This window comes from Curtobacterium pusillum (assembly GCF_007680845.1).
GTDB lineage: Bacteria > Actinomycetota > Actinomycetes > Actinomycetales > Microbacteriaceae > Curtobacterium > Curtobacterium pusillum_B.
Genome location: NZ_VEIY01000002.1, coordinates 1 through 56,604, shown reverse-complemented (window position 1 = coordinate 56,604; position 56,604 = coordinate 1). Strand labels below are relative to the sequence as shown.

Sequence of the window (56,604 nt, the reverse complement as noted above, 5' to 3'; positions counted from 1 at the left end):
CCTCGGTCAGGGTCGTCCGGCGGAGGAGTTCGGACCGCCACTGACGGGCCGACACGGTGTTCGTCACGAGGATGAGCGTGGTCGCCTTGACGGTCGCCATCGCTCCGGCGCCGACGAGGGTCTTGCCGGCACCACAGGGCAGCACGACGACGCCGGAGCCCTGCGCGAAGAAGGTGTCGACCGCCTGTTCCTGGTACGGACGCAGGTTCCAGTCGGCCGTCTCGAGGTCGATCGGGTGGGGCTGCCCTGGTGTGTACCCGGCGAGGTCTTCGGCGGGCCAGCCGAGCTTGACGAGTTCCTGCTTGATCTGCCCGCGCGCCCACGGCAGCAGCTCGACCTCTTCCGAGGAGCGCATGTCGCCGAGCAGTGGCTTGATCCGCTTCGACCGGATGACCTCGGCCAGGACCGACGCCTCGGACGCGGTGAGGAGCAGGACGGGCTGGCGCTCGAGTTCCTCGGTCGGGGAGTTCGCGATCACGGGGGCGTCCGGGCGCTCTTCGCGCCGGATCACGAGCCGTCCGTACCGCGCCACCGTGTCGCGGATGTCCACCGTCACGCTCTGCGGCACGGGGAACTTCGCGAAGTGCTCCAGCGTGTGGATCATGCTCTCGGCGTCGTGCCCGGCCGCGCGCGCGTTCCACAGCCCCAGCCGGGTGATGCGGTACGTGTGCACGTGTTCGGGCGCGCGTTCGAGCTCCGCGAACACCGCGAGGTCGTGCCGCGCGTCCTCGGCATCAGGGTGTGCCACCTCGAGCAGCACGGTGCGGTCGCTCTGCACGATCAGCGGTCCGTTCATGACGGATCAGCCTAGGCGTCCCAGCTGCACGGCGGCGCGGATCGGACGCCCTGTGGATCAGGCGTCGCTCTCCACAGCCACGACCAGGGAGAGCGGCAACGTCCGTTCGACGTCCGCCGCGGTGTCCCGACCACGGACGCGCCCGGCCGCGACGGACGTCGGCACGATCGAGAACGGTCGCTCGGAGCCGTCCGGCATCCGGACCGTGATCCGGATCGGGGTGCGCCCGCGGACGGCGAGGTCGATCTGTCGCCCGAGCCACTCCTGCTCCGGCTCGGCGTCGCCGCGCTCCGTCGTGACGCGGAGCCGCTCCACGAGGGCGTGCGCTGCCTGTTCCGGCGTGCGTCCGCCACCGCGTCGTCGGACTGGAGGCGCGGATCCCGTCGACGGGCGGGCTGCGGTGGTCAGGACGGCCGGGTAGCGCTGGTCCTCCAGCGCCGTGTGCACGACGTGCGGTGGGTAGCGGGTCAGCAGGGTCGTCAGGTCGCTGCGCTCCCAGGCGAGCTGTCGGAGTTCCGCGTCGACGCCGATGAGGTCGAGCTGGTCCGGGGTCCCGTGCACCCGGGAGCCGACGCCCCCGCCGCCGAGGTCCACCACGATGCTGCCGTCGCGCGACGACACCTGGTCGACCAGGTAGGCGAGCGGCTGCGGGACGCCCGTCGCGGACAGCCGTTCGAGCAGCGCGAGCACCTGCTCCCGTGTCTGCCCGGCGCGGAACGCCCGGCGGAGGGAGTCCTCGGAGATGCGGTAGCGCGCGGCGAGCCCCGGGGCCTCGAGCACGGCGACCCCGCGGAGCGCGGCGTCGTCGGTCGGGGCCAGCGGACCGGGCGCGATCACCGTGAGGTCGTGCTGCAGGTAGACGCCGTCGACGGTAGCCGGCAGGTCGTCCGCTGCGCGCGACCGGTCGCCGTCGAGCAGCGCTCTGCCGGTGCTCGTGACCACGCCGTCGACCGTCACCCCGAGGGCGGTGGCGGTGCCGGCGACGTCGAGCAGGACGGCGTCGAGCCACCGGGCGCCGGCCGGGTACGCCCACCGCCCGGCGGCGACGAGGTCGCGGAAGTCGTCCCCGACGGCGTCGAGGACGTCCCGCACGGCGTCGTCGAGGGAGTCCCGCCACGCCGACACCAGCGTCGACCAGCGGTCCGGCCAGCTCGCGACGAGCCAGGCGTCGCCCGCGGGCGTCGTCGTCCAGGTGCCGGCGTCGGGATCCGCGAAGCCGATCCGTTCGAGGAGCGCCAGGCGGCCCGGCACGACCTCGGCGTCGGCGCCGGCGCGCTCGCCGAGGGTCTTCGCGAGCGGGGCGCCGATCCCGCCCTTGACGAGTTCGCGCACCGCGCCGCCGTCGACCGCACGGAGCAGCTCGGCGAGCACCGTCATCGTCGCGAACGCGTGCTCGGAGCCCACCGTCCGGGCGGCCGCGTCGTCCCCCGACGACGGGGCCGGCCCTGCGGGGCGGGGCTGCGCCGCGCCTCCCGACAGTCCCGCGATGTCCGGGTGGGCGGCCAGACGGGCCGCGACCGCGTCGTCCACGCCGCCGTCGGCGTCGGCCAGGCCGAGCGCGACCGCCGGTGCGAGCGCCTGGCCGTCGCCGGTGCCGTCCCGCAACGCGAGGAGCGTCCGTCGGGGCAGGTGCTCGACGGCGGCGTCCACGGCGTCGTCCGTGCGCAGCGCTTCCGCCAGGTCGAAGAAGTCGGAGACCCGCTGCGGACCGGCCTCGGCCAGGACCGCGGCCGGGAGTCGGCGCGCCACGACGAGCCGTTCGAGGGCGTCGTCGGGCATGGCCCGGAGCCGGGCGGCCAGGTCTGCGGTGGTCGTCATCGTCCGCCGCTCGTCGTCGGGCCCGGTCCTCAGCGCGCCGTCCGGTTGGCTCTGGCCCTGCGGGTCCAGGTGATGCCGAGCAGGGTGAAGACGAGGACCATGCCGATCGGGAAGCCGATGAGCGGGATCGCCATGATGACGGGCCACGGCATCGAACCCTGGGCGCTCGGGACGGTCAGCCACATGACGATCATCGCGGCCATGCAGAGGAACGCGGCGATGAAGATCCCGCCGACCATGAACGCGAGTGCGCGTTCGGTACGATTGAACGTCACCGGGGGTTCCGCGGAGTCCTGCGGGTTCCCGGTCGATCGGGTCGGCTTGGCCATCGACCCAGGATATCCGACGCACCACGGCCGATCCACGACCACGAGGAGACCGACGAATGCCCACCGGCAAGGTCAAGTTCTACGACGACCAGAAGGGGTTCGGGTTCATCACCGGCGACGACGGCGAACCCGTCTTCCTGCACGCGTCCTCGCTGCCCGACGGCGTCACGTCGGTCAAGGCCGGTTCCCGGCTCGAGTACGGCGTCGTGCAGGGCAAGAAGGGCTCGCAGGCGCTGTCCGTGAAGCTCCTCGACCCGCAGCCGTCCCTCGCCAAGATGTCGCGGCGATCGGCGGACGACATGGCGGTGATCGTCGAGGACCTCGTGAAGGAGCTCGACCGGATCAGCGGGGACTTCCGGCACGGCCGGTACCCGAAGAACGGCACCCGTATCGCCGCGATCCTGCGGCACGTCGCTGACCAGTTGGACGCGTGATGACCGACACTTCCCCCACTCCCTCCGGCGACCTCACCGCCCTCGCACGAGAGGCGCTGCTCGAGGTGACGCCGGAGTCGACCGTCGGGGCCGCAGCCGGCACCGTCGACGAGGGCGACGGTGTCGTCTCCGTGCTCTTCGCCAACCGGATGCCCGGCTACCCCGGCTGGCGCTGGACGGTCTCGATCGCCCAGGTCGCCGGCGACGAGCCGACCGTGCTCGAGGTCGAGCTGATGCCCGGTGACGGGTCCTTGGTCGCGCCGGAGTGGGTGCCGTGGTCGGAGCGACTGGCGGAGTACCGGGCCGGGCAGGACGCCGAGGGCGAGGGCGAGGGCGAGGGCGAGGGCGACGGGGACTCCGACGAGTCCGACGACGAGTTCGACGGGGACGAGGACGAGGACGAGTCCGACGACGACTCCGACGAGGACGACCCGGACGAGGACGCCGACTACGACGACGCGGACGACGACGAGTCCGACGACGAAGACGACGAGGACGACTTCGACACCGACGAGGACGACCTCGACGAGACGGACGACGACATCGACGGCGTGGACGTCGACGCGCTCGACGAAGCCGCAGCCTCGGCCGAGGACCAAACCGACGACGACGACGAGGACGAGGACGAGGACGAGACTCCGGCCCCGTCCCGCGGTGCCCGCCGCCGCTCGCGCCGGGTCCGCCCGGTCGACCCCGACGACGACCTCGACACCGACCGGCTCGACCCGGGCGAGCTCGACCCGGAGCACCACCGGGCCTGACGCTCGGCACCACGAAACGGACACAGCACCACGGGATCCCGCGGTGCTGTGTCCGTTTCGTGGTTCGTCCGGGTGGCGCCGGGGCTAGCGCAGCGCGTTCACCGTGAAGTCGATGGCCTGCACGAGCTTCGCGACGTCGTCCGGGTCGATCGCCGTGAAGGTGGCGATGCGCAGCTGGTTGCGGCCGAGCTTCCGGTACGGCTCCGTGTCGACGATGCCGTTCTGGCGCAGGGCCGCGGCGACGGCCTTCGCGTCGATCGAGTCGTCGAGGTCGATCGTGGCGACGACCTGCGAGCGCGCGGCGGGGTCCGTCACGAACGGCGTCGCGTAGTCGACCGAACCCGCCCAGTCGTAGAGCGTCGACGACGAGGTCTTCGTCCGGGTGTCGGCCCAGGCGAGGCCGCCGGACTGGTTGATCCACTGCACTTGGTCGTCCAGCAGGATGAGGGTGGCGAGCGCCGGCGTGTTCAGGGTCTGGTTCAGGCGGGAGTTGTCGACGGCGTTCTTGAGCGACAGGAACTCCGGGATGTACCGACCCGACGCGGCGATCCGCTCCACGCGCTCGATCGCGGCGGGGGAGAACAGTGCGAGCCAGAGGCCGCCGTCCGACGCGAAGTTCTTCTGCGGCGCGAAGTAGTAGACGTCGGTGGCGCTGACGTCGAACGCGGCACCGCCGGCCGCGCTCGTCGCGTCGACCACCGTGAGGGCGCCGGGGTCTCCGGCCGCGCGGACGACCGGCGCCATGACGCCCGTCGAGGTCTCGTTGTGCGGGAAGGCGTAGACGTCCACGCCCGCCACGGGCTCCAGCGCGGCGAGGGAGCCGCCCGGCGCCTCGATCACGTGCGGCGCCTCGAGCCAGGGGGCGGCGACGGCCTTCGCGAACTTCGACCCGAACTCGCCGAAGGACAGGTTCTCCGCACGATGCTCGACGAGGCCGAACGCGGCGGCGTCCCAGAACGCGGTCGAGCCGCCGTTGCCGAGGACGACCTCGTAGCCGTCGGGGAGGTCGAACAGGTCGGCGAGGCCCTGTCGGACGCTGCCGACGAGGTCCTTCACGGGCTTCTGCCGGTGGGACGTGCCGAGGATCGTCGCTCCGCGCGTCACGAGGGACTCGAGCTGCGCTCCGCGGATCTTGGACGGTCCGCAGCCGAAACGGCCGTCGGTGGGGAGGAGCTCTGCCGGGATGACGATGTCTGCCATGCACCGATCCTAACGAGCGGTATCCCAACGCTCGTGACCGTGCACCGGCCGGACGGGGCGGACGTGCACCGCGCCTCCAGACCGTGTGTGCCACGGACTTTCTTGCACCCCGCAAGTGTTGGTCATTCCATGTCGCCTCGAACAAGTAGGGTGGGGCGCGCTTGGCCAAGACATGAGAGGCGGACCGTGACCGATCTCGTCGACACCACGGAGATGTACCTTCGCACGATCCTCGACCTCGAGGAAGAAGCGATCGTGCCGCTGCGCGCCCGCATCTCGGAGCGCCTCGGCCACTCGGGTCCCACGGTCTCGCAGACCATCGCCCGCATGGAGCGCGACGGCCTCGTCGTCGTCTCGGGCGACCGTCACCTCGAGCTCACCGGGGAAGGACGGTCCCGCGCCACCCATGTGATGCGCAAGCACCGCCTCGCCGAGCGGCTGCTCTCCGACGTCATCGGTCTCGACTGGGCGTTCGTGCACGACGAAGCCTGCCGCTGGGAGCACGTGATGAGCGAGCAGGTCGAGGTCCGCCTGCTCGAGATGCTCGGCAACCCGACCGAGTCGCCGTACGGCAACCCGATCCCCGGCCTCGCCGAGATCGGCGGACCGGCGGCGCCGGGGTTCCTCGACGGCGTGCAGAACATCGTGGCGGCGACCGAGGGCACCGACGCCGTCGCCACGGGTGTCATCCGTCGCCTGGGCGAGCCCGTGCAGTTCGAGCCGGAGCTCCTCCACCAGCTGCGGTCGGCCGGCGTCATGCCCGGCCGGGTCGCGAGCGTCCAGCGCGCCGGGGCGTACGTCGCCGTCCGCGTCGAGGGCGAAGATGCGGGGATCGAGCTGCCGACGGAGGTCGCGCAGCACGTCTACATCGAGCGCTCCTGACCCTCTGATCAGGGCTTCTTTACCGTTCTGTTACCAACGGGCGTTTTCATCTCGACAAGGTAACGGTCGCCACGTACACTCGACGAGTCCGCAGGCCACCCACGAGGCCCAGGACCCGTGACAGGACGTCTCGAACCCGTCTCCTGTCTCGATCGGAAACGATGACGAACGGATGGGGTTCCACGGCTCGCGCTCACCCGGCGGGCGGTGGTGACGAGACGCCGGAGACACCACCCTTGACGCAGACCGGTTCCGCCGCGGACGACCAGACGACCGCGAACCCGACGAACACCGCGAACGCCACCGACGCCCCGCTCTCGCGACGAGCCGCTCGCCAGGTCGAGACCGGCGAGGCCCGCGCCACCCGCGCCGCGACCTCCCGCACCGCGAGCCCCCGCACCGCGACCGCCCGCCGCACCGTGACGCCCGTCCGCGACGCCCCGCTCCCCGGTGGCCGTCGGGCCGCTCAGGCCGCCCGCACCGCCGCCTCGACCAAGGCGAGCTCGGTGGCCCGCAAGCGCCGCTTCCTCGCCCCGATCGTGCTGACCGTCGCCGCTGGCATGTTCGGCACCGTCGCGGTCGCCCCGGCCTTCGCCGCCACGCAGCAGTCCACCGCGTCGGACGCCGCGAACGCGCAGCGCCAGATCCGCACCACCGAGGCCCAGAACTTCTCCGTCTCCGACGCCGTCGCGCTCGCCGGCACCAGCCGCGACGGGTACGGCGCCACCGCGCAGAGCACGCTCGACGCCGAAGCCGCACAGAAGGCCGCCGCGAAGCAGGCCGCCGCGAACGCCGCAGCGACCCAGGCCGCCCGCGCGCAGACCGCGTCGCAGTACGCCTCGTACACCGGGCCGAGCGCCTCGGACTACGTCGCCTCGGCGACTGCCGCGAACACGCCGTTCTCGCTGCCGGCCGTGGTCGCCACCGCCAAGCAGTACATCGGCACCCCGTACGTCTTCGGTGGCGCGGACCCGTCGGGCTTCGACTGCTCGGGCTACGTCATGTTCGTCTACGCCCAGTACGGCATCAACCTCGCGCACTCCGTGCCGCTCCAGGACCAGGCGGGGACCACCATCCCCGAGTCCGAGGCGCAGCCGGGCGACGTCGTCATCTTCAACAGCGAGGCGCACGACGGCTTCTACATGGGCAACGGCATGATCATGGACGCGCCGAAGCCCGGTGGCTCCGTGTCGATCCGCCCGATCTGGACCAGCGACTACCACATCGTCCGCTTCGGCATCTGACCAGCCAGACCCGACGTCGACGCGTCGATCCCGTGAACATCGCCGGAACCGGCCCGCGCACCCTCGTGCCGGGCCGGTTTCTGACGTAGCCTGACCCTGCACCGGACCGAACGGCCCGAGCAGGGAGACCCCATGTCAGCGTTCCGCACGACCCGCACCATGGGTCGGCGCGCGCACGTCGACATATGGTCGACCACCGCCTGCGTGCACGAGCACGCCCCTGCATGACGAGAGCACTGCCCATCCGGGTGGTGCTCTTCGTGGTTCAGGGGCCGTTCGCGCGAGCGGAGGTCACCTGCACGGCGCCCCGGTCCGACGCACCCGCACAGCCTGGAAGCCGTCCAGGCACGTCGGAAGGGAACCCATGCGCACTCTCGTCCTCAACGCCGGTTACGAGCCCCTCGCGGTGATCTCGGACCGACGGGCCCTCGTGCTGGTCATGAACCAGAAGGCCGCCATCATCGCAGCCGACCTCGACCACCCGGTGACGGGCTCGACGTCGACCTACGACCGTCCGTCCGTGATCATCCTCACCCGGTACGTGCGGATCCCGCACTCCCGGCTCGTGCCGGTGTCCCGGCGCGGGGTCCTCCGCCGGGACGCCAACCGGTGCGCGTACTGCGACCGGCACGCGACGACCATCGACCACGTGCAGCCGCGCTCGCGCGGGGGCGAGGACTCGTGGGAGAACCTCGTCGCCTGCTGCCTGGCGTGCAACAACACGAAGGGCGACCGCACCCCGCAGGAGATGGGGTGGCGGCTCCGGTTCCGGCCGAAGGCGCCGCACGGGTCGTCCTGGGTGGTGCGGGGGATCGAGCGGCCGCAGTCGGAGTGGGACGAGTACCTCGTGGCCGCGTGACGACGCGGCTCACGTGACCACCTCACGGACGGGAGGCGCGGTGCCGGCTGGCACCGCGCCTCCCGTCCGCTCTGTGCCGGCTCCCAGCCGGTCTGGTGCTGAGAGCCCCTTCCCCGTCGGCGCGTACCCTCCGAGTCACCGTTCTTCCGGTCCGGACACCAGCCGGCATCAGGGAAGCCAGCGTCCGGGGCGGCGATCGGGAGAGGTGCTCGCATGAGCGCGACCCACACCACCGAACCACCGACCGTCGCACCAGTGCGCGGCCGCCCCGACCTCCGTTCGAGCCCGGACGACTTCGTGGCCACGACGCAGCCGGTCCGCGTCGCCGCCGCAGCCGACACCCCGGAGGCGGCCCTGCGCGTGCTGCCCACCACCCTCGGCGGGACGGACTGGCGGACCCGTCCACTGTCCGGGGCGTACGCGTTCCGGTTCCTCGTGCTCGGCGACGACCGGGTCCGGCTCGGACGGTCGCAGCTGCGCGGGTACGTCCGTGGCACCCTCGCGCCGAGTGACGACTACGTGGTGTCGACCGCGCGGCACGGCGACGTCATCGCGGACCTCCGGACGAGCACCGCCCGGATGGAGCACGGCAGCCCGACGCTGTGGTCCACCGACCGGAGCGTCGTCCTCGAGGCCTTCGACCACGACATCGCGCTCGTGCACCTCGACCGGTCGTTCGTCCGGTCCGTCGCCGGGGCACGGTCGGAACTGCCGGACGGCGAGCTCCGGATCAACCCGTACGCGCCGCCGACCGCCGCGGCCCTCGACGCGTGGCGCGCGGCCGTCGACGCGGCGCCGCACGTGCTCGAGGCGTGCGGGATCGCCTCCGCGGAGTGGGACGACGCGGTGCACGCGATCGCGGACGCGTTCCTCGAGCTCCTGCCACCGGACACCGGACCCGTGCCGGGCGCCCTGCTCACCAAACGGAGTGCGCGGATGCGTCAGGCCTTCGACTACGTGCACGCCCACCTGCACGACCCGATCACGCTGTCGGAGCTCACCCGGGCGTCCGGGCTCAGCCCGCGGGGCGTCCAGGAGGGGTTCCAGCGCGTGTTCGGCATGTCGCCGATGACCTACCACCGCTTCCTCCGGCTCGAACAGGCGCGCGAGGAACTCCTGCGCAGCACCCCGGAGACGACCACGGTCGCCGAGGTCGCCAGGCGGTGGGGCTTCGCGCACCTCGGCCGGTTCTCGGCCGAGTACGCCCGGCAGTTCGGCGACTACCCGAAGAGCACCCTGCGTCGGTGACGCGGGAGACCGGCGCGGATCCGGCGGTCTGGAGGCGCGGGTCGGGCCCGTCTGGAGGCGCGGGTCGGGGCCGCACCGCGCCTGGCGTCCGACTGTCGGTCGTGGCGCGTAGCGTGCCGCCATGACCGAGACGCCCGAGATCGACGACGCGACCATCGCGGACCTCCGCGCGCGACTGCGCGCGACGCGCTGGCCGGACGCTCCGGCCGGGACCGGCTGGTCGCTCGGCGTCGACGTCGACGAACTCCGGTCGCTCGTCGAGTACTGGGCCGACGGCTTCGACTTCGCAGCGCACCGCGCGGAGCTCGCCGCCCTGCCGTCGCGCCGGGTCGAGGTCGACGGCATCCGCGTGCACGTGCTGCACGCCCGTGCCGCCGAACCCGGCGCGCTGCCGGTCCTGCTCGCGCACGGCTGGCCGGACTCCGGGTGGCGGTACCGGAAGGTGCTGCCGATGCTCGTGGACGCCGGCTTCGACGTCATCGTGCCCGACATGCCCGGCTACGGGTTCTCCGACGCCCCACCGCGGCCGATCGACGCCCGGGCGGTCGCCGGACTCTGGGCGACGTTGATGACCGAGCTCGGGTACGAGCGGTTCGCGGTCTCCGGCGGCGACATCGGCACCCACGTGGTCCGCTACCTGGCGCTCGACCACCCGGACCGGGTCGTCGCCGTGCACCGCATCGACGGCGGACTCGCGTGGCCCGGGCTCGACCCGGCCACCCTGTCGGACGCCGAACGCGAGTTCGTCGCCGAGACCGACCGGTGGCGGACGGCCGAAGGCGCCTACGCGATGATGCACCGCACGAAGCCGCAAACCGTGGCGGTCGCGTTGAACGACTCCCCGGCCGGACTCGCGGCCTGGATCGTCGAGAAGCTCCGATCGTGGAGCGACTGCGACGGGGACCTCTGGTCGGTGTACACGCGGGACGAGGTCCTGGCGCTCCTCACCGAGTACTGGGCGACGGAGACGATCGGCTCGGCCATGCGGATGTACCACGCCAACGCTGCGGTCCCGGCGGAACAGATGGCGCGTCGGGTCGAGGTGCCGTCGGGGTTCTCGATCTTCCCGGGCGACCTCGTCCGGGCGCCGAAGGAGTGGCTCGAGCGGACCACGAACCTCGTGTACCACCACGAGCTCGACCGCGGGGGGCACTTCGCGGCGTTCGAGCAGCCGACGCTGTTCGTCGACGAGCTCCGCACCTTCCTGGAGCCGTTCCGCCGCTAGAGTGGTCGGGCCAGCCTCTGTAGCTCAATGGAAGAGCAGTTCCGTCCTAAGGAAACGGTTGGGGGTTCGAGTCCCTCCAGGGGCACACAGTTCCGGCACCGATCCCGATCCCGCACCGGTCCCGACCCCGTCGTGCGGGGGGCCGTTTGCGCGGATAGTGTCCTCGTCACCGGGGCCCGACCGTCCCCGCGAGGGATCAGGGGCCCGCCATGACCGCACGACGATGGACCACGGCCGGGATCGCGACCGCCGCAGCGCTGTTCTGCGCCGTGGCCGTGCCCGCCGCAGCGACCGCATCTCCGACGTACCCGACCGCGACGCTCGCGGCGCCCGGGCACGGCGCACTCACCGTGATGCTCACCGATCCTGAGAAGCAACCGCTCGCGATGGGCGGCGTGGTGGTCGACCTCCGCGCAGGTGACGGGGCGGTGGAGGACACGGCCACGAGCGACCAGCGTGGCCGTCTGACCTTCGACGACGTCCCCGCGGGGACGTGGTCGTTGCACGGCGAGCAGACCGGCGAGCACGGGTTCGACGACGTGCTGCCGTCCGACCGTGCCGGGGTCACGGTGACGGCCGGCGCGCACGACACCGTGGTGCTGGTGATGCGCAAGGGCGCGTCGATCGGGGGGACAGCCCACAACCCGTACGGTGCGGACCTGTCCGGTGCCGCCGTGGTCGTCCGCGGGTGGAACACCGGCACCGTCGAGCGCACCGTGACCGGTGCGGACGGTCACTACTGGGTGCACGGACTGCCGAGCGACGACTACAGCGTGCAGGTGAACGCGCACGACGAGTCGTTGCCGGCGTGGCCGTCGCTCAAGTCGGAGTCGTGGGGCTTCCACCGCGATCCGGGCTCGTCGGCCGAGCGGGCGTACGTCCGGGTCGCGCACCAGGTCGGTGGGCGAGCCGAGACGGTCGTCGACGGGGTCGACGGCAGCTCGACCGAGGGCGTCTTCCTCACCGGGATCGTCAACCCGCAGCTCGACACCGACTTCACGAACGCCAGGGTCCACGTGTACGGCGAGTCCATCGGCAGCACCTTCGACACGACGATGACGTACTGGAGCCCGGGGCGCGGCGGCCTGTTCGGCACGGTGCTCAGCCCGGGGCGCTACAAGGTCGAGGTCGTCGGGTGGTCGCCGAGCCAGCACCGGTGGATCTCGTACTGGTACGGCGGCGAGGGCAACCGACCCGTCGCGGACCGGGCGTCGTCGCACACGGTCGTCTTCCGCGACGAGAGCCGGTCGATCAACTTCTGGAGCACGCGCTGACCGGATCCCTCCCGTCGGTGCAGCGCGACCGAGTTCTCCACAACCGTCGCGCTGGACGGTAGTGCTGGCCCGACTCCCCGTACGATTGACCCCGTGTCCAAGGTCCTGAGCAGTCTCCCCGTCGGCGAACGAGTCGGCATCGCGTTCTCAGGGGGCCTCGACACCTCCTGCGCCGTTGCCTGGATGCGCGAGAAGGGAGCGGTGCCCTGCACGTACACGGCCGACATCGGCCAGTACGACGAGCCGGACATCGACGCCGTCCCGAGCCGCGCCCACGAGTACGGCGCCGAGATCGCCCGACTCGTCGACGCGAAGAGCGCCCTGGTGGAAGAAGGCCTCGTCGCGCTGCAGACCGGCGCCTTCCACATCCGCTCCGGCGGCAAGACGTACTTCAACACGACGCCCCTCGGCCGCGCGGTGACGGGCACGATGCTCGTCCGCGCCATGAAGGAAGACGGCGTCGACATCTGGGGCGACGGCTCGACCTACAAGGGCAACGACATCGAGCGGTTCTACCGCTACGGCCTGATGGCGAACCCGCGGCTGCGCGTCTACAAGCCGTGGCTCGACTCGGAGTTCGTCGCGGAGCTCGGCGGTCGCAAGGAGATGAGCGAGTGGCTCGTCGCCCGCGGCTTTCCCTACCGCGACTCCACCGAGAAGGCGTACTCGACGGACGCCAACATCTGGGGTGCCACGCACGAGGCGAAGAGCCTCGAAGAACTCTCGAGCGGCCTGGACATCGTCGAGCCGATCATGGGCGTGGCCGCCTGGCGTGACGACGTCGAAGTCGCCACCGAAGAAGTGAGCGTCCGCTTCGAAGCCGGCCGCCCGGTGGCGATCAACGGCGTCGAGTACGTCGACGCCGTCGCGCTCGTGTACGAGGCGAACGCGATCGGCGGTCGCCACGGCCTCGGTGCGTCCGACCAGATCGAGAACCGCATCATCGAGGCGAAGAGCCGCGGCATCTACGAAGCGCCGGGCATGGCACTGCTGCACATCGCGTACGAGCGCCTGCTCAACGCGATCCACAACGAGGACACCGTCGCGTCGTACCACAACGAGGGCCGGCGGCTCGGGCGACTCATGTACGAGGGGCGTTGGCTCGACCCGCAGTCCCTCATGCTCCGTGAGTCCCTGCAGCGCTGGGTCGCGTCGGCGGTCACCGGCGAGGTCACGCTGCGCCTCCGCCGCGGTGACGACTACACGATCCTCGACACCACGGGCCCGGCGCTGTCCTACCACCCGGACAAGCTGTCGATGGAGCGCGTCGGTGACGCCGCGTTCGGTCCGGACGACCGGATCGGCCAGCTCACCATGCGGAACCTCGACATCGCGGACTCGCGGTCGCGGCTCGAGCAGTACGCGGCGGCCGGGCTGATCGGCGGCGCGACGGGTGACCTCGTCGGCGAGCTCGAGTCGGGCGAGGCGGAGGAGATCCTCGGCGGGGCCGTGGTCACCTCCGACGCGGACGACGCCTTGGGACGCCGGACGGACCTGGCGTCCGAGGGTGCGGCGTTCGACTCCGGTACGGACTGACGAACGACGACTGACGACTGTCGACTGACAGGACGAAGGGCCTCGGCGATGCGCCGGGGCCCTTCGTCGTGCTTGCTGCGGGTGTTCGTTGCGCGTGCCGATGCGGAACGACGGCTCCGCTGTCGTGCGACATCGACGGTGTCGCTCCTGCGCGCGTGCAACTGTTGCGGACGCGCAGGAACGACAGACCCGCTGTCGTGCGACATCGACGGTGTCGCCCTCGCGCGTGTGCACCGGTCTCGAGCACGCGGTGCGACATCGCACGCGTCGATCGACACGCGTGACGTCGCACGATGCGCGTGCACCCGTTGCGTGTGCATCGTGCGACACGGCACGCGTCGATCGACCGGTGCTGTGTCGAACGTCGAGCGCCGACGCTCGGGCGCGCACACGCCGACGCCGCACACCGCCGCCGCGCCGCGCCGCGCCGCGCCGCGCCGCGCCGCGCCGCGCCGCGCGGCGCGCCAGCGCTCAGCGCGCCTCGGCCGTCTCGGGGCGCTTCTGCCGCCACGCCCGCGCCGGCTGGTCCGGGCCGTCCCAGACCTGGATCGCTCCCCACGCCGCAGCGAGCAGCGGCACGGAGATGATCGCCCCGGTGATACCGGCGAGCACGGTCCCGGCGGTCAGGCCGATGAGGATCACGAGCCCGTGCAGCTTCAACGTCTTGCCCATCAGGACCGGCTGCAGCAGGTTGCCCTCGAGCTGGTTGACGAGCACGACGACGCCGACGACGAACAGCGCCGCGACGGGGCCGTTCGCGACGAGGGCGACCAGCGCCGCGAGGATGCCCGCGGCCGTCGCACCGACGATCGGGATGAACGCCGTGATGAACACGACCACGGCCAGGGGGAGCGCCAACGGGACGCCGATGATCGCGAGACCGACTCCGATGCCGACCGCGTCCACCGCCGCCACGGTCGCCGTGCCGCGCACGTAGCCGCCGAGGGTGTGCACGACCCGGTCACCGACACGACGGGCGCGTCGGTAGCGCTCGCCGGAGAACGGACGGAGCAGGAACTCCCAGATCGCCGGGCCGTCCTTGAGGAAGAAGAACAGCACGACGACCATGAGCACGAGACCCGTGAGGAAGTTCGCGGTGGCCGAGGCGCCGGCGAGGGCTCCCGACCCGAACTGCGAGCTCGTCAGGAAGCCCTCGACGCTCTTCACGACGTCGTCGAACTGCGAGTCGGATATCGAGATCGGCAGCGTCGCAGCGAAGTCCTGCAGCTGTCCGAAGCCGCGAACCGCGGACTTCTGCAGGTCCGGCCACTGCGAGATCACGGCGACGACGATGAGCCAGCCGACGAGCGCGAGCACCACGAGCACGCCGATCAGGACGGCGAGCGTCGCGAGGACGGAGGGCACCCGGTGCCGGCGGAGCCACGAGACGACGGGGTGCATCGCCGACGCGATGATGAGCGCGAGGAGCACGGGGATCGTGACGACGCTGAGGGTGGCCGCCGCGTAGACGATGCCGATCACGATGACGAGGACGATGATCGCCTGCAGGCACCTCGTGGCGATGCCGCCGAACGAGTCCGACCACTTCTTCGACACCTCGGTAGGTGGTGCGTCGTGGTGGACGGGCGGGTGACTGCCGAACAGGGGCATGGGGCTCCTCGGGGTACGGGTGTGCCCGCCCACCGTACCGGCGGGCCGATGCGGTCGGCGCCGGTGCGTGTTCTGGACGCGACCGAGGCAGCGCGGAGGGGGAGCAGTAGCCTGACGTCACCGGGCCGACACAGGGTTCCGACGTCCAGATGCACCTCGCGGTCCGCGGGGTCTGGCACATCGGGACGGCCCGGTCGAATCCGGAGTGCGCACCACTCCGACGAAGGGCTGGTCGTCGTGACCGCCACCACCCGTCCGTGCACCTCGATCCGCGAGCTCTTCGAGAGCTCGACCCGCACCCCTGCACCGCCGCAGGCCGGCTCACTGCTGGAGCTGGTGCTCTCGTAGGCACCGCGCTCAGGCGGCGGCCTCCTCGAGCGCTGCGTCCGCCCGCTCCGGCGAACCCTCGGCGAGCCCCCGCGCGATCCGTCCGCGGGACCCGAGCCAGAGCACGAGGGCGGCGACGAACACCAGGACCTCGGTGACGGTGAGCGCCCAGATGATCCCGGCGAGCCCGAACCACAGGTTGCCGACGATGACGATGGGGATGAACAGCACGCCCTGCGCCATCGACAGCACCATCGCGGGCAGCACCATCCCGGTCGCCTGGAACAGCGAGGTGAGGAGCCCCGTGAAACCGTTGACGATCGTCGCGACGAGCTGTGCCGTGAGGATGGTCAGACCGATCGCGAGCACCGAGTGGTCGCCGGAGAAGATCGTGAAGACCGGCTCCCGGAAGACGAACACCGTGCCGGAGAACACCAGGACGATCGTCCCGACGGTGAACGCCGCACCGCGGAGCGCCGACCGGAGCCGTGCCGCGTCGCCCTTGCCGAACGCGTAGGCGAGCAGCGGGAGGACGCCGATCGTGACGCCCATCACGAGGAACTCCGGCACCTGGGCGATCCGGACGGCGACCCCCATCGCGGCGAGCGGGTCGTCCCCGTACCCGGCGGCGAGGTTGTTGAGCACGAGGGTGGTGACGATGAGGAACCCGGACTGCAGGAGTTCCCCGGCGCCGATGCCGAACACGCCCTTCAGGACGTCGGGGCGGAGCGTGAACCACTTCGGCGCGAAGCTGACGTTCTCGCTGTTCCGCTGGAGCCAGACGATCCAGTAGCCGATCGCGATCACGTTGCCGAGCCCGATTGCGAGCGCGGCACCCGCGACGCCCCAGTGCAGCACGAGGATGAAGAGCACGTCGAACACGAGGTTGCCGACGGTGGACAGGACGAGCCCGATCATCGCCTGGCGGGCGGCGCCTTCGGACCGGACGATCTGCTCGAGCGCGAACGACGCCGCGAGCACCGGCACGAACGCGAGCATGACGGCGACGTACGCGCTCGTGGCCGGGACCGCGGCCGCGTCCGCCCCGAGGACCGCGACGAGCGGCTGCAGGAACACGAGGCCCACCACGGCGAGGACGGCTCCCGTGACGACGGCGCCCCAGAGCGCGAAGGACGCGACGCGCTTGATGTCCCGGGCCTTCGCGGGGTCGTGCTCGGACGCACCGAGCATGCGGGACATCAGGGCGCTCCCGCCGACACCGAACACGCCGCCGACGGCCATGATGAGGCCGAGGAGCGGGGTGCCGAAGGTGATCGCGGCGAGGAGCGACGTGTCGTGCTGCGAGCCGATGAAGCCCGCGTTGATGACGTTGTACACAGCGCTGACGACCATCGCGGCGGCCATCGGCACGCAGAGGTGCACGAGGGCGCGGCCGATGGGGGCGGCGGAGAGGTACCAGCGGTTCTTCGCTGCGGCGGTGCCGAGCTCGGGCGGCTCGGTGGTGGCGGTGCTGCTCATGGTGGACTCCTTCGGGGCGCGACGGATCGCACGGCGGATCGCACGCCGGATCGCACGCCGGCGGGAGCCGGTGCGCGCGGGCGCGACTGATGACGCGATCGGCGGGTGCCGACGCGGTCGGGTGGGGCGCGCTCCAGGACCGGCCTGGAGGCACGTGGTGCGCTGGGCGGATCGGCCCTAGCGGGTGGGTTCCGGCAGTTCGGCCGTCACCTTCTGCAGGAGCGCCTGCAGCGTGGCACGCTCGTCCGCGTCGAGCGGGGCGAGCAGGACGTCGTCGAGGGCGAGCATCGCGTCCTCGAAGCCGGCGATGAGGGCGATCCCCTCGTCGGTGGCGAAGACGCGTTTCGTCCGGGCGTTCTCGGCGTCCGCCCGGCGTTCGACGAGCCCGCGGCGCTCGAGTCCCTGCAGGAGACTCGAGACGCTGGCCGCACTGGTCCGGGTGATGTCGGCGATGTCCCGCTGGATCGCCCCGGGGGTGCGCTGCAGGTAGCCGAGCACGAAGCTCTGCTCCTGGGTGAGTTCGCGTTCGCGGACCCATTCCTCGGCTGCCTTGCGCTGCGCCCACCCGATCCAGCGCATCTGCTGGAGGGGGGTGTCGAGTCGCGGTGCCTGCTGCGTCATGGTCAGAACACTAACCATTCGATCTCTAACTGTCAACCATCGAAGTGTTGCCCCCGAACGGGGGTATCGCCCTCCCGCGACCGATGGCTTGTAGATTGCACAGGAACGCGGTCTCACCAGCCGCGCATCGAGTGACCGGGTCCGTCCGACCAGCGGACCCGACGGGCCCTGCATCCGCGGGGGACGGATCAGCGGTGGGGCCTGCGCTCCGCCGGAGGAAGAGGCACCATGCCACGCACCGCACCACGCACGGCGCTCCGCGCGGACGCCTCCCGACGCACCTGACCCGCTCGGGCGTCGGCACCGACCGGCGCCCGACCCGCAGGGTCCGCGGCTCGTTCGGGTCGCCGCGGGCCCGCCGGTGCGGTGGTGGTTCGGGTCCCCACCGCACCGACTCCCTCCCGGCCCGCGAAGTGAGGACCACCGTGCACGACCACGACACCCACCCGCTCGACCGCCGCGTCGGGCCGCCGCACGTCGAGCGCTTCCGGCTCACGCGGGGCGAGGAGACGATCAGTGTCGTCTGCACGTGCGCGATCGGCGCCGACCACGACAACACCATCCGGCCGATCGGCACGGAACCCGTCCACTGAACCCTGTGCACCGCGGCGGAGCAGCGGGATACTGGGGTGGTGCGTGAACTCCAAGCCGCCATCGCAGCGGACCTCAACGTCCAGCCGACCATCGACCCCGAGCAGGAGGTCGCCCGTCGCGTCGGGTTCCTCCGTGACTACCTGCTCACCACCGGCGCCAAGGGCTTCCTCCTCGCGATCAGCGGCGGTCAGGACTCCACGCTCGCCGGTCGCCTGACCCAGCTCGCCGTCGAGTCCCTCCGGGCCGAGGGGCACGCCGCCGAGTTCACCACCGTCCGGATGCCCTACCGCGTCCAGGCGGACGAGGACGACGCGCAGCTCGCCCTGCAGTTCATCGGTGCCGACCCCGGCATCACGGTGAACATCGAGCACGGGGTCGACGGCGTCGTGCAGGACACCGCGGCCTCCGGCGTCGAGCTGAGCGACTTCGTCAAGGGCAACGTGAAGGCACGCATGCGGATGGTCGCGCAGTACGCCGTCGCCGGGCAGCGCGGTCTGCTCGTCGTCGGCACGGACCACGCGGCCGAGGCGGTGACGGGCTTCTTCACGAAGTACGGCGACGGCGGTGTCGACCTCACCCCGCTCACCGGCCTGTCGAAGAGCCAGGGGCGTCAGCTGCTCGAGCACCTCGGTGCGCCGGCGCGCCTGTACGAGAAGGCCCCGACCGCGGACCTCCTCGACGAGACGCCCGGTCAGACGGACGAGGCGAACCTCGGTCTGTCCTACGCCGAGATCGACGCCTACCTGCAGGGCCACGACGTGCCGGTCGAGGTCGCGGAGGCGATCGAGTCGCGCTACCGCGCGACGGAGCACAAGCGCCAGGTGCCGGCCACGCCGTTCGACGACTGGTGGCGTGCGGGCGCCTAGACGCTGACGCTGGTCCGTCCTGGAGGCGCGGTGCAGGTGATCCTGCACCGCGCCTCCCGTCTGTCCGCAGGTCTGTCCCCACGTCTGTCCGCGCGTCGTCCTAGGATGGAAGACAACGGAACAACAGATGCGGAATCCAGGCTGGCGCCTGGTCCGGAGGGGGAGTCATGGAAGTCCTGTTCGCGCTCGGAGCCGTCCCGCTGATCGTCGTGGGGATCATCGTCCTCGCGGTCATCGCGCTGGTCTACGCGAAGGTCGTGTACCGCAACGCCGGTGCCGACGAAGCGCTCATCATCACCGGCAAGCGCTCCCGCAAGGTCAAGAACGCCGACGGCACCGAGACGGTGGAGTCCGGCATCAAGGTGGTGCTCGGCGCCGGCGTCCTCGTGCGGCCGTTCTTCGAGAAGGTCGCGAAGCTCTCGCTCAGCTCCCGCGCGATCGACATCAACGTCAACGCGCAGGACTCCCGCGGCGTCACGATCGACGTCGAGGCCGTGGCGCTCGTCAAGGTGGGCGAGGCCGACGCCTCCATCCGGGCTGCCGCCCAGCGGTTCCTCGGGCAGGAGAAGAAGATCGACGACTTCGCGCGGGAAGTCCTGTCCGGCTCCCTGCGTGCCTCGATCGGCGCGACCGACGTGTCGACGATCATCCGGAACCGCGACCAGCTCACCGTCGCCGTGCTCGACGTCGCGAAGGACGCCCTGCACAGCCAGGGGCTGGACGTCGACTCCTTCGAGATCAAGGGCATCTCAGACCGAAACGACTACATCAGCGACCTCGGTCGCGCCGAGCGCGCACGCGTCCGGCTCGAAGCCGAGAACGCCGAGGCGCAAGCCGACCGCGAAGCCCGGGAAGCCCGTGCGACCGCTGACCAGGCCATCGCCGAGGCCGAGAACACCCTCGCGATCCGTCGTGCCGCGCTGCAGCTCGACGCTGACCGTGCCTCCGCCGAGGCCGCCGCCGCGGGCCCGCTCGCCCAGGCCCGTGCGGCGCAGGGCGTCGTGGAGCAGGAACAGCTCACCGCCCAGAAGCGTGCCGAGCTCCGTCGCGCCGAGCTCGAGTCCGAGGTGTCCGCGGTGGCCGAGGCCCAGGCGCGCAAGACCCGCGTCGAGGCCGAAGCTGCAGCAGCCGCACAGGTCGAGACGGCCCGTGCCCAGGCGGAGGCCCGCCGGATCTCGGCCGAGGCGATCGCAACCGAGGCGAAGGCCGAGTCCGACGCCCGCAAGCTCGCCGCCGACGCATCACGCGCCGAGGGTGAAGCCGCCGCCGATGCCATCCGCGCCAAGGGTCAGGCCGAAGCCGACGCCACGAAGGCGCAGGCGGACGCGCTCGCCCAGCACTCCGAGGCGGTGCTCCGGGTCAAGGCGATCGAGACCCTGCCGAGCATCGCGCGGGAACTCGCCGCTCCGATGGGCAACATCGACTCGCTCACCGTGGTCTCGTCGGATGGTGCGGGTTCGCTGTCGAAGAGCGTCGTCAGTCAGTTCAGCGAGGTGGACGCCCTCCTCGGGGCCACCGCGGGCTTCACGCTGAGCGACATCGTGAAGAGCACCACCACGGGCCAGGCCGCGGCGCGCGCGGTCGCGCGGGAACAGGCGCTCGACGCCGCCGAGTAGCCGCGCGGCCGGGGTCAGTCCTCGCCGCGCCCGTCGTCCTCGCGGCGGTCGCGGTGCTGGCCGCCAGCGTCCTCGCGCTCGCCCCGCCCGACCAGGCCGTCTCGCTCGACCCGGCCGTCGTGGTCGCCCGGCTCGCCCTGCTCGTCGCGCTCGGCCGCCAGGCGCTGCTGCCACACCACGCTGCGCGCCGCGCCCTCGAGGACGTCGTCGACGCTCTTCCCCGTCTGGGCGGCGAGCGCTCCGCTGAGCCCCGCGGTGAGCGTGCCCCCGGCTGCCGCCAGCCGCTCGACCACCTGCTCCTGCCGCTCGGTCAGGGGTTCGTCGATCATCTCGTCGATGGTGTCGCGGATGTTCTGCTCGCTCGCGTCGAGAGCCGCGTCGTCGCCCGAGTGCAGCGCCGCTGCCTCGCCCACGACGACCAGTCCGAGGCGCGCAGCGTCGTCTTCCGGACGCGGGCTGTCGTGCTCGTCAGTCATGACGAGGACCGTACGCGCCGGGGCCCGGTGGTTCCTCAGTGTCGGGGTACCGAGACCCGGTGTCGGCGTCCGGTCAGCGCCCGCGCCCGTCCCACCGGCGGAGGAGCCACTCCGCCGCGGTGACCCCCTCGAGCCGCTGGAAGTCGCGGAGGGTCGGCATGTTCGGGACGGCGGGCCTTGCGCCCTTCTCGAGGAACGTCCCGGCGAGCGCGGCGAGCGCGGCGAGGACGGCGTCCACGGTGTCCGCCGACAGTCCGGCGAACACCGGGTGCTCGGCGAGGTGCCGTTCGACGTCGGCATCCTCACCGCGGACGAGCACATCGAGCAGGTGGGTCAGCGGGTCGAGCCAGTGCGCCCCGACCGACGCCCACGGCCAGTCGACCACCCAGACCAGGCCGTCCGCATCGACGAGCAGGTTGTCGGCGCGGCAGTCGACGTGCGCGAGGTGTTCCCCGTCGATCAGGGCTGCTGCATTGCGAGCTGCACGGCCGAACTTACTGGCGGCGGCCGCGACGTGGGCCGGGACCGTCGCGGGGAGCCCCTCGGCGAGCATCCGGTCCCACGCCCCGAACTCGTCGGCCAGCTCGTCGGCGACCCTCGGCAGCTCGGCGAGTCTCCCCGTCGCCAGGGGGAGCGTGTCGAGGGCGTCGAGCACGGCGGTGACGTCCGAGCCGTCGCCCGCGGCGCCGGGGTGGCCGCCGTCGACGTCCTCGAACACGAGGGCGATCCAGTCGTCACCGTCGACGGTCTCGCGCAGCGTGCCGATCGGCCGGGGTGCTCGGACCGTCGGTGGGAGCTGCGCCACGACGTGTGCTTCCTGCTCGTGCAGCGCGAAGCCGTCCGCGTTGCGGGACCGGGAGAGCGTCTTCACGAACGCCCGCCGCCCGGTCGCCGTCGTCACGCGATCGGCGCCGCCGGGGGAGTACCCGCCCGCCTGGGACGCGGCGTGGAGGACCGCACCCCCGAGCAGGGTCTCGATGTCGTTCCGCAGCGTCGTCGGCACATCGGTCCAGGTCGTCCGTCCCATGCCGCACCACGGTAACTGAGAAGGCGTTCAAGGAACCTGCACGATGAGCAACTTTGCGGTGGCAGCAAACCTGCGGCGGGTGTAATGTTGCAGCATCTGCAAAAACGCGTGACCCAAGCACGAACGCACCACAGAAGGAATCGCATTGTCCACTGCCACCGCACCCGTCGAGGTACAGCGCGGACGATCGAGCTCACCGGCCAGCGCGCCGGGGAAGCCGATCATGTCGCACCGCCAGATCCTCCTCGTCATCTACGGCCTCATGGCCGGCATGTTCCTGTCGTCCCTCGACCAGACGATCGTCGGCACGGCGATCCGCACGATCGGCGACGACCTGCACGGCCTCGACCAGCAGGCCTGGGTGACGACCGCGTACCTCATCGCGAGCACCATCACCACGCCGATCTACGGCAAGCTCTCCGACGTCTTCGGCCGTCGCCCGCTCTACATCTTCGGCATCGCGGTGTTCATCCTCGGCTCGTTGCTCTCGACGATGTCGACGTCGATGATCATGCTCGCGGCGTTCCGCGCCTTCCAGGGCATCGGGGCCGGTGCGCTGATGTCGCTCCCGCTCGCGATCATGGGCGACATCCTCGCCCCGCGTGAGCGCGCCAAGTACCAGGGGTACTTCCTCGCGGTGTTCGGCATCTCGAGCGTGATCGGCCCGCTCATCGGCGGTCTGTTCGCCGGCGCGACGACGATCCTCGGCATCACCGGTTGGCGCTGGGTCTTCCTCATCAACGTGCCGATCGGCGTCGCGGCACTGCTCATGGTCATCGCGTTCCTGCACCTGCCGAAGTTCGGTGACGCCAAGGCGAAGCCGCGCATCGACTGGTGGGGCGCGACCTCGGTCATCGTGACGCTCGTCCCGCTCCTCCTCGTGGCCGAACAGGGCCGCACCTGGGGCTGGGGCTCGGCCGGCGCGATCGCCTGCTACGTCGTCGGTGCCCTCGGGCTCGTCGCCTTCCTCGTCGTCGAGACGCTCATGAAGGACGACGCGATCATCCCGCTCAAGCTGTTCCGCTCCGGCGTCTTCTCGATGGCCACGGTCCTCGGCTTCCTCGTGGGCTTCGCGATGTTCGGCGCCATGCTGACCATCCCGCTCTACCTGCAGATCGTCACGGGCCTGACGCCGACCGAGTCCGGCTTCGCGACGCTGCCGATGATCGGTGGCCTCATGATCGCCTCGATCGCGTCCGGCCAGATCGTGGCCCGCACGGGTCGGTACCGGATCTTCCCGGTCATCGGCACCGCGCTCGTCTCGCTCGGTTACGTCGTCCTGACGTTCATGACGATCGACAAGCCGCTCTGGTTCCTCATGATCGGCATGTTCCTCATCGGGCTCGGCCTCGGGCAGCTCATGCAGAGCATCACCCTGGCCTCGCAGAACTCGGTGCAGCCGAAGGACATGGGCGTCGCGACCAGCTCGGCGACGTTCTTCCGCCAGATCGGTGGCACGCTCGGCACCGCGGTGCTCCTGAGCGTCCTGTTCTCGATCATGCCGGCGAACATCCTGCACGCCACGGCGGACGAGAAGAACCTGACCGGAGCGCTCGACGCCGCCCTCAACCCGACGGTCGCCAGCGCCAAGGCGAACCAGGGCGTCATGGACCAGATCTGGAACCCCATCGTCACGCCGATCAAGCAGCGCGTGCAGTCCGGCCTCGACGCCGCGACCGCGCAGGTGACGACGGCCACGGCCGGCGCACCCGAGGCGGTCCAGCAGCAGGCGCTCACCGCGGCCGCCGACAAGGCGCACGCGAGCGTGCAGGACGGCAAGCTCGTCGTCGACTGGTCCGACGCGGCCCAGCGCACCTACTGGGTCGACGACCTCGCACCGGCGCTGTCGAAGCAGATCGACAAGGGCACGGGCACCAGTGCGAGCTCGAGCTCCGAGACGAGTGACACGTCCTACCTCAACGGCGCGGACAAGGCCCTCACGCGGCCGTTCATGACCGGGTTCAACTCCTCGGCCGTCACGGTCTACTGGGTCGGCTTCGCGGTCATCCTGCTGGCCTTCGTCCTCAGCTGGTTCTTCAAGGCGCCGCCGCTCCGCAAGAGCTCGGCCCTGCAGGAGCAGGCCGACCAGGAGCACACCGCGGACGACCTCGAGGTCCAGGCGGTCAAGGCGGCGGACGCCATGGGCTCGCCCACGGCACCCGTCACCGGGTCGATCCCCGTCCAGCGGACCGGATCGGGTCAGTAGTCGCGAGCCGGGCCCTCCCACGACGAACCGTGGGAGGGCCCGTCCGGCACCAGGAGCAGCACGTGACCATCACCGACAGCGGCCTGCGGGAACGCAAGAAGCAGCAGACCCGGACCGCGATCCACCAGGCGGCGCTCGACCTCGTCACCGACCGTGGGCTGGCCGGCGTCACCGTCGAGGAGATCTGCGCGGCCGCCGGCGTCTCGCCGCGGACGTTCTTCAACTACTTCCCGTCGAAGGGCCACGCGGCCCTCGGCCTCCCCGCGACCGCGGTCGACGCGAGTGCGCGGGACGCGTTCCTCGCCGCTCGCGGCTCGCTCGTGTCCGACCTCTGCGACCTCGTCGCGCGGACGGTGGACCTGCCGGCGGACCGCACCCGGATGAAGGCGCTCGTGCAGGCACGCCCCGAGATGGTGCCGACGATGCTGCAGGCGATGGCGCAGGCGCGGCTCGCGGTCGCCGAGGTCGCCGCGGAGCGTGCGGACGCCGACTCGGCCCGCACCGCCGTGACGCTCGTGATGGCCGCGGTGATCGAAGCGGCGCACCGCTTCACGGACGGGTCCCGGGACGACCTGGCGGAGCGGCTCCGCAGCGTGGTCGCCGAGATGGGCCGACTCGCCACCGGCTGACCCGGCGGAACCGGGCCACCGCCGGGAGGCGCGGTGCGGGTCCGACCCGCACCACGCCTCCCGGCCGTGGTCCGGTCCCACCCCTGACGCGTGCGATGGAAAGTGGAACCGGGCGTACCTGGTCGGAACTTCCGACCAGGTACGCCCGGTTCAACCAGGTACGCCCCGAACGACCCGGTACGCCCGGTTCGACCAGGCACGCCGGCACCCGACGTCGGGCAGTCATCGGACCACTCGCCGCGCATCGTGGCCGAAACGCAACCGAAGTCGCTCTTGACACGAAAGACATCGGATGTTTCGATTGCCCCGTTCGGTCGACGATGACCGGACGGGCAGGAGACACGATGAGCCGCATCACCGGTCTGCGGGTGCGCGACGTCCGGTTCCCGACCTCTCGGGACCACGACGGGTCCGACGCGATGAACCCCGCACCCGACTACTCCGCCGCGTACGTCGAGATCGCCACCGACGCGCTCGACGGCCACGTCGGCGCGGCGTTCGTCTTCACCATCGGTCGCGGCAACGAGGTGCAGGAAGCCGCGATCGCCGCACTCCGGGACCACGTGGTCGGCGCCGACGCCGAGGCGGTCCTCGCCGACATGGGCGGCACCTGGCGCACCCTCGTGCACGACTCGCAGCTCCGCTGGCTCGGCCCGGAGAAGGGCGTCATGCACATGGCGATCGGCGCGGTGGTGAACGCGCTGTGGGACCTCCGCGCGAAGCGGGCGGGGCAGCCGCTCTGGGCGCTGCTCGCCGACCTGTCGCCCGAGGAACTCGTCGACCTGGTGGACTTCCGGTACCTCACCGACGCGATCACCCCGGACGAGGCGCTGGGGCTCCTCCGCACGGCCGAACCGCTCCGCGCCGAACGCCGTCGCCGCCTCGAACGCGAGGGGTACCCGGCCTACACGACCACCCCGGGCTGGCTCGGCTACGACGACCAGAAGCTCGAGCGCCTCTGCCGCGAGGCGGTGGACGAGGGCTTCGCCCAGATCAAGCTCAAGGTCGGCGGCGACGTGGACGAGGACGTCCGACGGATGGGCATCGCCCGCGCCGCGGTCGGCCCCGACATCCGCATCGCGATCGACGCCAACCAGCGGTGGGACGTCGACCAGGCGGTCGCGTGGATCGACCGCCTGCGCCCGTTCGACCTCGCCTGGGTCGAGGAACCGACGAGCCCCGACGACGTCCTCGCGCACGCCGAGATCGCCCGCCGCATCGCACCGATCCCGGTGGCGACGGGGGAGCACATGGCGAACCGGGTGATCGCGAAGCAGCTCATCCAGGCGCAGGCGATGTCCGTGCTGCAGATCGACGCCACGCGGGTCGCCGGCGTCAACGAGAACCTCGCGATCCTGCTCCTCGCCGCCAAGTACGGCGTCCGGGTCTGCCCGCACGCCGGCGGGGTCGGGCTGTGCGAGGCCGTGCAGCACCTGTCGATGTTCGACGCGGTCGCCCTCACCGGCGACCTCGACACCCGCTCCATCGAGTTCGTCGACCACCTCCACGAGCACTTCACGACCCCGGTCGACGTGCACGACGGGCGCTACTGGCCACCGACCGCACCCGGAGCGGGCACCGAGATGCTCGCCGACTCCCTGGACACCTACTCGTACCCGGACGGCCCGGTCTGGTCCGCCGTCGACGAGACCGTCTCCGACGCCGTGCGCGTCGCCTGAAGCCACCCCACCCGACCGTCACACCCCACACACCCGATCACCACGACGAAGTGGAGACACCGATGCAACGCCGATTCACCGCCGGGTTCGCTGCCGCAGCAGCAGCCGTACTCGTGCTCACGGGTTGTTCCTCCGGCAGCAGTGCCGGGAGCAGCCAGTCGAAGGACGCCCTGACCTGGTCCATGTGGATCGCCGGGAAGGAGGACAAGGCCGCCTGGCAGAAGGTCGCCGACTCGGTGAAGAGCGAGGACGGCATCACCCTGACCATCCAGGGCGCACCGTTCGAGAACTACTTCACGAAGCTCAGCACGCAGTTGAGCGCCGGGAGCGCTCAGTGCATCGTGAGCATGCAGTCCCTGCGTGCGGCGAACTACACGTCGTCGCTCCTGCCGCTCGACGACCTGGCGAAGAAGGACGGCACCGACCTGTCCGCGTTCGACAGCACCGCGCTCGACGGCATGAAGGTCGACGGGAAGCTCTACGGCCTGCCGTACGACACCGGGCCCATCATGATGTTCTACAACAAGGACGTCTTCGAGAAGGCCGGCGTGGCCGAGCCGAAGCCCGGGTGGACCGTCGACGACTTCGAGGCAGCCGGGGCCGCGCTCAAGGCCAAGGGCGTCACGATGTTCGGCTCGACCGTCGGTGACCTCAACCTCGAGTCGATGATCTACGGCTACAACGGCGGCCGGGTGATCACGTCCAGCGGGAAGCTCGACGCGACGAACGCGAAGTTCGCCGAGGGCCTCGACTGGCTCGGGAGCCTCGTCAAGAAGGGCTACGCCACGCAGGCGTCGTCGGACGCCTCGACACCCGGCAACGACTTCGCCGCCGGCAAGGTCGCGATGTACACCGACGGCCCGTGGTCGCTCATCAGCCAGAAGGCCAAGGTGAAGTTCGACCTCGGGGTCACCACCCTGCCGGCCGGGACGTCAGGGCCGTCGACGTTCGCCGCCGGCTCCGGCTTCGGCGTCTCGAAGCAGTGCAAGTACCCGGAGCAGGCGTTCAAGGCCGTCCAGACGATGACCAGCGAGAAGGTCCTGACGTCGCTCGCCGAGCAGGGCCGGGCCTTCCCCGGTCGCACCGCCGCCCAGAGCGCGTGGTACTCGAGCGCCGGCATCGACGGAGCCGAGGCTGCACTCAAGGCGGGACTGGCGAAGTCGTCGCCGCTCCTCGGGAACAAGCAGAGCGACCAGCTGTCCCAGCTGTTCACGCAGTACGCGCTGCAGGCCGTCAACGGGCAGACCTCCGGGAAGGACTCCATGTCCTCCATCGCGGGCCAGCTCGGAACGCAGTGACGGACGTCCGTCCGACGGACGTCACCGCCTGACGGACGGGAGGCGCGGGTCGACCCCGCCCCGCGCCTCCCGTCTGCACCCACCCGGCCCCAGAACCGCGCCAACGACGAGGAGGTCGTCGCATGACCACCATCCAGGACCCACCGGCCGAGGCGGCCGTTCCCGCCGTCGCGGCCGCGGTCGTGACCGGGACGGCGACGCCGCGCCCGAAGGGCGGCGACGCCTCCGGCGTCCTCGGCCGACGCTCGTGGTGGGGTGCCGCCTTCGCCGCACCGCACTCCATCGGGCTCGTCGTGTTCACGGCGTTCCCGATCATCGCCTCCCTCGTCGTCAGCTTCATGAACTGGCCGATGCTCGGCGAGCGCAGTTGGGCCGGCGTCGAGAACTACGCGCGACTGTTCGCCGACCCGGTGTTCCGCACGGTGACGCTCAACACGGCGCTGTTCGTGGTGCTGTACGTGCCGCTCAACCTCGTCGTGTCGCTCGGTCTCGCCGCCTGGCTCACCCCGCGGATCGCCGGACGCCACGTGTTCCGGGTGCTGTTCTTCATCCCGACCATCACGCCGATCGTCGCGAACGTCGTGGTGTGGCGGATGCTCTACCAGCCCGGTGGCGCGATCGACGCGACGCTGCAGTCGACGGTCGGCGTCCACGCACCGAACTTCCTCGCCGACGAGCACTGGGCCATGTTCGCCATCGTCGCCATGAGCGTCTGGCAGGGGTTCGGGTACAACATGCTCATCTTCTCGGCCGCCCTGGACGCGGTGCCGGAGAACCAGCTCGAGGCCTCGCAGCTCGACGGTGCGAACGCGTGGCAGACCTTCTGGGCGATCAAGTTCCCGCTCATCTCGCCGTCGGTGTTCTTCGCGACGATGATGACCCTGATCACGTCGTTCCAGGTGTTCGTGCAGCCCTTCGTCCTCACCAAGGGCGGACCGGGCACCGCGACGGAGACCCTCGTGCAGTACATCTACAACACGGGCTTCCAGAACCAGCAGCTCGGTCTGGCGTCGGCCGGCGCCTGGGTGCTGTTCGTCATCATCCTCGGGATCACGGCGATCCAGTTCCTCGGCCAGAAGCGGTGGGTGCACTATGAGTGAGCTGACCCGGTCCCGCTCCGGCGGGTTCACGACCGCGAACCGGACGGTCAACCCGCGCGCTGTGTCCCGGACCGCCTCGGCACCGCGACCCGGACGGGTGCGGCACGCCATCGGGTACGCCCTGCTCTGCCTCGTCGCCCTGCTGTTCGTCTCGCCGCTCATCTACATGGTGGCGACGAGCCTCAAGCCCGCCGACCAGGTGTTCACCACCCCGCCGACGCTCTGGGGTCGCTCACTCGAGTGGGACAACTACGTGCAGGCGTTCACGTACCTGCCGTTCGCCCGGTTCATCCTCAACGGGGTCTTCGTCGCGGCGGCCGGCACCGCCATCAACGTCGTGGTGGCCACCCTGTCGGGGTACGCGTTCTCCCGCCTGCGGTGGCGGGGCCGGAACACCGTGTTCCTGCTCTTCCTCGTGACCCTGATGATCCCGCAGGACGTCCTCGTCATCCCGATGTACGTGATGATGCAGGGCTTCGGGTGGGTCGACACGTTCCAAGCGCTCATCATCCCGTGGGCGTTCACCGCGCTCGGCGCGTTCCTCGTGCGGCAGTTCTTCCTCACCGTGCCGCAGGAGCTCGATGACGCCGCCCGCGTCGACGGCGCCGGGGCGATCCGGACCTTCGTCTCGGTCATGCTCCCGCTCGCCCGGCCGACCATGGCCGTCCTCGCCGTGTTCTCGTTCATCGCGTACTGGAACTCGTTCCTCTGGCCCCTCGTCGTCGTCAACGACGTCGAGGCGCACGGCACCATCCCGCTCGGCCTGCAGCAGTTCTTCGGGCAGCAGGGCTCCGAGTGGAACCTCGTGATGGCCGCGTCGGTCATCTCGATGCTGCCGACCGTGATCCTGCTCGTCCTGCTCCAGAAGCACCTCGTCAAGGGCATCGTGACCTCCGGCCTCGGCGGCCGGTGACGCCGTCCCACTCCAGTTCGTCCCGAAAGGAAGACCGACCACATGACCATCACCGCACCTGCAGAGCCGCAGACCGAGGTCGACGCCACCGGGCTGCCCGCGTGGTTCACCCACGACCGGTTCGGCATGTTCATCCACTGGGGGCTCTACGCGCTGCCGGCCCGGCACGAGTGGGTGAAGAACCGCGAACGGATCACCGACGCGGACTACCAGAAGTACTTCGATCACTTCGACCCGGACCTGTTCGACGCCGCCGACTGGGCCCGCCGCGCCCGCGAGGCGGGGATGAAGTACGTCGTCCTCACCACGAAGCACCACGAGGGCTTCGCGCTCTGGGACTCGAAGCTCACCGACTACAAGGCGACCAACACCCGCTTCGGGCGGGACATCGTGCGCGAGTTCGTCGACGCCGTCCGGGCCGAGGGGCTCCGGGTCGGCTTCTACCACTCGCTCATCGACTGGCACCACCCGGACTTCACGATCGACGGCGTGCACCCGCGGCGGGACGACGGGCCCGACGAGATCGCGCGGCTCAACGAGGGCCGCGACATGGCCCGGTACCGCGCGTACCTGCACGGCCAGGTCGAGGAGCTGCTGACCGACTACGGGCGGATCGACTACCTGTTCTACGACTTCTCGTACCGGGACAACGACCACGAGGACATCTGGGGCGGCAAGGGCCGTGACGACTGGGGATCCGAGGAGCTCATGGCGCTGACGAAGCGCCTGCAGCCCGGGATCATCGTCAACGACCGGCTCGACATCCCCGGCGACCTCGTCACCCCGGAGCAGTACCAACCGGACAAGCCGATGGAGGTGGACGGGGTCCGCGTCCCGTGGGAGGCGTGCCAGACCCTCAACGGCTCGTGGGGCTACGACCGCGACAACCTCAACGTCAAGAGCGTCGACCTCCTCGTCCGCATGCTCGTCGACGGGGTCTCGAACAACGGGAACATGCTCCTCAACGTCGGCCCGACCGGTCGCGGCGAGTTCGACGGCGTCGCCCGGACGGCGCTCGCCGGGATCGGCACGTGGATGCACCAGCACGCGCGGTCGGTGTACGGCGCCGGACCGTCGGAGTTCCGGGCACCGGCGGGGACCGTCTACACGCAGAACGGGGACCGGCTGTACCTGCACCTGTTCACGTGGCCGTTCGAGCACGTGCACCTGCCGGAACTCGCCGGGAAGGTCGCGTACGCGCAGCTGTTGAACGACGCGTCCGAGATCCACTACCGGGAGATCCCGGAGGGCACCCGCGCGCAGAACACCGGGCTCGGCGGACAGCCCGCCGGGACGCTGACGCTCACCCTGCCGATCGTCCGGCCGGACGTCGCGGTGCCGGTCGTCGAGCTCTTCCTGCGCGACTGATGCAGCGGATCCTCTCCAGGACGCGGCTGCGGGCGGGGAGCGAGGCGGAGTACGAACGCGTGCACGCCTCGATCCCCGCACCGCTCGCCGAGCGACTCCGTGCCGCCGGCGTGCACGACTGGACGATCTGGCGGGACGGGCAGGACCTGGTCCACCTCATCGAGGTCGAGGACTACCGTGCGATGCGTCGGGCGCTCGCGGACGACCCGGTGAACGCCGAGTGGCAAGCGGTCATCAACCCCCTGCTCGAGGCGGACGACGACTACTCGGGCGACGACGACGGCGTCCCGCTCGTCTGGACACTGAAGGGGCAGGGATGAGCAGCACCGACCTCGACGCAGGACCGTTCTGGCTCGGGGGAGCGGGGATCGGGAACCTGCTGCACCCGGTCACCGACGAGGACGCCCGGGCGACGGTCGACGCCGCGTGGGACGCCGGGGTGCGCGGGTTCGACACCGCGCCGCACTACGGCCTCGGGCTGTCCGAACGACGACTCGGTGCGGCGCTCGCCGACCACCCCCGCGACGAGTACCTGGTGTCGACCAAGGTCGGGCGGCTCCTGGTCCCCGGCCGCGGGGACGGCGACGACCTGGCGTCCGGCGGGTTCGCGGTGCCGGACGACCTCGTCCGGCAGTGGGACCCGTCGCCGTCCGGGGTCCGTCGGTCCCTGGACGAATCGCTCGCGCGGCTCGGCCTCGACCACGTGGACGTGGCGTACCTGCACGACCCGGACGTCTACTCCCTCACCGACGGGCTGACGCAGGCGCTCCCGACGCTCGCCGAGCTCCGCGACGAGGGGGTCGTCCGGGCGATCGGCGTCGGGTCGAACTCGGCCGCAGCGCTCGACGCCGCCGTCTCGACCGGGATCCCGGACGTGATCATGCTCGCCGGTCGGTACACGCTGCTCGAACAGCCGGCGGCCTCGCTCGTCGAACGGTGCGCGTCGCTGGGCGTCGACGTCATCGCGGTCGGGGTCTACAACTCCGGCCTGCTCGGGACGCCCCGGCCCGCCGCGGGGGCGTCGTACGACTACGCCGAGGCCCCGGTCGAGCTCGTCGCGCGGGCGAACGCGATAGCCGACGTCTGCGAACGGCACGGTGTCTCGCTGCCCGAGGCCGCGCTCGCGTTCCCGCGCCGGGCTCCGGCGGTCCGGGCGATCGCACTCGGGGCGCAGTCGGCCGAGCAGGTGCGGTCGAACGCCGCGCGGGCCGCGGTCACCGTCCCCGAGGAGCTCTGGGCCGACCTGCGGACCGCGGGCTTGCTCGGCGCGTGACGCGCCGCGCGCGCCGGCGCCCCGCCGCCGCCACCGTCCCGCCCCGCCCCACGCAAAGAACCAGGTTCCGGACACGGCACCGCGCAGATGCGTGGTGCTGTGCCCGGAACCTGGTTCCGGCAAGCGGGGTGGTACTGCGGGTCAGCGGGTGGCGCCGCGGCGCCCGGTGACCTTCAGGTAGATGAAGAGCACGATGATCGCACCGATGATCGAGCCGATGATGCCGGCCGGCTGGAAGAAGCCGTCCATCGGGTCGTGCTGGAAGATCAGGAACCCGAGGAACCCGCCCACGAACGAGCCGATGATGCCGAGCAGGATGGTCATCGGGATCGAGATGTGCTGCTTGCCGGGGATGACGAGCCGGGCGACGGCGCCGGCGATGAGTCCGATGATGATCAGGCTGATGATGAGACCGAGCACGGTTTCCTCCTTGTGGGGTCAACGTGTCCAGCGGGTTGCCGGGTCCACGACCGACCGCCGATGCAACACGGGGTCGCCTCCGCGTGCTCCCAGGTTCAGTCCAGGGAACGCCGCAACCACCGCTCGACGCCCTCGACGTGGGACACGACGAGCGCCTGCACGAGCTGTGGGTCGCGCCGACGGATCGCGTCCACGATCGCCGCATGCTCGTCGAGCGTCCGCTGCACGGAGCCGTTCTGCGTGAGCCCCCGCCACACGCGCACCCGGACGGTCTTGCTCGAGAGCGCGTCGAGCAGCCCGGACAGGTACTGGTTGCCACCGATCCCCGCGATCGTGGAGTGGAAGAGCAGGTCGTGCGCGACGAGGTCCTCGACGCCGGTGTCCTCGCCGACCGACCGCATGAGCGCCTGGAGCTCGTCGATCTGCTGCTCGGACGCGCGGGCGGTCGCGAGGACGGCTGATGCGGGTTCGAGGATGCGCCGCACCTCGAGGAGGTCGACGAGCGAACGGTCGTGGTGCATGTCGACGACGAACGACACGGCCTCGAGCAGCACCGACGGCTCGAGCGACGTGACGTACGTGCCGTCGCCGCGTCGGACGTCGAGCACGCGGATGAGTTCGAGGGCCTTGACCGCCTCGCGCAGGCTGTTGCGCGACAGGCCCAGGGACTCGCTCAACTCCTTCTCGGGAGGGAGGCGCTGCCCGGGTTGGAGTTCGCCGCTCACGATCATCTCCTGGATGCGCGCGATCGCGTCGTCGGTCAGCGAAGCCACGTCACCACCTCCTGCTCCCGCGCCGCCTGCGCGGCGCGACGGCCCGACGATACCGGCACCGCGCCTCCAGGACGACCATCAGGCGGGACGGAGCCGCAGCGCCTGCATCCCGCCGTCCACCGCGAGGTCGACGCCGGTCGTCGACCGGGCGAGCGGACTCGTCAGGTAGGCGACGGCCCCGGCCACCTCCTCGGGGGCGACGAGGCGTCCGTGGGGTTGCCGTGCCTCCAGGGCCGCCCGTTCCGCGGCGGGGTCCGGTGCCGTCGAGAGCAGCCGTCCGACCCAGGGGGTGTCCGCGGTGCCGGGGTTGACGGCGTTGACGCGGATGCCCTCCCGGAGGTGGTCTGCGGCCATGGCCCGCGTGAGGGCGGCGATCGCGCCCTTCGTCGCCGAGTACAGCGCGCGCTGGGGGAGCCCGGCGGTCGCGGCGATCGAGCAAGTGTTGACGATGCTCGCGTTGCCGGACGCGCGGAGGTGCGGCAGACATGCTCGTGACAACCGCACGGCGCCGAGCACGTTGACCTCGTACACGCGTCGCCACTCGTCGTCGGGGTTGTCCTCGACGGTGCCCTGCGCGCCGATCCCGGCGTTGTTCACCAGGACGTCGAGTCCGCCGAGGTGGTCGACCGCCGAGGCGACCGCTGCCCGGACGGACTCGTCGGAGGACACGTCGCACGTGACCGAGAACACGTCGTCGGGGGAGGATTGCAGGTCGAGCACGGCCACCGTGGCTCCGCACTCGCGCAGGGCGGCGACGACGGCCGCGCCGATGCCGGACGCGCCGCCGGTGACGATCGCGCGGACGCCCTCGTGGGAGCCGGGCATCAGGCCGCTCCGACCGTCTGGCGCTGCGAGCCGAGGCCGTCGGCGGAGAGCTCGACGACGTCGCCGGAGCGCAGGTACGGGGCGCCGCTGCCGAGCGCGACACCGGCGGGGGTGCCCGTGCTGACCACGTCGCCCGGGTGGAGGACCATGAACTGCGACAGGTAGCGGACGATCTCGGCGGGCCGGAAGATCATGTCCGCGGTCGAGCCGTCCTGCCGGACCTCGCCGTTCACGCTGAGGTGCAGGGCGAGGGCGTGCGGGTCGAGCCCCTCCTCCGCGAGGGCGTCCGGGGTGACGAGCCACGGCCCGAGGGGGTTGAACGTCTCGCAGGACTTCCCCTTGTCCCACTGGCCACCGCGCTCGAGCTGGAACTCCCGCTCGGAGACGTCGTTGGCGATGGCGTACCCGGCGATGTGCGTGGCGGCCTCCGCTTCGGAGTCGCAGTAGCGCGCCGTGGTGCCGATCACGAGGGCGAGCTCGATCTCCCAGTCGGTCTTCGTGCTGCCACGGGGGACGAGGACCTCGTCGTCGGGGCCGATCACCGTCATCGGGTCCTTCATGAACACGATCGGTTCCGTGGGGATGTCCGCGCCCGTCTCGGCCGCGTGGTCGCGGTAGTTCAAGCCGATGCAGACGACCTTGCCCGGGCGGGCGACGGGTGCACCGCGGCGGAGGGCTGCGGCGTCGTCCGCGGCGATGACGGGGAGGTCGCCGGCGGCGCGGGCGTGGCGGACGAGTTCGTCCGGTCCCGCGGCTGATGCCAGGAACGCCCCGGTGATGTCGCTCGTGACGCTGCGGAGGTCGAGGACCTCGCCGTCGGTGTCGATGGCCACGGGGATCTCGTTCCCCGCCGGGCCCAGTCGTGCGAACCGCATCGTTCCTCGCTCTCCTGCTGCGCCGGTGCAGCAGAAACATCCTATGTCTGCGGTGTGGCTCCGGCAAGGTAGACGCGCTCGGCAGTCCGGCGGAACACGGCGTCGCGTTCGGTGGCGGACAGGTCGGCCAGGGCGTCGGCGGTCGTGCGGAGCACCGTGGCGTAGTCGGCGGCGAGGGTCGACACCGGCCAGTCCGAGCCGAACAGCGCCCGGTCGGGGCCGAACGTCTCGACGGCCTCCCGGGCGAACCGGGCGACCGGGCGGTCGCGCCAGGACGCGCCGGCCTCGGTGAGCAGGCCGGAGACCTTGCAGACGACGTTGGGTCGGGCGGCGAAGTCGCGCATCCGGTCCCGCCAGCCGGGGTCGCCGGCGTCGATCGTCGGCTTCCCCGCGTGGTCGAGGACGAACGACGCCTCCGGCACGGCGTCGACCAGTGCGAGGGCGGCGCGGTGTTCCCGTGCGCGGACGAGCAGGTCGAACACCAGCCCGGCGTCGGCCAGGGCGCGCACACCCCGGGCGACGTCGGGGCGGGCGAGCCAGTCGCCGTCCGGCTCGTCCTGCGCCTGGTGCCGGATGCCGACGAGCCGGGGGTGGGCGAGTGCTGCGAGGCGGTCCGCCACGTCCGCCGCGGTGAGGTCGACCCAGCCGACGACACCGGCGACGGGTTCGGGCTGGGCGAGGAGCCAGGCGGTCTCACCGGGATCGTGGACGGCTTGCACGACGATCGTCGCCGTGACGTCGGTGTCGCTCGTGGCGGTGCGGAGGTCGTGCACGTCGAACCGGCGGCGGATCGGCGCGACGGAGTCGTCCATCCAGGGGTACTGCCGGTCGGCGGGGTCCCAGAGGTGGTGGTGAGCGTCGATGATCACGCGGCCATCATGCCCGATTCATCCGATGTCCGCGCCGTGCGGGGCGCGTCGGGCGGGCGCGGGGTACGGCGGGCCGGGCGTACCTGGTCGAAACGGGCGTACCTGGTCGAACGGTTCGACCGGGTACGCCCGAAAGCGGTTGGTACGCCCGAAAGCGGTTGGTACGCCCGGAAGCGGTTGGTACCCGGGGCGCCCCGAGACCGGCGGCACCCGGCAGGACCGGCGTCAGACCAGTTCGGACGCCTCGAGCTCGGCGCGCAGCTCGGCGTCGGAGGGCTCGACGAAGTGCTTGCCGTTCGGCAGGACCACGACGGGGATGTTCTTCCGCCCGCTGATCTCCTCCGCGCGGCCGGCGGCGGAGAGGTCGGCCTCGACGTCCACGTACTCGTAGTCCACCCCGAGGGTGTCGAGCAGCGCCTTGGAACGCCGGCAGTCGCGGCACCAGTCCGCACCGAACATCGTCACCTTGTCGAACGTCTCGTCAGTCATGTCCAGAGAGTACGTCCGAGCGCCCTCCGGCATTCCCGTGACCGCGGGCAGCGCCGCGGAGCACCATCTCCTCCATGACCCTGCTCAGCGACGCCCCCGCCGCGCACCCGCACCACCGCCACGGCTGGTGGTGGAAGACCCTCCTCGTCGGGTTCCTGCTCTGGGTCGTCACGATCATCGTGACGATCAGCACGCAGAACACCAACCTCGTGCCGACGATCATCCTGCTCGGCAGCTTCCTCGTGCCGTTCACGGTCGTCCTGTTCGTCATCGAACGGGTGACCGGTTCGGTGAGCACGATGCAGCTCGTCGTGGCGTTCTTCGTCGGCGGCATCCTCGGCGTGCTCGGGGCGTCGCTGCTCGAGGCCGACCTGCGCCCCGGAGCGGGCCTCTACCTGGTGGTCGGCTTCGTCGAGGAGTTCGTCAAGGGCGTGCTGCTCGTCGTCGTCGGGTGGCGGGTCCGCCCGAAGACGGCGCGGCAGGGAGCACTCCTCGGGGCGACGATCGGCGCCGGGTTCGCCGCGTTCGAGTCCGCCGGGTACGCCTTCAACGCCGCGATCACCGAGCGCGGGATCGACCTGGCGTCGCTGCTGCAGACCGAGGTCGCGCGCGCCGTGCTGTCCCCGGTCGGGCACGTGCTCTGGACGGCGATCCTCGGTGCGGTCCTGTTCGGTGCTGCTCGGAGTCACGAGCGCTTCCGGTGGTCCTGGGCGGTCGTCGTGGCGTACGTCGGGGTCTCGCTGCTCCACGGGCTGTGGGACTCGAACTCGACGATCTCCACGCTCCTGGCGTTCGTGGTCACCGGCACGCCCTTGTCGGCCGCGCAGGACGGGACGGTGCCGGCGTCGATCGCCGGGGTCGCCACCACCCTCTACGTGATCGGTCTGGCGATCGTGTCGGTCGTCGGCGTGGTCGTGCTCGTCGCGGTCCTTCGTCGACACCGCCGGCTCGACCGGGCTGCGGACGCCGGGCGCGGGGATGCCGGGCACCCGGTCGCCGGGCACCCGGACGCCGCGTGGCAGTCGGCCGTCGGCGGCACCGGCTGGGACGGCACCCCGCCGCCCCACACGCTGCGCTGAGCGCTGCCGCCACCCGCGCACCCGCCCCGACCGCCCGCCGGGCCCCGCGCGGCGCGCCCTACGATTGACCCATGCGGCCAGGACCCGACCCCGACACGCTCGCCTGGGCCTCCACCGCCGTCCGCCGCTTCGCCGCCGCCACGAACCTCCTCGTCGCCGCACGCCGCTTCCGCATCGTCGGCGGCGACCCGCGGGACGTCGCCGCCCTGCACGGTCTCCTCCGCGGCCTCGGTGCACGGCCGGCCGCCGACCACGAACCGATCGACCAGCTCTGGTGCCTCGGCGCCCCCGAGGACGCCACGCCCGTGATCGAGCGCGAGGCCGACCGACCCCGCGGCGCCACCCTCGTCGTGGTCGACGCCGGCCGCCACCTCCCCGCCGTCGACGAGGACGCGTTCGGCCCCGTCACCAGCGTCCGCCCGGGAGTCCTCGGCGTCCCCGCGCTCTCCGACGACGTGTTCCTCGTCTCCACCGGCCGCGAACCCGAGGACGCCCCCGCCGCCGAGGACCGCCTCCGCTGGGCCCGCCGCTCGATGCCGGTCTCCCGCGCAGTGGCCGCCGAGCTCCGGGACGGCGGCCTCCTCCGCGGCACCCGGGTCGGCGTCGCGCTGTTCCTCGAGCCGAAGACGGCCGTGCTGAGCCTGCTCCTCCGCGACGCCGGCGCCGAGGTCGTCGTCTACGCCCACGCCGACGAGACCGACGACGCGGTCGCCTCGGCGCTGCGGTCCGCCGGGCTCACCGTGCACGCGAGCAGCACCGCGACGACGGCGGAGCAGAAGGCCCTCGCGCTCGCGATGCTCGACACCCGGCCGCACATCCTCCTCGACGACGGCTCGCACCTCATCCGGCTCGCCCACCAGGAGCGCCCGGACCTCCTGCCGACGATGCTCGGCGCGGCGGAGGAGACCACCAGCGGACTCCGTCCCCTCCGCGTGATGGCGTCCCGCGGCGAGCTCGGCATCCCCGTGGTCGCCGTGAACGACGCCCGCACGAAGACGTTCTTCGACAACCGGTACGGCACCGGGCAGTCGACGGTGTTCGCGACGCTCGACCTGGTCGACGGGCTCGCGTCCGGCACGCACCGGGTCGTTCCGGGAGGCGCGGCCGTCGTCGCCGGGTTCGGGCACGTCGGCGAGGGGGTCGCCCTGGTGCTCGACGCCCTCGGCTTCCGGGTCACCGTCGCCGACACCGACCCGGTGCGTGCCCTGCAGGCCCTGGTCGCCGGGTACGCGGTCGCACCGCTCACCGATGCCGTGCAGGACGCCGACCTCGTGGTGAGCGCCACCGGCGTCCGGGACACGATCGACCTCGACGTGCTGCGCGCCTGCGCCGACGGGGCGGTGGTCGCCGTCGCCGGCGGGGTCGACCAGGAGGTCGCGATCGACGACGCCATGGCCGCAGGGGCCGTCCGGACGACGATCGGTCGGAAGGTCGAGCGGTTCGCCTGGCCGGACGGACACGGCGTGCTCGTGCTCGACGACGGCGGGTGCATCAACATCACCGCTGCCGAGGGCAACCCGATCGAGATCATGGACCTGTCCTTCGCCGCGCAGCTCGGGGCCGTCCGGATGCTCCTCGAGCACGGCGACGAGCTCGACCGGGCCGTCGTGCCGATCGACCCCGCGGTGGACGAGGCGACCGCCCGCGCGGCGCTCGCCGCGTTCGGGAGCCGAGCCGTGCCTCCCGTCCGCTCTTCGGCAGACCCCGCGGACCGCGAGCCCGACGTCCGGACCCGCCGTTTCGGAGACCCGACGTGACCGCCGTGCACCCGGTGACGGTGCACTCGGCGCGCATCGTCGTGCCGATGACCGCGCCGCCCATCGCGGACGGTGCGGTCGCGGTGCAGGACGGTCGGATCCTGCACGTCGGCGACCGGTCGTGGGTCGTCGACCAGCTCACCGTCCCGGGAACGCCGTTCACCGAACGGCGGTGGCGCGGTGCCCTGCTGCCCGGTCTCGTGAACGCGCACTCGCACCTCCAGTACACCGGCATGGCCAGTGTCGGCCAGCGGCAGTACGACGGATTCGAGGACTGGGCGGTCGCGTTCAACGAGGAGTACGCCCGACCGCACGACTGGCACGCCGAAGCGGCCGCCGGCGCTCGGGCGTCGATCCTGGCCGGCGTGACGAGCATCGCCGACGTCGTCACCGACATCGAGGCGTCGACCGCGCTCGAGACGCACGGCCTTGGCGGCATCGCCTACTGGGAGGTCATGGACTGGGAGAACGAGGCCTGGCAGACGCACGGTCGCGACCAGGTCCTCGGCGAGCTGGCGCGGATCCCGACGACCCCGGGTGCCGGCCTCTCTCCCCACGCGCCGTACTCCCTCGACGTCGCACCGCTCCTGGAGCTGCCCGACATCGTGCGGCAGCGCGGACTCCGACTGCACCTGCACCTCGGCGAGGCGGCGTTCGAGGGGGAGCGCATCGCCCTCGGGCCGGTCCCCGGACTCGACGGCGTCGACGGGGTCGGGCACGGCAGCGACTGGCACCTGGCGAACGCCCCGTCGTTCCGCGCGATGCGCGCCCTCGGGTTCGGCGCGAGCGCGACCGCGTTCGTGGACCGCCTGGGGGTGCTCGGCCCCGACTGCCACATCGCGCACGGCGTCTACATGACCGCGGCCGACCGGGCCCTCCTCCGCGCCCGCGGCACCGCCGTCGCGCTGTGCCCGCGGTCGAACGCCGTCATCGGGCTCGACCCGCCGCCCGTCGCCGACTACCTGCGCGAGGGCAGTCCGATCGCGATCGGCACCGACTCGCTGTCGTCGTCCCCGTCGCTCGACCTGATGGCGGACGTCACGGCGCTGCACCGGATCGCCCGGTCGCAGGGGTACGGCCACCGTGACCTGCACGAGCGACTCCTCGCCGCCGCGACCCTCGGCGGCGCGCACGCCATGGGGCTCGCAGTCGGACCGGACCGGATCGGGCACCTCGCCGTGGGTGCCCGCGCCGACCTGGCCGTCTTCGACGTCGATGCCCGCACCGTGCCCGACGCCATGGCCGAGCTCGTCGAGGACGGTGCCGGCCGTGCCGTCGCGACCGTCATCCGCGGGGCTGTCCGGGCCGCCGGCGGCGCGCTCTCCCCCCACCCCACTCCTGAGGAGGAACGATGACCGACACCGCACCCCGACCCGGCATGGCCGCACGACGCACCGTGGCCGGCGAGCTCATCGAGTGGCTCGACGTCCCGAAGCGCGCCGTCGCGCTCGGCATGGAGCCGCACCCCGAGGGCGGCTGGTACGTCCGCACCTGGACCTCGCCCGCCACGGTGTCGACCCCCGCTGGCGACCGACCCGCGGCGACCCTCATCCACTTCCTGCTGCCCCCGGGGGAGGCCTCGGCCTGGCACCGGGTGACGAGCGACGAGATCTGGATGTGGCACGGCCCGGACGCGGTCGACCTGCAGCTCGGCGGCGACGGCGACGAGCCCGAGCCCGGCGCGACGATCACCCTCGGGCCGGACGCCGGTCGTGATCGCGTGAACGACGCGCAGGCGTTCGTGCGCGGCGGCGTGTGGCAGCGGACCCTGCCGGGCGACGGCGAGGTCCTGCTGAGCTGCCTGGTCTCGCCGGGCTTCTCGTTCGACGACTTCACGATGGCCGAGTAGTCGCGCGACATCCGTTTCGCGCTGGTATCCCACTCGGAAGTACACTTCGTCCTGCCCTGACCCCTCACGAAGGCCCGACCGTGACCCGATCCCTCCGTCTCACCCTCGTCGTCGCGACCGCCGCGGTCGCCGCACTCGCACTCTCCGCGTGCTCCTCCGGCAGCAGCAACGCCGCCGGCACCGTCACCGACGGCAAGCTCACGATCGCGACCGGTCAGCCCGCGTACTCGCCGTGGGTCGAGGACAACAAGCCGCAGTCCGGCAAGGGCTTCGAGTCCGCGGTGGCCTACGCCGTCGCGAAGGAGATGGGGTACGCGAAGTCCGACGTGGTCTGGAAGCGCAGCACGTTCGACAGCGCGATCGCACCGGGCCCGAAGGACTGGGACCTCAACATCCAGCAGTTCTCGATCGACGCCAAGCGCAAGAAGGCCGTGGACATGTCCACGCCGTACTACACGACCACGCAGGCGGTCGTCACGACGAAGTCCTCGAAGGCCGTCGACCACACCACGATCGCCGAGCTGAAGAAGGACGCGATCGGCGTCGCGACCGGGTCTACCTCGATCGACAGCGTCAAGAGCGTCCTCGGGGTCACCCCGCAGGTCTTCAACTCGAACGACGACGCGGTGCTCGCGCTCAAGTCCGGGCAGATCGACGCGATCGTCACCGACCTCCCGACGGCGTTCTACATGGCGTCCGCGCAGCTCGACGACGGCACCGTGTCGGCGCAGTTCCCGGCCGACGGCAAGGGCGACCAGTTCGGCTTCGTGCTGCCGAAGGACTCGAAGCTGACGAGCAAGGTCGACAAGGCCCTCGCAGCACTCGACGACGACGGCACCCTGGAGTCCCTGCAGACGAAGTGGCTCTCCTCGGAGACCGGCACCCCGGTCCTGAAGTAGCCGCATGACCCTGCCAGCAGGCGCCGGCACCCCGGTGGCCGCACCCGCGCCGAGCCAGGTCGAGCTGGAACGCCGGCTCTACCGTCGGCAGCGCGGCCGTCGATCGGTCGTCGTCTCCGTGCTGTCGACGGTCGTCGTCATCGCGATCGTCTGGTTCGGTGTCGTGAACACCCCGGGCTGGGCCGCGGTGCAGCAGTCGTTCTTCGACCCGCAGACCGCCGTCGAGTCGTTCCCGGCGATCCTGCTGGGGCTCTGGTTGAACGTCCGGATCCTGTTCTTCAGCGCCATCGGCGTCGCGGTGTTCGGCACGCTCCTCGCGGTCGTCCGCGGGCTCCGGAACCCGGTGTTCTTCCCGTTGCGGATGCTCGCGACCGGCTACACGGACCTGTTCCGTGGCCTGCCGCTCATCATCGTGCTGTACCTCGTCGGGTACGGGATCCCCGGTCTCGGGGTCTTCCCGCGCCTGCCCGCCGAGGTCTGGGGCACCATCGCGATCGTCCTGACGTACTCGTCCTACATCGCCGAGGTCCTCCGTGCCGGCATGGAGGCCGTGCACCCCTCCCAGCGCCTCGCGGCCCGGTCGCTCGGGCTGTCGCACGCGAAGACGCTCCGGCTCGTGGTGCTCCCGCAGGCGATCCGGAAGGTCACGCCGGCGCTCATGAACGACTTCGTGTCGATGCAGAAGGACGTCGGCCTGGTGTCGATCCTCGGTGCCGTCGACGCGGTCCGGTCCGCGCAGATCGCGCAGGCCGAGAGCTACAACTTCACGCCCTACTTCGTCGCCGGCCTGCTGTTCGTGGTGATCAGCCTGCCGCTGATCCGCGTCACGGACGCGATCGCGCGTCGGCAGCAGCGGCGCGAGCAGATCGGGGGCACGGTATGAGCGGTCTGGAGGCGCGGAACACGCCCGACGCGTCGGCTGCGGTCCTCGAGCTGCGCGGGTTGCGCAAGGCGTTCGGCGAGCACGAGGTTTTCCGCGGCATCGACCTGACCGTGCACCGCCACGAGGTCATCTGCGTCATCGGGGCGTCCGGGTCCGGGAAGTCGACGCTCCTCAAGACGGTGAACCTGCTGGAGGGCATCGACGACGGCGAGATCCTGCTGCAGGGCACGGACATCGCCGACCCTCGGATCGACGTCGACCGCACGCGGGCGCGGATCGGTGTGGTCTTCCAGCAGTTCAACCTGTTCCCGCACATGAGCGTGCTCGACAACGTGACGCTCGCCTCCCGCCAGGTGCACGGGGTGCCGCGAGCGGAGGCCGAGGCGACCGCGAAGCGGCTGCTCGACCGGATCGGCCTCGCGGACTTCGCGGGTGCGTACCCGGACCGGCTCTCCGGCGGGCAGCAGCAGCGCGTCGCGATCGTCCGGGCCATCGCGTCCGACCCGGAGCTGCTCCTGCTCGACGAGGTCACGAGCGCCCTCGACCCGCAGCTCGTCGGTGAGGTGCTCGACCTCGTCACCGAGCTGAAGCGGCAGGGCTCCACGATCCTCATGACGACGCACGAGATGCACTTCGCGCGGAACGTGGCCGACCGGATCGTGTTCCTCCACCGGGGCGAGGTCGTCGAGGAGGGCGCTCCCGCTGCCGTCCTCGACGCCCCGCAGCACCCGGCGCTCGTGGAGTTCCTCTCCCGCGTCCACGCCTGACCCACCCGGGGGTGCGGGTCAGCTCGCGGGGGAGAGCTGGGGCTCGAGGACGGGCTCGGGGAGCGCCTCGGGAGCGCGGGCCGCGCGACCCGCGGGCAGGAACACGGCGACGATCGCGCTCGCCGCGACCACGGCGGCACCGACCATCACGGCCGGCTGCGCCGCGTCCACGTACCCGGTGGGGGTGAGCTGGCCGCCGTTGCCGGTGAACACCGCGGTGAGGACGGCGATCCCGAGTGCGACACCGATCTCGCGGAGCGTCGAGTTCGCCCCCGACGCCTTCGCGTGGTCGTGCTGCGGCATCCGGGCGAGCACCGCCGTCGAGATCGGCCCGAACACTGCGCCCATCCCGATCCCGGCGAGCAGGAAGCCGGGCAGCAGGGTCGTGAAGGTGACGTCGGCGGCCATCGTCCCGGCGATCCAGAACAGCCCGGCGGACAGGAACACCATCCCGCCCGTGATGAGCACGCGCGTGCCGACCCGGGGTGCGATGATCCCGGCGAGCGGCGCGACCACCATCGGCGCGAGGGTCCACGGCATCGTCCAGACGCCGGCCTCGAGCGGGGTGCGGCCCTGCACGACCTGCAGGAACTGGATGAGGATGAACACCGCGCCGAACGCCCCGAACGAGAACGTCATCGCGACGATGTTGGCGAGGGCGAAGCTGCGGTCGCGGAAGAACCGGAGCGGCAGCAGCGGAGCGGACGTCCGTGCCTGCCAGAGGACGAACGCGACGAGCAGCACACCGCCGCCGATCAGTCCGGTGAGCACCTCGCCACTGGTCCACCCCGCGTCGTTGCCGCGGACGACACCGAAGACGACCCCGAGCACGCCGAGCCCGGCGAGCAGGACGCCGAGGACGTCGGCACGGACCCGGGCGCCACGGGTGTTCGGCAGCGCGTACAGGGCGAGCGGGATGGCGATGATGCCGACGGGGACGTTGAGCCAGAAGATGGCCTCCCAGCTCCAGTTCTCGACGACGGCGCCGCCGATGAGCGGGCCGAGGGCGACCCCGAGGCCGGAGATGCCACCCCAGACGCCGATGCCGACCGTGCGGAGCCGGTCCGGCACGCTGCCGACGAGCAGGGTGAGCGAGAGCGGCATGATCGCGGCGGCCCCGGCGCCCTCGACCGCTCGCCAGACGATGAGGGCGGTCGGGTCGGTGCTCAGCGCGGCGAAGGCGGACGACACGGTGAAGACCGCGATGCCCGCGACGAACAGGTGCCGGCGGCCCAGGCGGTCGCCGAGACCGACGGCGAGGAGCATGAGCGCGGCGAACGCGAGCGTGTACGCGTTCGTGATCCACTGCAGCTCCTCGACCGAGGCGCCGAGGTCGGCGTGGACGGCCGGCAGGGCACTCGTGACGACGAGGTTGTCGAGCGTGGCCATGAACATCGGGAGGGACGCGGCTGCGACGGCGAGCCAGACGGGGATGCGTCGTTCCATGGTGGGATCCGTTCTTTGGTAATCGGATGATTACTAACGATGGCGACTGTAGTAATCGACTGATAACCTGTCAACCATGAGTTCCGCAACCGAAGCACCCGCTCCCCGGATGCCCGCCGCGCAGCGGCGCGCGATGATCCTCGAGGCTGCGCGAGGGCTCTTCGGCAGCCAGGGCTACAACGGCACGACCACGGACCAGATCGCGGCCGCCGCGGGCATCAGCCAGCCGTACGTCGTGCGGATGTTCGGCTCGAAGGAAGCACTCTTCCTCGAGGTCTTCCACGACACGCTGACGACCCTGCTCGACGCGTGGCGGGAGACCCTCGCGCACCTCGGCCCGGACGACACCGTCGCGCACGTCATCGGCGAGCAGTTCGTCGACCTCGCCGCGAAGCAGGGCCTCCACACGATGCTCCTGCAGGGCTTCGTGTCCGGTGCCGACCCGGCGATCGGTGCCGCCGCCCGCGCGGGGTTCCTCGAGATGTACCGGTTCCTCCGCGACGAGGCCGGGATCCCCGACGACCAGGTGCAGGGGTTCCTCGGCAGCGGGATGATCTTCGCCGTCATGCTGGCGATCGACATGCCGTCGCTGTTCGACGCGGACTCCGACGCCGCGGACCTGCTCCGCGCGACGTTCGGGGCGAAGTGCGGCCAGGTGCTCGACCTCGTGCGAGGACAGCGCGCGGGCGCCGCGAGTGCCGCGGGCGCCGTGGGCGCCTAGGGCGTCAGCAGCACCTTCCCGATGACCTCGCCGTCGCGGACCCGTCGGTGCGCCTCGGCCGCCTGGTCGAGCGGGAGCACCGAGTCGACCACCGGTCGCACCCGTCCTGCGGAGACCAGCGGCCAGACGTTGTAGCGCACGGCCTCGACGATCGCGGCCTTCTCGACGGCGGGACGTGCGCGCAACGTCGTCGCACTGATCGTCGCGCGCTTCCGCATCATCGCGCCGAGGTCGAGCTCGCCGGTGCGGCCGCTCCCCGATGCGATGACCGCGATGTGCCCGTTCGGCGCGAGGACCTCGAGGTTCCGGTCGAGGTAGTCCGGCCCGACCACGTCGAGCACGACGTCCACCCCGCGGCCGCCGGTGAACTCGAGCGTGCGGGCGACGAAGTCCTCGGAGCGGTGGTCGATGACCAGGTCCGCCCCGAGCTCGCGGGAGGCGCGCACCTTGCGCTCGCCGCCCGAGGTCGCGACCACCGTCGCACCGAGCGCCTTCGCCCACAGCACCGCGTGCGACCCCATGCCGCCCGTCCCGCCGTGCACGAGGAGCGTCTGTCCGGGGCGGAGTCCGGCGAGCATGCCGACGTTCGAGTAGACCGTGCAGGCGGCCTCGGGCAGCCCGGCGGCCTCGACGAGGTCGACGTTCCCCGGAACCGGCAGCACCTGCGTCACGGGCGCGGCGACGAGCGACGCGTAGCCACCGCCCGAGAGCAGCGCGCAGACCCGGTCGCCGATCGCGAAGCTGGTCACCCCGGCGCCGAGCGCGCGGACCGTGCCGGAGACCTCGAGCCCGAGGATGTCGGACGCCCCGGGCGGCGGCGGGTAGTTCCCGGCGACCTGCTGCAGGTCCGCGTTGTTCACCCCGGCGGCGGCGACCTCGATGAGGACCTCGCCCGCGGCCGGCACCGGGTCGGGCAGTTCGTCGACGTGGAGGGTGCCGTCGTCGGGCGTGATGGCGCGCATGCCCTCGACGGTACGCCACGGGCCGGGTCACCCTGTGCGGCGCCGATGTGTAGCCTCGATGCGGATCCGCACGCCGTCCCGGGTGCGGGCACGACCTGGGGGACCCACACATGCGCAAGAAGCTCGTCTCGCTCGCCACCGCAGCCGTCGCGGTGGCACTCCTCGCCGGCTGCTCGGGCGGCGGCTCCTCGACCGGTGGCTCGTCGGGCAGTGACTCGTCGGACACCCCGTCCGCCACGAAGACCGTCGCCGCAGCGTCGCAGACGAAGGCCGAGGCCTGCGCCCAGGTCGAGAAGGAGTTCCAGTCCTTCGTCGACGACCAGACGTCCGCCTCCGCGCCGGCCGACCCCAAGGCGCGCGCTGCGCTGGTCACGGAGATCAACGACCGGCTCGACGCGTCCCTGCCGGGCATCGGCAACGCCACCGTGAAGACGGCGTTCGAGCACTTCAACAGCGCGGCGAAGGACTACGCCGCCGCGCTGCGGAAGAGCGGCTCGGAGGAGTCGGCGGACGCACAGGCGGCCGAGACCGACGTGCAGACCGCGCTCAAGGAGGTGGCGACGGCCTGCCCGTCGTGACGCGACCCGGACGCGCGACCCGCGCCTCCCGGCTGACGACCGTCCAGGAGGCGCGGGTCGCGTCCTCTACGCGGCCGCCGGTCGCGACGCGTCGAGTCGCGCGACGTCCTCCGGTCGCAGCTTCACCGTCGCGGCCGTCACCGAGTCGAGGATCGACTGCGGCCGGGACGCCCCCGGGATCGGGACGACGACGTCGCTCTTCTGCAGCTCCCACGCCAGCGCGATCACCTGCGGGCTGACGCCGCGGTCCCGCGCGATGTACGCGAAGTCCTCGTACGCGGTGCCGAGGGTCGCCGCGTCCTGGATCCCGCCGAGGGGGCTCCACGGCAGGAACGCGATGCCGAGCTCGTCGCAGAGCTCGAGCTCGGGCTCGCTCGAGCGGAACTTCGGCGAGTACTGGTTCTGCACCGAGGCCAGACGGCCGTCGAGGACCTCGTTCGCCGTGCGGATCTGGTCCGGGTCGGCGTTCGAGATCCCGGCCATCCGGATGACGCCCTCGTCGAGGAGGTCCCGGAGCGCGCCGACCGACTCCGCGTAGGGGACGTCCGGGTCCGGGCGGTGGAACTGGTAGAGCCCGATCGACTCCACGCCGAGACGCTTCGCGGACGCCTTCGCCGCCTCCTTGAGGTACTCCGGCCGCCCGTTCTTCGCCCACGGACCGGCCTCGGGGCGGAGGTGACCGCCCTTCGTCGCGATGAGGACGGCGTCGGTGTCGCCGTGGAACTCGCGGACCGCCCGCGCGATGAGGGACTCGTTGTGCCCCACCTCGTCGTGGCCGCCGAGGTGGTACGCGTCGGCGGTGTCGATGAGGGTGACGCCGGCCTCGAGCGCGGCGTGGATCGTGGCGATCGACTGCCGTTCCTCCGGACGTCCCTCGATGGACATGGGCATCCCGCCCAGTCCGATGGCACTGACCGACACGTCTCCGATGACTCGTTGCTTCATGGGACCAGCATGCGCCGGGCGTCAGCGGCGCGCCCAGGTCGGCGCGTGCTCGGGGAGCGGACCGAAGGCGATGCCGCGTGCGTAGACACCGCGGACCGGGGGCACGTACCGCGCCAGGAGGACCGGCACCTTCGGCGGCCCCGCCTGCAGCGCGCCCGCGAACGCCCGCTCGAACACCACCCGGTGCAGCATCGCCTGCGCGGTCTGGACCAGCACGGCCGGCGCCGTCCGCCGACGCTGCACGGCCGCGAGCGCCCCGTCGAGCCCGGCGCCGACGAGCCCGCGGCGGAGCGCCGGCACGAGGATCGCCGCGGTCGCGACGGCGTCCTGCACCGCCAGGTTGATGCCGACGCCGCCCGCCGGGGACATCGCGTGCGCGGCGTCGCCGATGCAGAGCAGCCCCGGACGCCACCACCGGGTCAGCCGGTCCATCCGGACGTCGAGCACGTGCACGTCGTCCATCGAGCCGATCGCGTCCACCCGGTCGGCGAAGTCGGGGCGGAGCCGGGCGACCCGTGCCCGGAAGGCTGCGAGTCCCTCGGCCCGGAGCGCTGCGTCGGACCCCTTCGGCGCGAAGTAGGCGACCTGGTGGTAGTCCGGCCGCGGGAAGCTCAGCAGCACGTCGGTGCCCGCGAACGCTGGCACGAGCGCGGTGGACGCGTCACCGGGCTCGCGCGGCAGCCGGAACCACCAGGTGTCGAACGGGACCGGGAACGAGCGGGGCCGGAGTCCGGCGGCGGCGCGCAGCACGGAGTCGCGGCCGTCGCAGGCGACCACGACGTCGGCGCGGAGCTCCTCGGGCTCCCCGTCACCCCGGTACGGCCGGAGGTGCACGCCGGTCACGACGCCGTTCTCCTCGATCGTGCCGGTCGCCGCGAGGCCCGTCGAGATCGTGAAGGACGGTTCCTCGCGGGCGGCGGTCACGAGCATGTCGAGGAGGTCCCACTGCGGCACCATCGCCACGTGGTCGTACGGCGGGCGGAGTCGCGAGAAGTCGCCGAGCAGCACGCGGGAGCCGTCCGGCATCGGCAGCGAGAAGTCGTCGAGGCGGGACTGCGGCAGGGCCCGGAACCGGTCGCCGAGTCCGAGTTCGTCGAGCAGTCGGATCGTGGAGGCGTGCACGGTGTCGCCGCGGAAGTCCCGGTTGAAGTCGTCGTGCTTCTCGACGACCCGGACGGCGACGCCGGCGCGGGCGAGCAGCAGGCCGAGGACGATGCCGGCGGGGCCGCCGCCGACCACCGCGACGCTCGTCCGCGAGACCGTCACCATGCCCTGGACGCTACGCCGGGGGCGGACTGGAGGCGCGGTGCCGGCTCGCACCGCGCCTCCCGTCCGGCAGTGGTCGCGCCCACCGCCCGCGGTGCGCGCGCATGGTGCGTCACTGCACGCGTCGTTCGACCGGGGCCGTGTCGATCGATGCGCACAGATCGTCTGCGTCCGCATGGTGCGACGACGCACGTGTCGATCGACGCGTGCCGTGTCGGAACCCGCGTGCGCCCGCGGCGCGTCAGGCGGTCGTGCCCACCGAGCTCGAGCCGGTGCCGGCGTCCGCGGCACCCGCGAAGACCACGCCGCCCCAGGTGATCACCCCGATCGCCAGCACGAAGCCGATCGCCGCGATCCACCACGAGGACCGCCGGCGGATCCACGCGCCGATCGCCACGACCGTGGTCGCGACCCCGATCACGAACGCCCCGCCGACCGCGATCGCCGTCCCGCCGAAGTACGCACCGGGGGAGCACCCCTGCGCGGCGTCGCACGTGGCCGTGGCCGAGATGACGGCGATGATCCCGACGACGGCGGTCACGATCGTCATGATCGCGCCGAACGCCAGGAGCAGCACGGTCGAGATCCGGTCGGCGAGCTTGCCGGCCGGGAAGAGCGTCGACCCGCCCTGCTCCCACGCGGCGCGCTGGGCACCGGTGGGGTCGGAGGGGGAGTGCTGCGGCGGACCACCGGGGACGTTCGACCAGGTCATGGGTGCAGTCCTACCGTGCTTCCACACCGAACGCCTGGGCGAGGCGCTGGATCTTCTGCGCCCGACCGAGTCGCGGCAGGTCGGAGCCGTCCCGGATCACGCGGCCGCGCGCCTCGAAGTCGTCGAGGAAGTCCTGTGCCCAGGCGACGTCGGTCGGCGTGGGGGAGATGACCTCGTTGATGACCGGCAGCTGCTCGGTGTCGAGGCAGAGCTTGCCGGTCAGGCCGAGCGACACGGCGACCTGCGACTGCTCGCGGAGGATCGGGTGCGACGAACCCACCGTGGGGCCGTCGATCGGGCCGGGCAGGTCGCCGACGCGGGACGCCACGACGAGCTTCGACCGGGGGTACGCCATCGCGAGGGTGTCCGCGCTCGTCCCGGTGTCGCGGCGGTAGTCGCCGGAGCCGAACGCGAGGCGGAACGCCCCCTGGGCGCGGGCGATGGACACGGACTCCTCGATGCCGAGGGCCGACTCGACGAGGGCGATCACGGGCGTCTGCCCACCGAGTCGGTGCCAGGTGTCGGTGACCTGCGCCGGGGACTCGGTCTTCGCGAGCATGACGCCCTGCAGCCCCGGCAGGCCACGGAGCTCCTCGACGTCGTCCGCCCAGAAGTCGGTCGTGACGTCGTTGATCCGCACCCAGGCCTCGCCGCCGCCCGCGAGCCAGGACGCCACGGTGTTCCGTGCGCCGGGCTTCGCGGCCGGGTCCACGGCGTCCTCGATGTCGAGGATGATCTGGTCGGCCCGGGAGCGCTGGGCCCGCTCGAACCGGTCGGCAGCCGTGCCGGAGACGAGCAGCCAGGACCGCGAGATCTCGGCGGGGACGGATCGACGCCGGTTCGGCGGAGTGGTGGACACAGCGGTGCGGTCGTCGATGGCCATGCCCCGTTGGTACCACATCGGGTGCCCGGGGATCGCATCGCGCCCGTCCGGAAACCCCGAAACCTCGGTTCATTGCCAGAGTGGTGGCCCGCTTCCGCCTACAGTGTCGGATGTGTGGCGAGCGGACAGGGTGACCGACGGCGAGGACGACGTGAACGACGACGTCCCCGTCGAGGGCGCCGACGCGCCTGCAGACGAACAGCACGACCAGCAGGGGGAGCAGGACCAGCGGGGGAAGCAGGAAGAGACCGTCGTGACGGACGAACCCGACCGCACGCTGCGACCGGAACTGCAGCTCACGAGCCCGCAGGCGATCAGCCTGGGTGATCCGCGCCTCCAGGCCGGCAACGCCGCGGAGCCGGTGTGGGACGTCTGGCGCAAGCAGCTCACCGGCGTGGGCGGCACGAGCCCGCTCACCCACTTCGCCGACCACCCGCGTGCCCGCATCGAGCTCTCGACGACGCACCCGGGCGGTCTCGCCCAGTTCATCACCGGCAAGACGACACTGCTGTCGAGCCTCATCCGCGACGAGGTGGCGCTCCGTGCCGCCCGCATCGCCGCGGCCCACGTCGAGGCGAAGGGCACCGAGCTCGCCACCGTGCGCGGCATCGACGCCGTGAAGCTCGGCATCGGCATGGCCGACTGGGAGCACGGCGACGAGCAGTTCCGCGGTCCGGTGCTGCTCCGTCCGCTCGCGATCCGCCGGCACGGCCGTGACTTCGAGGTCCGGCTGCTCGGTGAACCCGTGCTCAACCCTGGTCTCGCCGACGCGCTCCACGAGCAGTTCGGCGTCATCCTCGACGCGCAGTCGTTCGTCGCGCTGGCGCAGCAGGACGGCTCCTTCACCCCGAACCCGGTGATCGACCGGCTCCGTGGCCTGACCGCCCACATCCCGGGCTTCTCGGTGCACGCACGCCTCGTCGTGTCGACCTTCGCCGAGGTCGCGACCGGCATGGTCGAGGACACCGAGGACCTCTCGCACCCCGTGCTCGACGCCCTCGCCGGCAACCCGAGCGCGAAGTGGCAGGTCGAGCAGTCGTACCACCCGGTCGAGCAGACGCCGTCGGACGAGCGCAGCCCGGAGACGGACACGCTCCTGCTCGACGCCGACGACGAGCAGGAGAACGTGATCGCGCAGATCACGGCCGGCAACTCCATCGTCGTGAAGACCCTCCCGGGCACGGGCGGCACGCAGACCATCGTCAACGCGCTCGGCGGTCTCGTCGCCGCGAACAAGCGGGTCCTCGTCGTCAGCCCTCGCCGGGCGACCCTCCGCGGGATCGCCGCCCGCTTCGCCGAGGTGCAGCTGCCCGGCGTCGCGGTCACGCCGAGCACCCTCCGCCGGGACGTCGTCCGCGCGATCGCCCGCAACGAGAAGGCGTCCCGCCCGAACCTCCGCGAGGTCGACGACGCCCTGGTCCGGCTCCGGAAGGTCCTCAAGGACTACCGCGGCTCGTTGACCCGCGTCGACCCGGACTTCCGCGTCTCGGTCCTCGACTGCCTGGTCGAGCTCTCCCGGCTGTCGCTCCTGCCGGTGCCGCCGTCGACCACCGCACGGCTCTCGAAGACGTCCGTGACGAGCATGGTCGAGGGACGCCCGCGCGTCGCCGAGACGATGGTCAGCGCCGCGAACCTCGGTGAGTTCCGCTACGGCCCGGACGACTCGCCCTGGTACGGCGCCAAGTTCGCCTCGAGCGACGGCGCGCACCGGGCGCACAAGACCGCGAAGGACCTCGACGGCGACGGCCTGCCGACGCTGCTGCGCCGCGCCCACGACCTCGTGGCCACGACCCACATGCGGCAGTTCACGACCATCAACGAGCTCGGCATCTACCTCCGCCTGCTCACCGAGATCCGCGACACCCTCGACCGCTTCCTGCCCGTCGTGTTCGACCGCTCGGTGTCCGAGCTGGTCGCCGCCACCGCCCCGCGCGGCGAGGGCGCCCCGATGTCGTCGACGAACCGCCGTCGGCTGAAGAAGCTCGCCCGCGAGTACGTCCGTCCGGGCGTGCACGTGTCGGACCTGCACGAAGCGCTCACCCGCGTCCAGCAGCAGCGTGTGCTCTGGCAGCGCTACGTCGCCGCCGGCGTCAACCCCGAGGTGCCGACCGGCATCGCCGACGTGCAGGTGCTGTTCTCGAACGTGGTCGAGGACCTGGCGCGTCTCGACGAGCCGCTCGGCCGAACCTCCCGCGAGACCCAGCTCGCGAACGTGCCGATCGACGAGCTCGTCCCGACGATCGCGCGCCTCGCCGAGGAATCCGACGTCCTGCACAACCTGCAGGAGCGCACCGAGCTCATGCAGACCCTGCGCGACCTGCAGCTCGAACCGCTCATCACCGACCTGGCGAACCGGCACGTGCCGGACACCCACGTCCCCGCCGAGCTCGAGCTCGCGTGGTGGCAGTCCGCCCTCGAGACGATGCTCGAGTCCGACCGGGCCCTGCTCGGCGCGAACACCGACATGCTCGACCGGGTCGAGGCCGACTTCCGCCTCGTCGACGACGCACACGCGGCCGGGGTCTCCCAGGGCCTCGCGTGGCAGCTCGCCGAGAACTGGAAGGTCGGGCTCGTCGACTGGCCGGACGAGTCGACCGCGCTCAAGACGCAGCTCAAGGAGGGCGCGATCACCTCGCGCCTCCTGCAGGACTCCGCGCCGCACCTGTCGCGCTCGATCGCACCGGTGTGGCTCGCGAGCCCGTACGAGGTCGCGCAGATCGCCGACACGATGCCGTTCGACACGGTGATCCTCGTCGACGCCGGGGCCGTCACCATCGCCGAGACCGTCGGCGCCGTCCGCCGTGCCCGCCAGACCGTCGTGTTCGGCGACCCGGTCACGCAGACGCCGTCCCCGTTCCGGATCGCGGTCGACCCCGCGCACCGAGCGCTGCAGGTCGACGAGGGCACGCTCGACGCCTTCCACGCCGACTCCGCCCTCGCGAAGCTGTCCACGCTCCTGCCGACCCTGTCGCTCACGCGGTCGTACCGCGCCGGCGGCGAGGACCTCGCCGAGCTCGTCAACCGCCGGTTCTACGGCGGCCGCATCGAGTCGCTGCCGTGGGCCGGCTCGTTCCTCGGGCACGGGTCCATCGCGCTCGACTACGTCAGCGACGGCAAGGCCGTGCCCGATCCCGAGTCCGGGGCCGTCGAGAGCGTCGACGCCGAGGTGGACCGCGTCGTCCGGCTCGTGCTCGACCACGCCCGCACCCGCCCGACCGAGTCGCTCATGGTCATCACCGCCTCGGCGAAGCACGCCGTGCGGGTCGAACAGGCCGTGCTCACCGCGGCGCAGGGGCACAAGGACCTCACCGAGTTCGTCATCGGCGACCGTGCCGAGCCGTTCATCGTCGCGACGCTCGAGCAGTCCGTCGCGCAGAGCCGTGACCGCGTCGTGTTCTCGATCGGGTACGGCCGGACGCCGCACGGTCGGGTGCTGCGGGACTTCGGTCCGCTCGGCAAGCCCGGCGGGGAGCGCCTGCTCGCCGTCGCGATGACCCGTGCCCGCCGCTCGATGGTCATCGTCACGTGCTTCCAGCCGTCCGACATCGAGGCCGAGCGCATGGGCCACGGCACCGTCGCCCTCGCCGAGATCCTCGCCGAGGTCCGTGCCCGCACCACCGCCGAGTACGTCCCGGACGACTCCGACCCGCTGCTCGTGGACCTGGCACGCCGACTCGAGATGCGCGGCATCCCGGTCGCGCTCGGGCACCGCGGCAAGCTCGGGCTCGTGGCCGCGCACGGCGGCGTCTGCGTGACGATCGAGACCGACGCGTCGCTCGTGAAGGGGTCGCTGCGCGAGTCGCTGCGGCTCCGCCCCGAGGTGCTCCGCCGACTCGGGTGGCACTACGTGCGCGTGCACGCGTTCCAGCTGTTCTCCGACCCCGACCGTGTCGCGAACACCGTCGCCGCGGTGCTCGGCGTGGACCGCGGCGTCACCCAGGAGATCTCGATCCCGCCGATCCCCGCACGCCGGTGACTCGACGCCCGAGCCGGCGGGCCTCCCGGCCAGCCGGGCCGGTGACGCCCGACACGGACCAGCTGGTGGGCACGTGGACGCGGGCCGACGACGCGTCGTCAGCCGCGCCTCCCGTCGTTCCTGCGGCGACGACCGCCGCGCCGGTCGCGTCCCCGGGGTCTCCGGCGGGCGAGCCGGGAGGCGCGGGTCGCCCCCGCAGACGCGTCACCACCCAGCCCGCACCGGGCTCCGACCCCACCCCGGCCCCGGAACCGGCTCGGCACCGCGACGGCGAGAACGACGACCAGCTCCGGCGCGACGTCCCGCCGCACTGGTGAGCCGGTAACCTTGCCTGCGATGACTGACACCGCGCGGCAGCGCCCCGACTGGCAGACCTGGCCGAACCTGATCACGCTGTTCCGGTTCGTGTTGATCCCGGTCTTCGTGGGCCTCGTCGTCGCCGGGCACCCCGGGTGGGCGCTCGTGTCGCTCGTCGTCCTCGGTGTGAGCGACTGGGCGGACGGGTTCATCGCCCGGAAGTTCGACCAGACCTCGAAGCTCGGCAAGTCGCTCGACCCCATCGCCGACCGGCTCGCCATCATCGCGATCGTGCTGGCGCTCGTGCTCACCGGGCTGTTGCCGCTCTGGGTCGTGATCGTCGTCGTCGCGGTCGACCTCGTGCTCGTCGTGCTCTCGAGCGTGCTGTTCCACGGCAACCCGGACCTCGACGTCACGTGGACGGGCAAGATCCGCTCGGCGCTGTTGTTCGTCGGCCTGCCGGTGCTGTTGTTCTCGGCCGTGCACGCCGTCGACGAGAACGCGCCGTGGGTCCGCGTGGTCGCCCTCGTGTTCGTGTACCTCGGCACGGTCGGCCACGTGGTCGCCGGCGTGCAGTACGCCCTCGCGATGGTCGCGAAGCGCCGCGCGGTCGCCGCCGCGCGCTGAGCGCCGCCGCGCGCCGC

54 protein-coding genes and 1 tRNA gene (1 of these 55 only partly in view) are annotated in these 56,604 nt (G+C 71.7%); 33 read left to right on the top strand and 22 right to left on the bottom strand.

Annotation, left to right across the window (positions count from 1 at the left end):
• The 3 genes in view from FS825_RS04630 to FS825_RS04620 are tightly spaced (at most 57 nt apart) and all read right to left on the bottom strand, a layout consistent with a single transcriptional unit that may run on beyond the window.
• Positions 1–796, bottom strand: partial view of a DNA repair helicase XPB gene (locus tag FS825_RS04630; RefSeq protein WP_144711329.1) — the 5' end (the start) only. Its footprint begins 902 nt before the window's first position; the window shows 796 of its 1,698 coding nt (coding positions 1–796); it begins with the start codon at positions 794–796; the stop codon falls past the left edge of the window.
• Positions 797–853: 57 nt separating this feature from the next.
• Positions 854–2,614, bottom strand: a complete 1,761-nt coding sequence (locus FS825_RS04625; RefSeq protein WP_144711328.1) for a helicase-associated domain-containing protein — start codon at positions 2,612–2,614, stop codon at positions 854–856.
• Between the two features lie 29 nt (positions 2,615–2,643).
• A complete protein-coding gene (locus FS825_RS04620; protein WP_144711327.1) occupies positions 2,644–2,943 on the bottom strand; it encodes a hypothetical protein in 300 nt (99 codons plus the stop codon).
• Positions 2,944–2,999: 56 nt separating this feature from the next.
• Here FS825_RS04620 and FS825_RS04615 point away from each other — a divergent pair, with 56 nt between their 5' ends.
• Positions 3,000–3,377, top strand: coding sequence for a cold-shock protein (locus tag FS825_RS04615; RefSeq protein WP_144711326.1), 378 nt, complete (start codon positions 3,000–3,002; stop codon positions 3,375–3,377).
• The gene (locus tag FS825_RS04610) at positions 3,377–4,138 is read left to right on the top strand and encodes a DUF3027 domain-containing protein (protein WP_144711325.1); all 762 of its coding nucleotides are present in this window, start codon (positions 3,377–3,379) and stop codon (positions 4,136–4,138) included. The genes FS825_RS04615 and FS825_RS04610 overlap by 1 nt, the downstream gene beginning before the upstream one ends.
• Before the next feature lie 84 nt (positions 4,139–4,222).
• Here FS825_RS04610 and serC read toward each other — a convergent pair whose 3' ends face one another.
• On the bottom strand, positions 4,223–5,338 hold the full coding sequence (serC, locus tag FS825_RS04605; RefSeq protein ID WP_144711324.1) for a phosphoserine transaminase: 1,116 nt from the start codon (positions 5,336–5,338) through the stop codon (positions 4,223–4,225).
• A gap of 186 nt (positions 5,339–5,524) precedes the next feature.
• Here serC and FS825_RS04600 point away from each other — a divergent pair, with 186 nt between their 5' ends.
• The 8 genes from FS825_RS04600 (at position 5,525) to argG (ending at position 13,606) form a co-directional block, all read left to right on the top strand.
• Positions 5,525–6,220: a metal-dependent transcriptional regulator gene (locus tag FS825_RS04600; RefSeq protein WP_144711323.1), complete on the top strand. Its 696-nt coding sequence runs from the start codon at positions 5,525–5,527 to the stop codon at positions 6,218–6,220.
• Between the two features lie 236 nt (positions 6,221–6,456).
• Positions 6,457–7,464, top strand: a complete 1,008-nt coding sequence (locus tag FS825_RS19065) for a C40 family peptidase (RefSeq protein WP_144711322.1) — start codon at positions 6,457–6,459, stop codon at positions 7,462–7,464.
• 364 nt (positions 7,465–7,828) lie between these two features.
• Positions 7,829–8,323 carry an HNH endonuclease gene (locus FS825_RS04590; protein ID WP_144711321.1) on the top strand — a complete coding sequence of 165 codons (495 nt, stop codon included), beginning with the start codon at positions 7,829–7,831 and terminating at the stop codon, positions 8,321–8,323.
• Between the two features lie 213 nt (positions 8,324–8,536).
• Complete coding sequence (locus FS825_RS04585) at positions 8,537–9,571, top strand: AraC family transcriptional regulator (RefSeq protein ID WP_144711320.1); 1,035 nt, start codon at positions 8,537–8,539, stop codon at positions 9,569–9,571.
• Positions 9,572–9,692: 121 nt separating this feature from the next.
• Positions 9,693–10,796: an epoxide hydrolase family protein gene (locus tag FS825_RS04580; protein ID WP_144711319.1), complete on the top strand. Its 1,104-nt coding sequence runs from the start codon at positions 9,693–9,695 to the stop codon at positions 10,794–10,796.
• A gap of 13 nt (positions 10,797–10,809) precedes the next feature.
• A tRNA-Arg gene (locus FS825_RS04575) sits at positions 10,810–10,881 on the top strand.
• A 124-nt stretch (positions 10,882–11,005) separates the two neighbouring features.
• Positions 11,006–12,070 (top strand): carboxypeptidase-like regulatory domain-containing protein, encoded by a 1,065-nt coding sequence (locus FS825_RS04570; RefSeq protein WP_144711318.1) that lies wholly within the window; start codon positions 11,006–11,008, stop codon positions 12,068–12,070.
• Positions 12,071–12,163: 93 nt separating this feature from the next.
• Complete coding sequence (gene argG, locus FS825_RS04565) at positions 12,164–13,606, top strand: argininosuccinate synthase (RefSeq protein WP_144711317.1); 1,443 nt, start codon at positions 12,164–12,166, stop codon at positions 13,604–13,606.
• Positions 13,607–14,077: 471 nt separating this feature from the next.
• Here argG and FS825_RS04560 read toward each other — a convergent pair whose 3' ends face one another.
• From FS825_RS04560 to FS825_RS04550, 3 genes are all read right to left on the bottom strand, one after another.
• Entirely contained in the window at positions 14,078–15,217 is a 1,140-nt protein-coding gene (locus FS825_RS04560; RefSeq protein ID WP_144711316.1) for an AI-2E family transporter, read from the bottom strand.
• A gap of 357 nt (positions 15,218–15,574) precedes the next feature.
• Positions 15,575–17,023: an MATE family efflux transporter gene (locus tag FS825_RS04555; RefSeq protein WP_144711315.1), complete on the bottom strand. Its 1,449-nt coding sequence runs from the start codon at positions 17,021–17,023 to the stop codon at positions 15,575–15,577.
• 177 nt (positions 17,024–17,200) lie between these two features.
• A complete protein-coding gene (locus FS825_RS04550; RefSeq protein ID WP_222126888.1) occupies positions 17,201–17,644 on the bottom strand; it encodes a MarR family winged helix-turn-helix transcriptional regulator in 444 nt (147 codons plus the stop codon).
• A gap of 425 nt (positions 17,645–18,069) precedes the next feature.
• Here FS825_RS04550 and FS825_RS04545 point away from each other — a divergent pair, with 425 nt between their 5' ends.
• The 3 genes from FS825_RS04545 to FS825_RS04535 all read left to right on the top strand — a co-directional run bounded on the left by FS825_RS04545 (position 18,070) and on the right by FS825_RS04535 (position 20,720).
• Positions 18,070–18,237 carry an NADP-dependent isocitrate dehydrogenase gene (locus FS825_RS04545; protein ID WP_144711314.1) on the top strand — a complete coding sequence of 56 codons (168 nt, stop codon included), beginning with the start codon at positions 18,070–18,072 and terminating at the stop codon, positions 18,235–18,237.
• A gap of 39 nt (positions 18,238–18,276) precedes the next feature.
• A complete protein-coding gene (gene nadE / locus FS825_RS04540) occupies positions 18,277–19,104 on the top strand; it encodes an ammonia-dependent NAD(+) synthetase (RefSeq protein ID WP_144711313.1) in 828 nt (275 codons plus the stop codon).
• A gap of 167 nt (positions 19,105–19,271) precedes the next feature.
• Complete coding sequence (locus FS825_RS04535) at positions 19,272–20,720, top strand: flotillin family protein (RefSeq protein ID WP_144711312.1); 1,449 nt, start codon at positions 19,272–19,274, stop codon at positions 20,718–20,720.
• Between the two features lie 14 nt (positions 20,721–20,734).
• Here FS825_RS04535 and FS825_RS04530 read toward each other — a convergent pair whose 3' ends face one another.
• The 3 genes from FS825_RS04530 to FS825_RS18555 form a co-directional block, all read right to left on the bottom strand.
• Positions 20,735–21,196, bottom strand: coding sequence for a hypothetical protein (locus tag FS825_RS04530; protein ID WP_144711311.1), 462 nt, complete (start codon positions 21,194–21,196; stop codon positions 20,735–20,737).
• A gap of 73 nt (positions 21,197–21,269) precedes the next feature.
• A complete protein-coding gene (locus tag FS825_RS04525) occupies positions 21,270–22,223 on the bottom strand; it encodes a phosphotransferase family protein (protein ID WP_144711310.1) in 954 nt (317 codons plus the stop codon).
• 27 nt (positions 22,224–22,250) lie between these two features.
• Positions 22,251–22,448 (bottom strand): hypothetical protein, encoded by a 198-nt coding sequence (locus FS825_RS18555; RefSeq protein ID WP_186377126.1) that lies wholly within the window; start codon positions 22,446–22,448, stop codon positions 22,251–22,253.
• Here FS825_RS18555 and FS825_RS04520 point away from each other — a divergent pair.
• The 9 genes from FS825_RS04520 to FS825_RS04480 all read left to right on the top strand — a co-directional run bounded on the left by FS825_RS04520 (position 22,447) and on the right by FS825_RS04480 (position 32,689).
• Entirely contained in the window at positions 22,447–24,429 is a 1,983-nt protein-coding gene (locus FS825_RS04520; RefSeq protein WP_260981020.1) for an MDR family MFS transporter, read from the top strand. The genes FS825_RS18555 and FS825_RS04520 overlap by 2 nt on opposite strands.
• 62 nt (positions 24,430–24,491) lie before the next feature.
• Positions 24,492–25,058 (top strand): TetR/AcrR family transcriptional regulator, encoded by a 567-nt coding sequence (locus FS825_RS04515; protein ID WP_144711308.1) that lies wholly within the window; start codon positions 24,492–24,494, stop codon positions 25,056–25,058.
• Between the two features lie 344 nt (positions 25,059–25,402).
• Positions 25,403–26,737 carry an enolase C-terminal domain-like protein gene (locus tag FS825_RS04510; RefSeq protein WP_144711307.1) on the top strand — a complete coding sequence of 445 codons (1,335 nt, stop codon included), beginning with the start codon at positions 25,403–25,405 and terminating at the stop codon, positions 26,735–26,737.
• A 62-nt stretch (positions 26,738–26,799) separates the two neighbouring features.
• Complete coding sequence (locus FS825_RS04505; RefSeq protein WP_260981019.1) at positions 26,800–28,035, top strand: ABC transporter substrate-binding protein; 1,236 nt, start codon at positions 26,800–26,802, stop codon at positions 28,033–28,035.
• A gap of 122 nt (positions 28,036–28,157) precedes the next feature.
• Positions 28,158–29,135, top strand: a complete 978-nt coding sequence (locus FS825_RS04500; RefSeq protein WP_144711305.1) for a carbohydrate ABC transporter permease — start codon at positions 28,158–28,160, stop codon at positions 29,133–29,135.
• Positions 29,128–30,048, top strand: a complete 921-nt coding sequence (locus FS825_RS04495; protein ID WP_144711304.1) for a carbohydrate ABC transporter permease — start codon at positions 29,128–29,130, stop codon at positions 30,046–30,048. Before FS825_RS04500 ends, FS825_RS04495 begins: the two co-directional genes overlap by 8 nt.
• A 42-nt stretch (positions 30,049–30,090) precedes the next feature.
• On the top strand, positions 30,091–31,416 hold the full coding sequence (locus FS825_RS04490) for an alpha-L-fucosidase (protein ID WP_144711303.1): 1,326 nt from the start codon (positions 30,091–30,093) through the stop codon (positions 31,414–31,416).
• Entirely contained in the window at positions 31,416–31,736 is a 321-nt protein-coding gene (locus tag FS825_RS04485; protein ID WP_144711302.1) for an L-rhamnose mutarotase, read from the top strand. Before FS825_RS04490 ends, FS825_RS04485 begins: the two co-directional genes overlap by 1 nt.
• Positions 31,733–32,689, top strand: a complete 957-nt coding sequence (locus FS825_RS04480) for an aldo/keto reductase (protein ID WP_144711301.1) — start codon at positions 31,733–31,735, stop codon at positions 32,687–32,689. Before FS825_RS04485 ends, FS825_RS04480 begins: the two co-directional genes overlap by 4 nt.
• Before the next feature lie 141 nt (positions 32,690–32,830).
• Here the strand turns inward: FS825_RS04480 and FS825_RS04475 are convergent, their stop codons facing one another.
• The 6 genes from FS825_RS04475 to FS825_RS04450 all read right to left on the bottom strand — a co-directional run bounded on the left by FS825_RS04475 (position 32,831) and on the right by FS825_RS04450 (position 36,940).
• Positions 32,831–33,109 carry a GlsB/YeaQ/YmgE family stress response membrane protein gene (locus FS825_RS04475; protein ID WP_144711300.1) on the bottom strand — a complete coding sequence of 93 codons (279 nt, stop codon included), beginning with the start codon at positions 33,107–33,109 and terminating at the stop codon, positions 32,831–32,833.
• A gap of 95 nt (positions 33,110–33,204) precedes the next feature.
• Complete coding sequence (locus FS825_RS04470) at positions 33,205–33,882, bottom strand: FadR/GntR family transcriptional regulator (RefSeq protein ID WP_144711299.1); 678 nt, start codon at positions 33,880–33,882, stop codon at positions 33,205–33,207.
• A 78-nt stretch (positions 33,883–33,960) separates the two neighbouring features.
• Entirely contained in the window at positions 33,961–34,707 is a 747-nt protein-coding gene (locus tag FS825_RS04465; RefSeq protein WP_144711298.1) for an SDR family NAD(P)-dependent oxidoreductase, read from the bottom strand.
• On the bottom strand, positions 34,707–35,582 hold the full coding sequence (locus FS825_RS04460; RefSeq protein WP_144711297.1) for a fumarylacetoacetate hydrolase family protein: 876 nt from the start codon (positions 35,580–35,582) through the stop codon (positions 34,707–34,709). The genes FS825_RS04465 and FS825_RS04460 overlap by 1 nt, the downstream gene beginning before the upstream one ends.
• A 41-nt stretch (positions 35,583–35,623) precedes the next feature.
• A complete protein-coding gene (locus FS825_RS04455; RefSeq protein WP_222126887.1) occupies positions 35,624–36,451 on the bottom strand; it encodes an amidohydrolase family protein in 828 nt (275 codons plus the stop codon).
• 225 nt (positions 36,452–36,676) lie between these two features.
• A complete protein-coding gene (locus FS825_RS04450; RefSeq protein ID WP_144711296.1) occupies positions 36,677–36,940 on the bottom strand; it encodes a glutaredoxin family protein in 264 nt (87 codons plus the stop codon).
• Positions 36,941–37,014: 74 nt separating this feature from the next.
• On the opposite strand from FS825_RS04450, the gene FS825_RS04445 reads away from it, so the two are divergent.
• The 7 genes from FS825_RS04445 (at position 37,015) to FS825_RS04415 (ending at position 44,174) form a co-directional block, all read left to right on the top strand.
• Positions 37,015–38,019 (top strand): PrsW family intramembrane metalloprotease, encoded by a 1,005-nt coding sequence (locus FS825_RS04445; RefSeq protein WP_144711295.1) that lies wholly within the window; start codon positions 37,015–37,017, stop codon positions 38,017–38,019.
• A gap of 71 nt (positions 38,020–38,090) precedes the next feature.
• The gene (locus tag FS825_RS04440; protein WP_144711294.1) at positions 38,091–39,776 is read left to right on the top strand and encodes an adenosylhomocysteinase; all 1,686 of its coding nucleotides are present in this window, start codon (positions 38,091–38,093) and stop codon (positions 39,774–39,776) included.
• Positions 39,773–41,131 carry an amidohydrolase family protein gene (locus FS825_RS04435; protein WP_260981018.1) on the top strand — a complete coding sequence of 453 codons (1,359 nt, stop codon included), beginning with the start codon at positions 39,773–39,775 and terminating at the stop codon, positions 41,129–41,131. Before FS825_RS04440 ends, FS825_RS04435 begins: the two co-directional genes overlap by 4 nt.
• A complete protein-coding gene (locus FS825_RS04430; RefSeq protein WP_260981017.1) occupies positions 41,128–41,625 on the top strand; it encodes a cupin domain-containing protein in 498 nt (165 codons plus the stop codon). Before FS825_RS04435 ends, FS825_RS04430 begins: the two co-directional genes overlap by 4 nt.
• A gap of 80 nt (positions 41,626–41,705) precedes the next feature.
• Positions 41,706–42,524 (top strand): ABC transporter substrate-binding protein, encoded by an 819-nt coding sequence (locus FS825_RS04425; RefSeq protein WP_144711293.1) that lies wholly within the window; start codon positions 41,706–41,708, stop codon positions 42,522–42,524.
• A 4-nt stretch (positions 42,525–42,528) separates the two neighbouring features.
• Positions 42,529–43,407, top strand: a complete 879-nt coding sequence (locus FS825_RS04420) for an amino acid ABC transporter permease (protein WP_144711292.1) — start codon at positions 42,529–42,531, stop codon at positions 43,405–43,407.
• A complete protein-coding gene (locus tag FS825_RS04415; protein ID WP_144711291.1) occupies positions 43,404–44,174 on the top strand; it encodes an amino acid ABC transporter ATP-binding protein in 771 nt (256 codons plus the stop codon). Before FS825_RS04420 ends, FS825_RS04415 begins: the two co-directional genes overlap by 4 nt.
• An 18-nt stretch (positions 44,175–44,192) precedes the next feature.
• On the opposite strand, the gene FS825_RS04410 is transcribed toward FS825_RS04415, so the two are convergent.
• Complete coding sequence (locus tag FS825_RS04410; protein WP_144711290.1) at positions 44,193–45,620, bottom strand: DHA2 family efflux MFS transporter permease subunit; 1,428 nt, start codon at positions 45,618–45,620, stop codon at positions 44,193–44,195.
• Positions 45,621–45,696: 76 nt separating this feature from the next.
• Here FS825_RS04410 and FS825_RS04405 point away from each other — a divergent pair, with 76 nt between their 5' ends.
• Complete coding sequence (locus FS825_RS04405) at positions 45,697–46,341, top strand: TetR/AcrR family transcriptional regulator (RefSeq protein ID WP_144711289.1); 645 nt, start codon at positions 45,697–45,699, stop codon at positions 46,339–46,341.
• On the opposite strand, the gene FS825_RS04400 is transcribed toward FS825_RS04405, so the two are convergent.
• Entirely contained in the window at positions 46,338–47,303 is a 966-nt protein-coding gene (locus FS825_RS04400; protein ID WP_144711288.1) for an NAD(P)H-quinone oxidoreductase, read from the bottom strand. The genes FS825_RS04405 and FS825_RS04400 overlap by 4 nt on opposite strands.
• Positions 47,304–47,413: 110 nt before the next feature.
• Here FS825_RS04400 and FS825_RS04395 point away from each other — a divergent pair, with 110 nt between their 5' ends.
• A complete protein-coding gene (locus tag FS825_RS04395) occupies positions 47,414–47,881 on the top strand; it encodes a hypothetical protein (RefSeq protein WP_144711287.1) in 468 nt (155 codons plus the stop codon).
• A gap of 66 nt (positions 47,882–47,947) precedes the next feature.
• Here the strand turns inward: FS825_RS04395 and FS825_RS04390 are convergent, their stop codons facing one another.
• From FS825_RS04390 to FS825_RS04375, 4 genes are all read right to left on the bottom strand, one after another.
• The gene (locus FS825_RS04390; RefSeq protein WP_144711286.1) at positions 47,948–48,826 is read right to left on the bottom strand and encodes an aldo/keto reductase; all 879 of its coding nucleotides are present in this window, start codon (positions 48,824–48,826) and stop codon (positions 47,948–47,950) included.
• A gap of 21 nt (positions 48,827–48,847) precedes the next feature.
• The gene (locus FS825_RS04385; RefSeq protein ID WP_144711285.1) at positions 48,848–50,095 is read right to left on the bottom strand and encodes an FAD-dependent oxidoreductase; all 1,248 of its coding nucleotides are present in this window, start codon (positions 50,093–50,095) and stop codon (positions 48,848–48,850) included.
• 238 nt (positions 50,096–50,333) lie between these two features.
• Positions 50,334–50,804, bottom strand: a complete 471-nt coding sequence (locus FS825_RS04380) for a DUF6264 family protein (RefSeq protein WP_144711284.1) — start codon at positions 50,802–50,804, stop codon at positions 50,334–50,336.
• Positions 50,805–50,814: 10 nt separating this feature from the next.
• Complete coding sequence (locus tag FS825_RS04375; RefSeq protein ID WP_144711283.1) at positions 50,815–51,687, bottom strand: HpcH/HpaI aldolase/citrate lyase family protein; 873 nt, start codon at positions 51,685–51,687, stop codon at positions 50,815–50,817.
• A gap of 130 nt (positions 51,688–51,817) precedes the next feature.
• Here FS825_RS04375 and FS825_RS04370 point away from each other — a divergent pair, with 130 nt between their 5' ends.
• Positions 51,818–55,663, top strand: a complete 3,846-nt coding sequence (locus tag FS825_RS04370; protein ID WP_144711282.1) for an AAA family ATPase — start codon at positions 51,818–51,820, stop codon at positions 55,661–55,663.
• Positions 55,664–55,999: 336 nt separating this feature from the next.
• Positions 56,000–56,587 carry a CDP-alcohol phosphatidyltransferase family protein gene (locus FS825_RS04365; protein WP_144711281.1) on the top strand — a complete coding sequence of 196 codons (588 nt, stop codon included), beginning with the start codon at positions 56,000–56,002 and terminating at the stop codon, positions 56,585–56,587.
• Positions 56,588–56,604 lie beyond the last annotated feature (17 nt).

Excerpts from the sequence above, each read along its gene's own strand:
- FS825_RS04450 (WP_144711296.1), bottom strand. The coding sequence starts at position 36,940 with ATGACTGACGAGACGTTCGACAAGGTGACGATGTTCGGTGCGGACTGG.
- FS825_RS04490 (WP_144711303.1), top strand. The coding sequence starts at position 30,091 with ATGACCATCACCGCACCTGCAGAGCCGCAGACCGAGGTCGACGCCACC.
- FS825_RS04390 (WP_144711286.1), bottom strand. The coding sequence starts at position 48,826 with ATGAAGCAACGAGTCATCGGAGACGTGTCGGTCAGTGCCATCGGACTG.
- FS825_RS04555 (WP_144711315.1), bottom strand. The coding sequence starts at position 17,023 with ATGAGCAGCACCGCCACCACCGAGCCGCCCGAGCTCGGCACCGCCGCA.
- FS825_RS04520 (WP_260981020.1), top strand. The coding sequence starts at position 22,447 with ATGTCGCACCGCCAGATCCTCCTCGTCATCTACGGCCTCATGGCCGGC.
- FS825_RS04570 (WP_144711318.1), top strand. The coding sequence starts at position 11,006 with ATGACCGCACGACGATGGACCACGGCCGGGATCGCGACCGCCGCAGCG.
- FS825_RS04500 (WP_144711305.1), top strand. The coding sequence starts at position 28,158 with ATGACCACCATCCAGGACCCACCGGCCGAGGCGGCCGTTCCCGCCGTC.
- FS825_RS04400 (WP_144711288.1), bottom strand. The coding sequence starts at position 47,303 with ATGCGCGCCATCACGCCCGACGACGGCACCCTCCACGTCGACGAACTG.
- FS825_RS04620 (WP_144711327.1), bottom strand. The coding sequence starts at position 2,943 with ATGGCCAAGCCGACCCGATCGACCGGGAACCCGCAGGACTCCGCGGAA.
- FS825_RS04610 (WP_144711325.1), top strand. The coding sequence starts at position 3,377 with ATGACCGACACTTCCCCCACTCCCTCCGGCGACCTCACCGCCCTCGCA.
- FS825_RS04530 (WP_144711311.1), bottom strand. The coding sequence starts at position 21,196 with ATGACTGACGAGCACGACAGCCCGCGTCCGGAAGACGACGCTGCGCGC.
- FS825_RS04585 (WP_144711320.1), top strand. The coding sequence starts at position 8,537 with ATGAGCGCGACCCACACCACCGAACCACCGACCGTCGCACCAGTGCGC.
- FS825_RS04405 (WP_144711289.1), top strand. The coding sequence starts at position 45,697 with ATGAGTTCCGCAACCGAAGCACCCGCTCCCCGGATGCCCGCCGCGCAG.
- FS825_RS04495 (WP_144711304.1), top strand. The coding sequence starts at position 29,128 with ATGAGTGAGCTGACCCGGTCCCGCTCCGGCGGGTTCACGACCGCGAAC.
- FS825_RS04505 (WP_260981019.1), top strand. The coding sequence starts at position 26,800 with ATGCAACGCCGATTCACCGCCGGGTTCGCTGCCGCAGCAGCAGCCGTA.
- FS825_RS04525 (WP_144711310.1), bottom strand. The coding sequence starts at position 22,223 with ATGGGACGGACGACCTGGACCGATGTGCCGACGACGCTGCGGAACGAC.
- FS825_RS04460 (WP_144711297.1), bottom strand. The coding sequence starts at position 35,582 with ATGCGGTTCGCACGACTGGGCCCGGCGGGGAACGAGATCCCCGTGGCC.
- FS825_RS04420 (WP_144711292.1), top strand. The coding sequence starts at position 42,529 with ATGACCCTGCCAGCAGGCGCCGGCACCCCGGTGGCCGCACCCGCGCCG.
- FS825_RS04395 (WP_144711287.1), top strand. The coding sequence starts at position 47,414 with ATGCGCAAGAAGCTCGTCTCGCTCGCCACCGCAGCCGTCGCGGTGGCA.
- FS825_RS04375 (WP_144711283.1), bottom strand. The coding sequence starts at position 51,687 with ATGGCCATCGACGACCGCACCGCTGTGTCCACCACTCCGCCGAACCGG.
- FS825_RS04480 (WP_144711301.1), top strand. The coding sequence starts at position 31,733 with ATGAGCAGCACCGACCTCGACGCAGGACCGTTCTGGCTCGGGGGAGCG.
- FS825_RS04535 (WP_144711312.1), top strand. The coding sequence starts at position 19,272 with ATGGAAGTCCTGTTCGCGCTCGGAGCCGTCCCGCTGATCGTCGTGGGG.
- FS825_RS04365 (WP_144711281.1), top strand. The coding sequence starts at position 56,000 with ATGACTGACACCGCGCGGCAGCGCCCCGACTGGCAGACCTGGCCGAAC.
- FS825_RS04550 (WP_222126888.1), bottom strand. The coding sequence starts at position 17,644 with ATGACGCAGCAGGCACCGCGACTCGACACCCCCCTCCAGCAGATGCGC.
- FS825_RS04385 (WP_144711285.1), bottom strand. The coding sequence starts at position 50,095 with ATGGTGACGGTCTCGCGGACGAGCGTCGCGGTGGTCGGCGGCGGCCCC.
- FS825_RS04445 (WP_144711295.1), top strand. The coding sequence starts at position 37,015 with ATGACCCTGCTCAGCGACGCCCCCGCCGCGCACCCGCACCACCGCCAC.
- FS825_RS04430 (WP_260981017.1), top strand. The coding sequence starts at position 41,128 with ATGACCGACACCGCACCCCGACCCGGCATGGCCGCACGACGCACCGTG.
- FS825_RS04410 (WP_144711290.1), bottom strand. The coding sequence starts at position 45,620 with ATGGAACGACGCATCCCCGTCTGGCTCGCCGTCGCAGCCGCGTCCCTC.
- FS825_RS04380 (WP_144711284.1), bottom strand. The coding sequence starts at position 50,804 with ATGACCTGGTCGAACGTCCCCGGTGGTCCGCCGCAGCACTCCCCCTCC.
- FS825_RS04465 (WP_144711298.1), bottom strand. The coding sequence starts at position 34,707 with ATGCCCGGCTCCCACGAGGGCGTCCGCGCGATCGTCACCGGCGGCGCG.
- FS825_RS04625 (WP_144711328.1), bottom strand. The coding sequence starts at position 2,614 with ATGACGACCACCGCAGACCTGGCCGCCCGGCTCCGGGCCATGCCCGAC.
- FS825_RS04615 (WP_144711326.1), top strand. The coding sequence starts at position 3,000 with ATGCCCACCGGCAAGGTCAAGTTCTACGACGACCAGAAGGGGTTCGGG.
- FS825_RS18555 (WP_186377126.1), bottom strand. The coding sequence starts at position 22,448 with ATGATCGGCTTCCCCGGCGCGCTGGCCGGTGAGCTCGATCGTCCGCGC.
- FS825_RS04510 (WP_144711307.1), top strand. The coding sequence starts at position 25,403 with ATGAGCCGCATCACCGGTCTGCGGGTGCGCGACGTCCGGTTCCCGACC.
- FS825_RS04560 (WP_144711316.1), bottom strand. The coding sequence starts at position 15,217 with ATGCCCCTGTTCGGCAGTCACCCGCCCGTCCACCACGACGCACCACCT.
- serC (WP_144711324.1), bottom strand. The coding sequence starts at position 5,338 with ATGGCAGACATCGTCATCCCGGCAGAGCTCCTCCCCACCGACGGCCGT.
- FS825_RS04485 (WP_144711302.1), top strand. The coding sequence starts at position 31,416 with ATGCAGCGGATCCTCTCCAGGACGCGGCTGCGGGCGGGGAGCGAGGCG.
- FS825_RS04580 (WP_144711319.1), top strand. The coding sequence starts at position 9,693 with ATGACCGAGACGCCCGAGATCGACGACGCGACCATCGCGGACCTCCGC.
- FS825_RS04415 (WP_144711291.1), top strand. The coding sequence starts at position 43,404 with ATGAGCGGTCTGGAGGCGCGGAACACGCCCGACGCGTCGGCTGCGGTC.
- FS825_RS04590 (WP_144711321.1), top strand. The coding sequence starts at position 7,829 with ATGCGCACTCTCGTCCTCAACGCCGGTTACGAGCCCCTCGCGGTGATC.
- FS825_RS04440 (WP_144711294.1), top strand. The coding sequence starts at position 38,091 with ATGCGGCCAGGACCCGACCCCGACACGCTCGCCTGGGCCTCCACCGCC.